Annotated in this window: 52 protein-coding genes and 2 pseudogenes (1 of these 54 cut by a window edge); 20 read left to right on the plus strand and 34 right to left on the minus strand. The window is 70.8% G+C overall.

Features of this window, described 5'->3' with window-relative positions:
- The 8 genes and pseudogenes from ACWDR3_RS01340 to ACWDR3_RS01375 all read right to left on the minus strand — a co-directional run.
- Positions 1-366: pseudogene (locus ACWDR3_RS01340) on the minus strand (SpoIIE family protein phosphatase); the annotation flags it as partial.
- Between the two features lie 330 nt (positions 367-696).
- Entirely contained in the window at positions 697-1,158 is a 462-nt protein-coding gene (locus tag ACWDR3_RS01345) for an ATP-binding protein (protein ID WP_450349818.1), read from the minus strand.
- Positions 1,159-1,305: 147 nt separating this feature from the next.
- Positions 1,306-1,719, minus strand: a complete 414-nt coding sequence (locus ACWDR3_RS01350; RefSeq protein WP_450349820.1) for a (deoxy)nucleoside triphosphate pyrophosphohydrolase — start codon at positions 1,717-1,719, stop codon at positions 1,306-1,308.
- 63 nt (positions 1,720-1,782) lie between these two features.
- Positions 1,783-1,983: an SPOR domain-containing protein gene (locus tag ACWDR3_RS01355; RefSeq protein WP_123997967.1), complete on the minus strand. Its 201-nt coding sequence runs from the start codon at positions 1,981-1,983 to the stop codon at positions 1,783-1,785.
- Positions 1,984-2,333: 350 nt separating this feature from the next.
- Positions 2,334-3,086, minus strand: a complete 753-nt coding sequence (locus ACWDR3_RS01360) for a GntR family transcriptional regulator (RefSeq protein WP_450349822.1) — start codon at positions 3,084-3,086, stop codon at positions 2,334-2,336.
- A gap of 147 nt (positions 3,087-3,233) precedes the next feature.
- Complete coding sequence (locus ACWDR3_RS01365; RefSeq protein WP_450349824.1) at positions 3,234-4,403, minus strand: DUF4190 domain-containing protein; 1,170 nt, start codon at positions 4,401-4,403, stop codon at positions 3,234-3,236.
- 118 nt (positions 4,404-4,521) lie between these two features.
- A complete protein-coding gene (locus ACWDR3_RS01370; protein WP_450349826.1) occupies positions 4,522-6,720 on the minus strand; it encodes a DEAD/DEAH box helicase in 2,199 nt (732 codons plus the stop codon).
- A gap of 227 nt (positions 6,721-6,947) precedes the next feature.
- Entirely contained in the window at positions 6,948-7,826 is an 879-nt protein-coding gene (locus ACWDR3_RS01375; protein ID WP_450349828.1) for an SDR family NAD(P)-dependent oxidoreductase, read from the minus strand.
- A 99-nt stretch (positions 7,827-7,925) separates the two neighbouring features.
- Between ACWDR3_RS01375 and ACWDR3_RS01380 the strand changes: the two genes are divergently transcribed.
- The gene (locus ACWDR3_RS01380; protein WP_450349830.1) at positions 7,926-8,828 is read left to right on the plus strand and encodes a LysR family transcriptional regulator; all 903 of its coding nucleotides are present in this window, start codon (positions 7,926-7,928) and stop codon (positions 8,826-8,828) included.
- A 77-nt stretch (positions 8,829-8,905) separates the two neighbouring features.
- Here the strand turns inward: ACWDR3_RS01380 and ACWDR3_RS01385 are convergent, their stop codons facing one another.
- The 7 genes from ACWDR3_RS01385 to ACWDR3_RS01415 all read right to left on the minus strand — a co-directional run bounded on the left by ACWDR3_RS01385 (position 8,906) and on the right by ACWDR3_RS01415 (position 13,837).
- The gene (locus ACWDR3_RS01385) at positions 8,906-9,574 is read right to left on the minus strand and encodes a response regulator (RefSeq protein WP_450349832.1); all 669 of its coding nucleotides are present in this window, start codon (positions 9,572-9,574) and stop codon (positions 8,906-8,908) included.
- Positions 9,571-9,699, minus strand: a complete 129-nt coding sequence (locus tag ACWDR3_RS01390) for a hypothetical protein (protein WP_450349834.1) — start codon at positions 9,697-9,699, stop codon at positions 9,571-9,573. Before ACWDR3_RS01390 ends, ACWDR3_RS01385 begins: the two co-directional genes overlap by 4 nt.
- Positions 9,696-9,824 (minus strand): hypothetical protein, encoded by a 129-nt coding sequence (locus ACWDR3_RS01395; protein ID WP_450349835.1) that lies wholly within the window; start codon positions 9,822-9,824, stop codon positions 9,696-9,698. Before ACWDR3_RS01395 ends, ACWDR3_RS01390 begins: the two co-directional genes overlap by 4 nt.
- A complete protein-coding gene (locus ACWDR3_RS01400) occupies positions 9,821-11,185 on the minus strand; it encodes a histidine kinase (RefSeq protein WP_450349836.1) in 1,365 nt (454 codons plus the stop codon). The genes ACWDR3_RS01395 and ACWDR3_RS01400 overlap by 4 nt, the downstream gene beginning before the upstream one ends.
- Before the next feature lie 86 nt (positions 11,186-11,271).
- On the minus strand, positions 11,272-12,126 hold the full coding sequence (locus tag ACWDR3_RS01405; RefSeq protein ID WP_450350105.1) for an ABC transporter permease: 855 nt from the start codon (positions 12,124-12,126) through the stop codon (positions 11,272-11,274).
- The gene (locus ACWDR3_RS01410; RefSeq protein ID WP_450349838.1) at positions 12,126-13,055 is read right to left on the minus strand and encodes an ABC transporter ATP-binding protein; all 930 of its coding nucleotides are present in this window, start codon (positions 13,053-13,055) and stop codon (positions 12,126-12,128) included. The genes ACWDR3_RS01405 and ACWDR3_RS01410 overlap by 1 nt, the downstream gene beginning before the upstream one ends.
- Before the next feature lie 170 nt (positions 13,056-13,225).
- Positions 13,226-13,837, minus strand: coding sequence for a TetR/AcrR family transcriptional regulator C-terminal domain-containing protein (locus ACWDR3_RS01415; protein WP_450349839.1), 612 nt, complete (start codon positions 13,835-13,837; stop codon positions 13,226-13,228).
- Between the two features lie 70 nt (positions 13,838-13,907).
- Here ACWDR3_RS01415 and ACWDR3_RS01420 point away from each other — a divergent pair, with 70 nt between their 5' ends.
- Positions 13,908-15,386 carry an FAD-dependent monooxygenase gene (locus ACWDR3_RS01420; protein ID WP_450349841.1) on the plus strand — a complete coding sequence of 493 codons (1,479 nt, stop codon included), beginning with the start codon at positions 13,908-13,910 and terminating at the stop codon, positions 15,384-15,386.
- A 14-nt stretch (positions 15,387-15,400) separates the two neighbouring features.
- A complete protein-coding gene (locus ACWDR3_RS01425) occupies positions 15,401-16,156 on the plus strand; it encodes an SDR family NAD(P)-dependent oxidoreductase (protein WP_450349843.1) in 756 nt (251 codons plus the stop codon).
- Between the two features lie 154 nt (positions 16,157-16,310).
- Here the strand turns inward: ACWDR3_RS01425 and ACWDR3_RS01430 are convergent.
- From ACWDR3_RS01430 to ychF, 4 genes and pseudogenes are all read right to left on the minus strand, one after another.
- Positions 16,311-17,018 (minus strand): annotated as a pseudogene (locus tag ACWDR3_RS01430) (polysaccharide deacetylase family protein); the annotation flags it as partial.
- Between the two features lie 34 nt (positions 17,019-17,052).
- Positions 17,053-18,027, minus strand: coding sequence for a glycoside hydrolase family 11 protein (locus ACWDR3_RS01435; RefSeq protein ID WP_450349845.1), 975 nt, complete (start codon positions 18,025-18,027; stop codon positions 17,053-17,055).
- A gap of 218 nt (positions 18,028-18,245) precedes the next feature.
- On the minus strand, positions 18,246-19,664 hold the full coding sequence (locus ACWDR3_RS01440; RefSeq protein WP_450349847.1) for an ATP-binding protein: 1,419 nt from the start codon (positions 19,662-19,664) through the stop codon (positions 18,246-18,248).
- Positions 19,665-19,782: 118 nt separating this feature from the next.
- Positions 19,783-20,871 carry a redox-regulated ATPase YchF gene (gene ychF, locus ACWDR3_RS01445; RefSeq protein WP_402352331.1) on the minus strand — a complete coding sequence of 363 codons (1,089 nt, stop codon included), beginning with the start codon at positions 20,869-20,871 and terminating at the stop codon, positions 19,783-19,785.
- Positions 20,872-21,107: 236 nt separating this feature from the next.
- Between ychF and ACWDR3_RS01450 the strand changes: the two genes are divergently transcribed.
- A complete protein-coding gene (locus tag ACWDR3_RS01450; RefSeq protein ID WP_450349848.1) occupies positions 21,108-21,719 on the plus strand; it encodes a DUF6542 domain-containing protein in 612 nt (203 codons plus the stop codon).
- A gap of 114 nt (positions 21,720-21,833) precedes the next feature.
- Here the strand turns inward: ACWDR3_RS01450 and ppgK are convergent, their stop codons facing one another.
- The gene (gene ppgK, locus ACWDR3_RS01455; RefSeq protein WP_450349849.1) at positions 21,834-22,589 is read right to left on the minus strand and encodes a polyphosphate--glucose phosphotransferase; all 756 of its coding nucleotides are present in this window, start codon (positions 22,587-22,589) and stop codon (positions 21,834-21,836) included.
- A gap of 29 nt (positions 22,590-22,618) precedes the next feature.
- Positions 22,619-23,692, minus strand: a complete 1,074-nt coding sequence (locus tag ACWDR3_RS01460) for a 4-hydroxy-3-methylbut-2-enyl diphosphate reductase (protein WP_450349850.1) — start codon at positions 23,690-23,692, stop codon at positions 22,619-22,621.
- A gap of 106 nt (positions 23,693-23,798) precedes the next feature.
- Here ACWDR3_RS01460 and ACWDR3_RS01465 point away from each other — a divergent pair, with 106 nt between their 5' ends.
- The 4 genes from ACWDR3_RS01465 (at position 23,799) to ACWDR3_RS01480 (ending at position 27,539) form a co-directional block, all read left to right on the plus strand.
- Positions 23,799-25,169 carry an APC family permease gene (locus ACWDR3_RS01465; RefSeq protein ID WP_450349852.1) on the plus strand — a complete coding sequence of 457 codons (1,371 nt, stop codon included), beginning with the start codon at positions 23,799-23,801 and terminating at the stop codon, positions 25,167-25,169.
- Between the two features lie 45 nt (positions 25,170-25,214).
- Positions 25,215-26,432 carry an exodeoxyribonuclease VII large subunit gene (gene xseA / locus ACWDR3_RS01470; protein ID WP_450349854.1) on the plus strand — a complete coding sequence of 406 codons (1,218 nt, stop codon included), beginning with the start codon at positions 25,215-25,217 and terminating at the stop codon, positions 26,430-26,432.
- A 10-nt stretch (positions 26,433-26,442) separates the two neighbouring features.
- Complete coding sequence (locus ACWDR3_RS01475) at positions 26,443-26,682, plus strand: exodeoxyribonuclease VII small subunit (protein WP_450349855.1); 240 nt, start codon at positions 26,443-26,445, stop codon at positions 26,680-26,682.
- A gap of 266 nt (positions 26,683-26,948) precedes the next feature.
- Positions 26,949-27,539 (plus strand): malonic semialdehyde reductase, encoded by a 591-nt coding sequence (locus ACWDR3_RS01480; RefSeq protein ID WP_450349856.1) that lies wholly within the window; start codon positions 26,949-26,951, stop codon positions 27,537-27,539.
- A 71-nt stretch (positions 27,540-27,610) separates the two neighbouring features.
- On the opposite strand, the gene ACWDR3_RS01485 is transcribed toward ACWDR3_RS01480, so the two are convergent.
- Positions 27,611-28,168, minus strand: coding sequence for a DUF4245 domain-containing protein (locus tag ACWDR3_RS01485; protein ID WP_450349858.1), 558 nt, complete (start codon positions 28,166-28,168; stop codon positions 27,611-27,613).
- A gap of 127 nt (positions 28,169-28,295) precedes the next feature.
- On the opposite strand from ACWDR3_RS01485, the gene glpX reads away from it, so the two are divergent.
- Positions 28,296-29,330, plus strand: coding sequence for a class II fructose-bisphosphatase (glpX, locus tag ACWDR3_RS01490; RefSeq protein ID WP_450349860.1), 1,035 nt, complete (start codon positions 28,296-28,298; stop codon positions 29,328-29,330).
- 68 nt (positions 29,331-29,398) lie between these two features.
- Here the strand turns inward: glpX and ACWDR3_RS01495 are convergent, their stop codons facing one another.
- Both ACWDR3_RS01495 and ACWDR3_RS01500 read right to left on the minus strand, forming a co-directional pair.
- Complete coding sequence (locus ACWDR3_RS01495; RefSeq protein WP_123997989.1) at positions 29,399-29,776, minus strand: WhiB family transcriptional regulator; 378 nt, start codon at positions 29,774-29,776, stop codon at positions 29,399-29,401.
- A gap of 173 nt (positions 29,777-29,949) precedes the next feature.
- The gene (locus tag ACWDR3_RS01500) at positions 29,950-30,657 is read right to left on the minus strand and encodes a DUF1707 SHOCT-like domain-containing protein (protein WP_450349862.1); all 708 of its coding nucleotides are present in this window, start codon (positions 30,655-30,657) and stop codon (positions 29,950-29,952) included.
- Between the two features lie 167 nt (positions 30,658-30,824).
- On the opposite strand from ACWDR3_RS01500, the gene ACWDR3_RS01505 reads away from it, so the two are divergent.
- Positions 30,825-32,489: a fumarate hydratase gene (locus ACWDR3_RS01505; RefSeq protein WP_450349863.1), complete on the plus strand. Its 1,665-nt coding sequence runs from the start codon at positions 30,825-30,827 to the stop codon at positions 32,487-32,489.
- Between the two features lie 74 nt (positions 32,490-32,563).
- On the opposite strand, the gene ACWDR3_RS01510 is transcribed toward ACWDR3_RS01505, so the two are convergent.
- Both ACWDR3_RS01510 and ACWDR3_RS01515 read right to left on the minus strand, forming a co-directional pair.
- Positions 32,564-33,028 (minus strand): PASTA domain-containing protein, encoded by a 465-nt coding sequence (locus ACWDR3_RS01510; RefSeq protein ID WP_450349865.1) that lies wholly within the window; start codon positions 33,026-33,028, stop codon positions 32,564-32,566.
- Positions 33,029-33,081: 53 nt separating this feature from the next.
- Positions 33,082-33,651, minus strand: coding sequence for a SigE family RNA polymerase sigma factor (locus ACWDR3_RS01515; protein WP_450349867.1), 570 nt, complete (start codon positions 33,649-33,651; stop codon positions 33,082-33,084).
- A gap of 163 nt (positions 33,652-33,814) precedes the next feature.
- Here ACWDR3_RS01515 and ACWDR3_RS01520 point away from each other — a divergent pair, with 163 nt between their 5' ends.
- The 4 genes from ACWDR3_RS01520 to ACWDR3_RS01535 all read left to right on the plus strand — a co-directional run bounded on the left by ACWDR3_RS01520 (position 33,815) and on the right by ACWDR3_RS01535 (position 39,980).
- On the plus strand, positions 33,815-35,200 hold the full coding sequence (locus tag ACWDR3_RS01520) for a class II fumarate hydratase (RefSeq protein ID WP_401713425.1): 1,386 nt from the start codon (positions 33,815-33,817) through the stop codon (positions 35,198-35,200).
- A gap of 83 nt (positions 35,201-35,283) precedes the next feature.
- Complete coding sequence (fomD, locus tag ACWDR3_RS01525; RefSeq protein WP_450349868.1) at positions 35,284-35,979, plus strand: cytidylyl-2-hydroxypropylphosphonate hydrolase; 696 nt, start codon at positions 35,284-35,286, stop codon at positions 35,977-35,979.
- Positions 35,980-36,304: 325 nt separating this feature from the next.
- A complete protein-coding gene (locus tag ACWDR3_RS01530; RefSeq protein WP_450349869.1) occupies positions 36,305-38,407 on the plus strand; it encodes a SpoIIE family protein phosphatase in 2,103 nt (700 codons plus the stop codon).
- A 109-nt stretch (positions 38,408-38,516) separates the two neighbouring features.
- On the plus strand, positions 38,517-39,980 hold the full coding sequence (locus ACWDR3_RS01535) for a catalase (protein WP_450349870.1): 1,464 nt from the start codon (positions 38,517-38,519) through the stop codon (positions 39,978-39,980).
- A 73-nt stretch (positions 39,981-40,053) separates the two neighbouring features.
- On the opposite strand, the gene ACWDR3_RS01540 is transcribed toward ACWDR3_RS01535, so the two are convergent.
- Positions 40,054-42,495: a transglycosylase domain-containing protein gene (locus ACWDR3_RS01540; RefSeq protein WP_450349872.1), complete on the minus strand. Its 2,442-nt coding sequence runs from the start codon at positions 42,493-42,495 to the stop codon at positions 40,054-40,056.
- A 267-nt stretch (positions 42,496-42,762) separates the two neighbouring features.
- Here ACWDR3_RS01540 and ACWDR3_RS01545 point away from each other — a divergent pair, with 267 nt between their 5' ends.
- The 5 genes from ACWDR3_RS01545 (at position 42,763) to ACWDR3_RS01565 (ending at position 47,618) form a co-directional block, all read left to right on the plus strand.
- Positions 42,763-43,692, plus strand: coding sequence for an SPFH domain-containing protein (locus tag ACWDR3_RS01545; protein ID WP_450349873.1), 930 nt, complete (start codon positions 42,763-42,765; stop codon positions 43,690-43,692).
- Entirely contained in the window at positions 43,689-43,931 is a 243-nt protein-coding gene (locus ACWDR3_RS01550; protein WP_450349875.1) for a hypothetical protein, read from the plus strand. The genes ACWDR3_RS01545 and ACWDR3_RS01550 overlap by 4 nt, the downstream gene beginning before the upstream one ends.
- 143 nt (positions 43,932-44,074) lie before the next feature.
- Positions 44,075-44,599: a PadR family transcriptional regulator gene (locus ACWDR3_RS01555; RefSeq protein ID WP_123998000.1), complete on the plus strand. Its 525-nt coding sequence runs from the start codon at positions 44,075-44,077 to the stop codon at positions 44,597-44,599.
- Positions 44,596-45,285: an ABC transporter ATP-binding protein gene (locus tag ACWDR3_RS01560; protein WP_450349877.1), complete on the plus strand. Its 690-nt coding sequence runs from the start codon at positions 44,596-44,598 to the stop codon at positions 45,283-45,285. Before ACWDR3_RS01555 ends, ACWDR3_RS01560 begins: the two co-directional genes overlap by 4 nt.
- Positions 45,282-47,618 carry an ABC transporter permease gene (locus ACWDR3_RS01565; RefSeq protein ID WP_450349879.1) on the plus strand — a complete coding sequence of 779 codons (2,337 nt, stop codon included), beginning with the start codon at positions 45,282-45,284 and terminating at the stop codon, positions 47,616-47,618. Before ACWDR3_RS01560 ends, ACWDR3_RS01565 begins: the two co-directional genes overlap by 4 nt.
- Before the next feature lie 31 nt (positions 47,619-47,649).
- Here ACWDR3_RS01565 and ACWDR3_RS01570 read toward each other — a convergent pair whose 3' ends face one another.
- The 7 genes from ACWDR3_RS01570 to ACWDR3_RS01600 form a co-directional block, all read right to left on the minus strand.
- The gene (locus ACWDR3_RS01570) at positions 47,650-48,078 is read right to left on the minus strand and encodes a hypothetical protein (RefSeq protein WP_402352392.1); all 429 of its coding nucleotides are present in this window, start codon (positions 48,076-48,078) and stop codon (positions 47,650-47,652) included.
- Positions 48,079-48,082: 4 nt separating this feature from the next.
- A complete protein-coding gene (locus tag ACWDR3_RS01575; protein ID WP_401713459.1) occupies positions 48,083-48,481 on the minus strand; it encodes a roadblock/LC7 domain-containing protein in 399 nt (132 codons plus the stop codon).
- 86 nt (positions 48,482-48,567) lie between these two features.
- Positions 48,568-49,464, minus strand: coding sequence for a MarR family transcriptional regulator (locus ACWDR3_RS01580; protein ID WP_450349880.1), 897 nt, complete (start codon positions 49,462-49,464; stop codon positions 48,568-48,570).
- A 134-nt stretch (positions 49,465-49,598) separates the two neighbouring features.
- Entirely contained in the window at positions 49,599-51,080 is a 1,482-nt protein-coding gene (locus tag ACWDR3_RS01585; protein ID WP_450349881.1) for an AI-2E family transporter, read from the minus strand.
- Positions 51,081-51,239: 159 nt separating this feature from the next.
- Positions 51,240-51,953: an aggregation-promoting factor C-terminal-like domain-containing protein gene (locus tag ACWDR3_RS01590; RefSeq protein WP_450349883.1), complete on the minus strand. Its 714-nt coding sequence runs from the start codon at positions 51,951-51,953 to the stop codon at positions 51,240-51,242.
- 400 nt (positions 51,954-52,353) lie between these two features.
- On the minus strand, positions 52,354-53,679 hold the full coding sequence (locus ACWDR3_RS01595) for a PhoH family protein (RefSeq protein ID WP_402352406.1): 1,326 nt from the start codon (positions 53,677-53,679) through the stop codon (positions 52,354-52,356).
- Between the two features lie 345 nt (positions 53,680-54,024).
- Positions 54,025-54,798: an isoprenyl transferase gene (locus tag ACWDR3_RS01600; protein ID WP_450349885.1), complete on the minus strand. Its 774-nt coding sequence runs from the start codon at positions 54,796-54,798 to the stop codon at positions 54,025-54,027.
- 749 nt (positions 54,799-55,547) lie between these two features.
- Between ACWDR3_RS01600 and ACWDR3_RS01605 the strand changes: the two genes are divergently transcribed.
- A protein-coding gene (locus ACWDR3_RS01605) for a winged helix DNA-binding domain-containing protein (RefSeq protein ID WP_450349886.1) crosses the window boundary here: on the plus strand, positions 55,548-56,644 show its 5' portion. It continues 178 nt past the right edge of the window; 1,097 of the gene's 1,275 nt are visible here — the first part of the coding sequence; the start codon lies at positions 55,548-55,550; the stop codon falls past the right edge of the window.

Here is a 56,644-nt window from a genome sequence, read left to right on the forward strand (position 1 = left end):
GTCGATGAACGCCTCGATGGGGTCCATGCCGACGGCGTGCTCGGCGGGGATCCCGAAGAGCTGCTCGGCGCGCAGGCTCCACTGGTCGACCAGCCCGTCGGGGCCGATGGAGAAGGACGCGACCTTGATGTAGTCGTAGATGGAGCCGGGCGGACTGCTCTGCCACATGGCGTCGTAGGGGGGCGCCTCGTCGGAGCCGAACCCGATGTCGTGCCGGCCCGCGCCGGAGAAGGACCCGGGGGAGGACAGCGCCGAGCCACCCGTGGCTCCACGCCTCACGTCGGCCGCGGCATCAGCCGCGGCCGCCGTCCTCGCGCCGTCCGACGGGTCCTCGGACCCCGTGGCCTTCGCTGGTATCTCGCTCACGCGAACCGTCCCCTCCAGCTCACCGCGTCCGGCACCGGTCACCGGGGGCGGCTGCCCGCAGTATCCAGCACTACGGCGCCGCACAACACGGTGTTCACGATCACAGCACGGTCCCGACGGTTTTCGGTCCGGACCGTGACAACACTTCCAGTCTTCTAACCAGCCCACACGTCGTCGAATCACGCTCGTCGACAACTGCCACTGGCCTGAACCAGCCAGTGGACAGCGCGAAGGCCCACGTACAGGGCTCCGGTGGACAGTTCCGGCCCGTGCGTACAGGGCTCGCACGCGGGGTCCGCGGACAGACACGCTCCGGGACCGGTGCGCGGTTCACCCGGGCACCGCCAGTTCGAACCACACCGTCTTGCCCGCCTCGCCGGGGCGGGTGCCCCAGCGGCGCGAGGAGAGGGCGACCAGCTGCAGACCCCGGCCGCTCTCGTCCTCGGCGCGGGCCACGCGCTCGCGGGGCGGGTCGGGCAGCGGGTCGGAGACCTCCACGAGCAGGACGCCGCCGAGTCGCCCGGGACGGACCAGCCGGACGCCGATGGGGCCGGTGGCGTGCCGCAGGGAGTTGGTCACCAGCTCGCTGACCAGCAGCGCGGCGAGGTCACCGAGGGTGTCGAGGTCCCACTCGTGCAGTTGGCGGCGGACCGTGGCGCGGGCACTGCGGACAGCGCCGGGCTCCGCGGGAAAGCTCCACTCGGCGCCTTCGCCTTCGGTGTCGCTCACGCCGATCACTTCCCAGGCCGACAAGCCCACCCATGTCCGGTTTCGTGGGGTTAATGGGCACATACCCGATATCCGGCGCGCAGTACCGCCCCCAGCGGCGCACTGTGGCACGAACGGCGTAGGGGGCGCCCGGTCCGGCGCCCCGGCACGGCCGCGCGCTCGCCCCTCACCCCACCCTGTTCCTCCGCCACGGGGACGCGTGCCCCGTCGCTACTCGGACACGTACCCCGTCACGAGCCGGGCAGCCACTTCCCGAACGGCGGGCACGTCGGGGTCGAGCCAGTCCACGTCCCAGAGCTCGCCGGGACCCAGCCAGCGCAGCTCGTCGTGGTCTTCGAGGGGCTTCGGGTCGGCCGAGCCGGGGAGCAGCCGGGCGGTCCACACCTGGAGGGCGTACGGCGGGCGCAGGGGCCACTGTCCGGGGACGCGCTCGACGGGCTCGGCGTCCACGCCGAGTTCCTCGCGCAGCTCGCGCACCAGGGCCGCCTCGGGCGCCTCGCCCTCCTCTACCTTGCCGCCGGGCAGCTCCCAGCGCCCGGCGAGTTCGGGGGGCGCGCTGCGGCGCGCGGCGAGCAGGCGACCGCCGTCGAGCAGGGCGGCCCCCACCACGATCCGTTCCGTCATGCGCGGGAGCCTACGGGAGCCCGAAGACCCGGACCCCCCTGGAGTTCGGCCCGGCAGCGGACCTCAGTTGGCGGTGCTCGTACCGCCCTGTCCGTTCTGGCCGATCTGCTCGACCCAGTAGAGCTGCTTGTGTCCGCGGTCGTCGAGGCTGTCCGCGATCTTCTGGGCCTCGGCCCGGGTCGCGTACCTGCCGACGCGGTAGCGATTGCCGTTGTCGTCCTGCCGTATGACGAGCCAGGGGAGAGTGATCGTGCCGTCGTTCATCAAGCCCCACCCCTCCTTCCCGCCCCAGCAGCTCCGCCGCCCGCCCGCGGCTCGTGCCGTGCCCCGCCCGCTAAGGAAACCGCAATCCGCATATGCCCGAGCCTACGCCTAACCTTCACGCAGCGAATACGGCTTTTCACAAAGAGGTACGCAACCGGCCAGAGTGAAGGGGGCGCGCGACACCGTACGCGCCGCCCGCGGCCACCGACGCATCCGGTCAGAGGCATCTCGGGCAGCCATGAGCGACCTGCGAGAACGACCGGATTCCACCGGCGGACGACAGGGTCGCACAGGCGCGCGGAGGGGGTACGGACCGGGGCCCGCGGAGGCGGGCGCCGCAAAGGTGTGCGCTACTTCACCGGCAGGTGGTACGAGATCCGGTAGCGGTCGGCCGGGACCACCACGTCCGCGGTCTCGACGGGGCGGCCCGAGGCGTAGAACGTGCGTTGGATGACCAGGACGACATGTCCGGGGACGCCCCCCAGGGCGTGCAGCTCCTCGGCGAGGCCGGGGCGGGCGCCGACCTCCTCGGTGACGTTGTCCACGATCACGTCGATCGCCGCCATGCGCTCGACGACGCCCATGCCGCCCAGCGGGCCCTCCTCGGGGAGCATCACGGGCGTGCGGCCGGTGACCGCGAGGGGCTCCCAGGAGGTGGAGAGCATCATCGCCTCGCCGGCCTCCCGGAACACGTACCGCGTGCACATCACGCGGTCGCCGGGGTGCAGTCCGAGCCGCTCGGCGACCGCGCCGCTCGCCTCGGCCTGCTCGCTGCGGGACTCCCACGTGCCGCGGGACTCGCCGTCGGCCTGCTCCTGACGGAACGGCGTGGCCCCGCCGTCCGGGCGGTACCCGGAGCGGGAGACGGAGCGCGGCACGGGCCGCTCGCGCACGTATGTCCCCGAGCCGGAGCGGCCCTCGACCAGACCCTCGGCCATCAGCACCTTGCGGGCCTCCAGCGCGACCGTGTCCGAGACGCCGTACTCCTCGCGGATCCGGGCCTGGGACGGCAGGCGGGTGTGCGGTGGCAGCGACCCGTCGGTGATCTTCTTGCGGAGATCACCCGCGACGCGCAGGTACGCCGGCTGCTCACCGAAAGTCACTGGCCGCTCCCATCAGGTTGTACAGACAGCAACAGCGTGGCAACCGTGGGTTCGACCATGCAAGCAAAGGCCAGAGAATCACCCGATGTGATGACTTGTTCCGGGGGAAGCCTTTACGCAGGCACTTTCTCCCCGCTATGGGAGCCGTCACACCTCCAGGCCGGGGTCGCCTTCCCCGTCGCCCCCGCCGCCGCCCGTGTCCCCGTCCGAGGGCGGGGTGGTGGCCAGGCCCAGAGCTTCGCGGGCCGTGAGGGAGTGCTCGGTGGTGGAGAGCGTCAGGATCCGGTCGTAGGACACGTAGAAGGCGTCCGCGTCCTCGGCCTTCGCCGCCCTGGCCCACTCCTGCTGGATCGTCCCGATCTCCGCCGCGACCTTCCCGACCGGCTTGTCCGCCCCGGTCGGCCAGCGGTGACCGCGCAGCTGACGGGCCTCCTGGGTGAGCGCGGTCGCCATCCGGCCCGCCCACTTCCGGTTGGCCGCGAGGTCGTCGTCGGGACTGTCCACGGGCTGGCCGTCCATGGCCCTGTTCCCGAGGTTGACGGCCGTGAGATAGGCCCGCTGGTCGGCGTCCAGGCTCGCCGCGTCGTTGCGCAGCGAACCGGTCAGGCTCGCCGTCTCGTCGGTGTTGCCGAACACGCAGGTGATCTCGCGGTCGCCCAGCCCCCAGCTGTCCCGGGTCGGGGTCAGGTAGTAGATGTCGACGTACTCCGGTACGGCCCACAGGTCCATGGCGTAGTCGTAGCGGAGCGCGGAGCAGCGGGCGTCGGCGGTGTCGGTGACCTTGTCGTCCCCGGGATAGGCGGCGGAGTCGCCGTACCCGGTCATCCGGACGGCCGCGAAGACCTCGCCGTCGTGCTCGCCCGCGCAGGTCACCTGGTCGACGTCGTAGGCGAAGCCCTCCAGGGAGCCGCTGGGCGCGTCGAAGCACTCGCCCTTGGTGAGGCTGTAGGCGCTGCCGTTGTCGCGGGCGGCGTCCTTGACACCGTCCCACATGTCGGTCAGACCGCCGGTGGCCAGCACCAGCACCCACAGGGTGAGGCCGAAGGCCGACAGCGCGGACCCGGTGACGGCCATCCCCCTGCCCCGCTCGCCCTTCCGCCGGATCTGCGCGAGCGCGACGAGACCCAGCACGAGTCCGACGCCCGGGATGCAGCACAGGATGCCGAGCACCAGGGAGGCGATGGCCACGCCGTTGACCGGGGCGGGCTGCCCGTACGGGCTGTAGCCCTGGCCCCAGGGCTGGTACGGGTAGCCGTAGGGGCCCTGTTGATACGGCCCTTGGGGCTGCGGGGGCCCTGGGGGCGGGGGTATGGACAAGAGTGCCGCGCTCCTGGGGTGGGCTGTGCTGAACGGTCGTACGACTGGCGCATCGTAAGCGGGAGGCGGGCCGGGACGGAATGGGGCCCGACCGCGGTTCGCGCCAGGTCCGCGCAGGTCAGTCCGTCGGCTGCTCGACCTGCTCGCCCGCGAGTCTGCGCTGCTCCTCCTCGACGATCCGGCGGGCGATGCCGCCGTCGGTGACGTCGATGGCGTCCGGGGTGGACTCGGCGGTGTCGCTGCGGCGGGCGTAGGCGTCGAAGAGGCGGGTCTTGTTCTCCAGGATGCGCAGCAGGCGTTCGTCCACGCTGTCGGTCGCGAGCAGGCGGTGCACCTGGACCGGGCGGACCTGGCCCATGCGGTGGGCGCGGGCCACAGCCTGGTGTTCCAGGGTGGGTTTGACCTGCGGCTCGCACAGGATCACCACGGACGCGGCCTGGAGGTTGAGGCCGACACCGCCGGCCTCGATCTGCGACAGCAGCACCGCGTGTCCCTCGGCGGCCGTGAACTCGTCGACCATCCGCTGCCTGCGGGCGGCCGGGACGGAGCCGGAGACGGGCCCGAACTGCGGCTCCGGCAGGGCCTGTCGGACCGTTTCCAGGACATCGCGGAAGTACGAGAACACGACCACCTTGAGGTCGTTCGCCGCGGCCTCCGCGACCAGTTCGCGCAGCCGCTGGAGCTTCGCGGACTTCTCCGCGTCGACGTACGCGGCCCGGCGCATCGCCATGAAGTTCCCCTCGGCGACGGCCGCGCGGTAGGCCAGCCGGTCCGCGGCGCCGAACGCCTCCCACTCGTCGACCTGGAGCAGCGCGGGCAGTTCGGTGAGCACGTCCTGCTGGTTGCGGCGCAGGTAGGCGGGCGCGACGGACTTGCGGAAGGCGTACGGGCCGGCCACCGCGGCGCTGTCGCGTATCTGCGGGACCAGTTCGGGGCGGAGATGGCGGATCAGGGCGCGGAACTCCTCGACGCGGTTCTCCATGGGGGTGCCGGTGAGGAAGAGGACGCGGTCGCAGTGTCCGGTCCAGCCGGCGATCGCGCGGGCGCGGCGGGTGTCGGGGTTCTTCACGTAGTGCGCCTCGTCGACGACGAGCATCGCGGGCTTGGTGCCGTCGGCGGCGGGCAGGGTGTGCAGCGAGTCGAAGGTGGTGACGGCGACGCCACCGCGCTCGCGCCACTCGGCGAACGCGTCCTGGCGGTCCGGGCCGTGCACCGGGAGGGCCCTGAGCGTGCTGCGGGAGGTGATCTCGCGGGTCCAGTTGATCAGCACGCTGGCCGGGCAGACCACCAGGAAGTGGCTCTCCCCGCGCGCGGCGAGGTGGGCCAGCGCGGCGATGGCCTGGACGGTCTTGCCCAGGCCCATCTCGTCACCGAGGACGACCCGGCGCTGGGCGAGGGCGAACCGGGCGCCGAAGGACTGGTAGCCGCGCAGCGAGACCCGGCGGTGGGTGTCGTCGAGCGGCTGGGCGCGGACCCGCTCGGCGACATCGGCCGGCAGGAAGCCCTCGGCTGCGGCCTCGTCCGTGGGGTGGTCGCCGACCTCGGCGAGCTGGCTGTAGTACTCGGCGGAGCGCAGCTCGAAGTCGACCCAGGCCTCGATGTCGGCGGCCGGGCCGCGCAGCAGATCGGTGGAGGCCTGGGCCAGTTGGAGGCCGGTGCTGCGGGCGGCGGGCCCGGAGGTCAGCTCGCGCAGCTCCGCCGTCGCCGCGAGGGCGACCTCCCTGCGGCGGCGCCCGGCGAGCGCGAGGCGCACTCTGCTGGTCGCGGGCCGGGCGGCGGGCAGCAGTTCGCGAAGTCGGCGGTCGAGCCGCGCGGCGGTGTCCACGGCCCTGCGCAGCTCGGGACCGGCCTCGACCAGCCGGTGCAGGGCGACGACGAGGGCGGTCGTGCGAGGCTCGGGGTGATCGACGTCGACCCGGACCGCGACGGTCTGCTCGACCTCCCGGGCGATCTGCCGGGCGGCGGCGAGCACTTGGTCGGCGGTCTGCGCGCCGACGCCGGGGATCTGGCGCAGGTCGTAACGGCTCGCGTCGTGCACCGCGCGCACGGTGGTCAGCCCCGCCGCCTCCACGGCCGCCAGCCGCAGCCGGCCCTCGGTGGCGTCCTTGAGCCGGGCGACCGGGATGGACCCGAGCGCCTCGGCCACGAGCTCGTCCCGAAGCGGCGCCAGCGCGGATCGCACGGCCTCCAGCGCACGGGCGTGATCGTCGAGCACGGCACGCGCGGCCCCGTACAGCCGCGTGCCCTCCGCGAACACCCCCCGGGCCCGCCGCCCCACCGGCGCCTCGACCCCCACCACCTCCTCGCCCCGCGCCATTCCACCCCTCTGCTCGCAGCCCACCCCGATACGCCCATCTTGGCACCGGGGACTGACAACGGGGTGGGTCGGGGACGGGGGGTTTGAGGGGGTGGGCGGGGTGCCTCGCACCTCACCCCGGTACGGACAAGGCCAGTCGCACCATCCCCGGAAGTCTCAGTGGGAGGCTCCCGGCCGAGGTGGGCCGATCCGTGGAGGCATCAGCCGTCCCGCTCCCCTCGGTCGCCTCACTCGCCTCCGTCACCTGAGTCGTCCGGGCCACCCGTCCCGCCCAAGTCGCCCGAGTCGTGAAACCCCGTCGCCCTGGTGCGCTTCTGCCAGGTCTCGACCTCCTCGCGCACCTGGTCGAGGTGGTCGAGGACCGCGCTGACGCCGTCGTCGCCGAGCGGGAGGTGGAGCGGGGTGCCGCCCGATTCCAGGGCGGCCAGGATCAGGGCCGCCGCCTTGGCCGGGTCGCCGGCCTCGCCGTCGAAGCCGGCCCGCACCATCGCGCGCGTGCCGCCCACCGTGGCGTACACGCGGCTGTCGGCGCTGGCCTGCGTCCCGTCGTACAAGGACGTACGGAAGGCACCCGGTTCCACGACGAGGACCTTGATGCCGTACTCCGCGGCCTCGCCCGCGAGCGCCTCGGACATGCCCTCCAGGGCGAACTTGCTGCCGCTGTACGCCGAGAAGCCGGGGTAGGACGTCTGTCCGCCCAGGCTGCTCATCTGCACGATCGCGCCCGAGCGCCGCGCGCGCATGTGCGGCAGGACCGCGCGGACCAGCGCCGCCGGGCCGAAGACGTGCACGTCGAAGATGTCTCGCAGTTCCTCGTCCGTGGTCTCCTCGAAGGCGCCGACGTGACCGCGGCCCGCGTTGTTGACCAGGACGTCGATCCGTCCGTGCCGCGCGACCACGTCCCGTACCGCGGGCTCGGCGGCGGACGTGTCGGCGACGTCCAGCCGGAGCGCCTCCACCTGGTCGGGGTGGGCGGCCACGAGGTCGGCCATCGCCTCGGGCCGGCGCGCCGCGCCGATCACCACGTCGCCGTCGGCCACGGCCGCCTCCAGGATCGCGCGCCCGAACCCGCTGCTCGCGCCGGTCACCAGCCACACCTTGTTCATGTCGTTCTCCGTCCCCGTCCCGGTCACTGTGTTGTCCGTGAACCACCGTGCCGCCCGGGGCAGTTGTCCGTCCAAGACCTTTGGTGATAACCGATAGGCATGACCACGGACGTCCATGTGCGGGACCTGCGCTACTTCGTCACGGTGGCCGAGGAACTGCACTTCACGCGCGCGGCGGAGCTGCTCTACGTCTCCCAGCCCGCGCTGAGCAAGCAGATCCGGGCCCTGGAGCGGCAGTTGGGCGTCGAGCTGCTGCGCCGCGATCCGCACGGGGTCGCGCTCACGGCGGCGGGCGCCGCGCTACTGCCGTACGCGCGGCGGGTGTTGGCCGACTGGGCCGAGGGCGCGGTCGCGGTGGCCGAGGCGCGGGCGGCGGAGCGCAGCACGCTGGTGGTGGGCATGAGCACCAGCCCGGGCCGCGGCGGTCTGCTGCCCGCGATCCGCTCCCGCTTCACGGCCGCGCACCCCGAGGCGGTGGTGCGGCTGCGCCAGGTGAGCTGGGAGGACCCGACGGCGGGCCTGGCGGCCGGGGACGCCGATGTCGCCTTCGTCTGGCTGCCGTTGCCCGACGAGACCCGCTGGGCGTGGACGGTCGTCGCCGAGGAGCCCCGCCTGGTCGCCCTCCCCCGCACCCACCCGCTCGCCGCCCGCGCCGGGATCGACTTCGCCGAACTGGCCGACGAGCCATTCCTCGCCCTCCCGCACAGCGCGGGCCCGCTGCGCGACCACTGGCTCGCCCTGCCCGACCGCGACGGCCGCCCGCCCCGCATCGGCGCGGAGGTCGCCGGCACGGAGGAGACGTACGAGGCCCTCGTCGCGGGCCTCGGCATCTGCCTGGTGGCAGCGGGCAACGCCCCGCTCATCACCCTGGGCGACGTCGTCACCCGCCCGGTCCGTGGCCTCTCCCCCAGCCGCTACGCCCTCGCGTGGCGCGGGGACGACGACAGGCCGTTGGTACGGGCGTACGCGGAAGCCTGCCGGCGGGTGACGGGTGAGGCGTAGGCCTCGGCTGCTCCCCCGCGGGTAGGCAGGCAACGTCTTGCAGCCGCCCTCGTCGCCGGCCAGGCCCTCGCGCCCGGCTACGGCTTCGCCCGCACCAACCCGGCGTCGTACGCCATGATCACCGCCTGGATGCGGTCGCGGGCGCCGATCTTGGCGAGGACCCGGCCGACGTGTTTCTTGACCGTGGACTCGGTGAGGACGAGGTGGTCGGCGATCTCCGTGTTCGTCCAGCCCTGGGCGACGGCGACGAGGACCTCGCGTTCGCGGTCGCTGAGTGCGCGCAGCACGGGGTGGTCCGCGGCGGGCGGGTCGGCGGGGGCGAGGACCTGGTGGGCGTAGGCGTCCAGGAGGCGGCGGGTCAGGCGAGGGGCCACGACGGCGTCGCCGGTGGCGACCGCGTGGATGCCGGCGACGAGTTCCTCGGGGCGGGCGTCCTTGAGCAGGAAGCCGCTGGCGCCGGCCCGCAGGCCTTCGTAGGCGTACTCGTCGAGGTCGAAAGTGGTCACGATGAGGATGCGGGTACGGCCGCCGGAGGCGACGATGCGGCGGGTCGCCTCCAGGCCGTCCATGCCGGGCATGCGAACGTCCATGAGGACGACGTCGGGCCGGAGTTCGGCGGCCATCCGGACGGCCTCGGCACCGTGCTCGGCCTCACCGACCGCGGTCAGGCCGGGGGTCCCCTCGATGAGCATCCGGACACCCATGCGCTGCAGCGGCTGGTCGTCGGCGATGAGCACGGTGGTCATGACAGCGGGTCTCCCGGCAGTACGTCGAGCACGACGCTCGCGATCCGGCCTCGGCCGGCGTCACCCCGACCGCGAGCACCACTCCGCGGCAGCTGCTGGTCGTCGGCGACAGGCATGGTGGTCACAGCAGCGGGTCTCCCGGCGGTACGTCGAACACGACACCCGCGATCCGACCGGTGCCCGCGTCACCCGGACCGCGCACACCCGTGCGCCGCAGCGGCCGGTCGTCGGCGATGAGCCCAGTCGTCATGGCAGTTGGTCTCCTGGCGGTACGTCGAGTACGACGTCCACGGTCCAGCCGTGGCCGGTGGTGGACGGGCCGACGACGACGGTTCCGCCGTACATGGCGGCCCGTTGGCGGATGCCGACGAGTCCGTGACCGGGGTTGGCGGGGTCGGGCTCGTGGCCGGTCTGCTTCACGCGCGGAAGTGCTCCCGGTGGTACGCCGGTGTCCGCGACCCGGATGCGGGCCTGTCCCGCCTCGACCGCGACGGTGACCTCGGCACTCGCGCCGGTGCCCGCGTGCTTGAGGGTGTTGGTGAGGGACTCCTGGACGACGCGGTACACGGTGAGCTGCACGCCGCTGCCCAGGGCGTCGAGGTCGCCCACGGTGCGGTAGACGACCGACAGGCCGGCCGCGCGTACCCGCGCGATGAGCGGGTCCAGGTCGTCGATCCCGGGCTGCGGACCCAGCAGGCGTTCGTCCGCCTGGCCCTCGCGCAGCACGCCGAGCACCCGGCGCAGTTCGTTCATGGCCTGGCGGCCGGTGTCGCCGAGGACGCGCAGTGCCTCGGCGGACCGCTCGCCCCGGTTGGCGGCGAGGGTCGCGGCGCCGTCGGCGACGCTGACCATGACGGAGAGGTTGTGGCCGACGATGTCGTGCATCTCGCGGGCGACCCGGGAGCGCTCGGCGGCGGCGGTGAGCCGGACGCGCTGCTCCTGCTCGATCTCCAGGCGTCTGGCCCGGTCCTCCAGCGCCGCCATGTACATCTGCTGGATACGCAGGGCCAGGCCCACGGCGACGGACGCCGTCACCGTGCCCAGCAGCAGGAAGCTGCCGAGCAGGGGGTGCTCGCCCTTGCCGGGGACCAGCACGAAGGCGGCCAGCAGCAGTTCCCCGGCGGTCAGCGCGACGGCCCAGCCCAGTGCCCGGAGGGGCCCCTGGCGGGCCAGGGTGTACAGGGCGACGAGCCCGGCGAGCCCGGTGGGCAGCCACACCTCCATCGACCACTGGAGGACGGACGCCAGCGCGATCACCAGGAAGACGATCGCCGGGGCTTTGCGCCGCCACCACAGGGGAACGGCGTGCGCGGCCACGAAGGCCCACAGGACGCCGACCGGGAGCTGGACCCGGGGTTCGCCGTCACCGAAGGGAGACGGCTGGGTTCCGCCGCCGCGGAGCAGGACGGGCAGCGCGATGACCACGATGAGCAGCACCAGCGCGGTGTCGACCAGCCGCGGGTGCCGGGCGCCCGGCCACGGCCGGTGGCCCCGGTCGCCGAGCAGCCGGTCGAGCAGCGAGTGCGTCCACCCGCCGTCCGACCCGGGGAGCGGCGGGCGAGCCGTCCCCGGGCCGATGTCCGGGGCGGCTGCCGCGCGGTGCGGACTCATGACCGCCATTGTCCGGTACCGGATCACGCGACCGCGCATGGTCCGGTACCGGATCGGGCTGCCTCCGTGCATCGTCCGATACCGGATCAGGCGTCCGTACGGATGAGCCGCCCGGCCGCCCCGACCAGCGCCAGGGCCACCCAGCCCGCGAAGACCGCGAGCCCCGCGCCCGGCGAGAGGGAGCCGGAGGACTCGTGCAGGGCGTAGACGGCCTGGCCCGCGTTGCTGGGGAAGTACGGGCTGAGGGTGTCGTCCCACGAGTCGGGCAGCAGGGAGGCGAGTCCCGGCAGGATCAGCAGGATGCCGACCAGGGACGCGATGGCCCCGGCGGAGGACCGGATGAGCATGCCGAGGGCCACGCCGAACACGGCGACCAGGGCGAGATAGACCCCGGCACCGGCCAGGCTGCGCAGCACCCCGTCGTCTCCCAGGGACAGGGCGATGTCGGTGCCGTCCAGACCCGGCGCGCCGAACTCGAAGGCGGCCAGCGCGCCGACGGCGGTGAGGACGAGGGCGACTGGCCCGATCACGGCGGCCTTGGCCCACAGGACCGGCAGCCGGCGCGGGACCGCGGTGAGCGTCGAGCGGATCATGCCGGTGGTGTACTCGCCCGCGGAGAGCAGGACACCGAGCACACCCATGGCGAGGGACGCGAAGGTCACGCCGGTCAGGGCCAGGCTCACGGCGTCGCTGTCGCCGCCGCTCCCGGGACCCGGGCGTCCGCCGCCCGCGCCGCCGTCGGGACTGTAGGTGTGGGAGGCGATCGTGCCGAAGAGGACCAGCAGGAAGACGGCGACGCCCAGGGTGATCCAACTGGAGCGCAGGGACCAGAACTTGGCCCACTCCGAGCGCAGGACGCGCGGTCCGGTCACCTTGTGCACGGTCGTGCGGGCCGGTGCCGGGGTCGGGGTCGGATTCGCGGACAGGTCGGTGACGGTCATCATGCGGCCTTTCGTGCGGGGCCGGCCGGAGCGCTCTGGTACTCGACGGAGTCGCGGGTGAGCTCGATGAACGCCGATTCCAAGGAGGCGGCCTGCGGGGTGAGTTCGTACAGCGCGACCCCGTGCGCGGCCGCGATGGCGCCGATCTCCCGGGCGTCGCGCCCGCGGACCATGAGTTCCTCGGTGGACGAGGAGGTGATCGTGACCTCGGGACCGATCAGCAGGGAACGCAACTTGGCCGTGTCGGCGGTGGCGACCTTCACCGCTCCGCTGCCGGCGTCCCGGGTGAAGTCGTCGACCGTGGTGTCGGCGAGCAGCCGGCCGCGGCCGATGATCACCAGGTGGTCGGCGATCTGCGCGGTCTCGCTCATCAGGTGCGAGGAGAGCATCACCGCCCGTCCCTCGTCGGCCAGTTGGCGCAGCAGGTTGCGCACCCACAGCACGCCCTCGGGGTCGAGGCCGTTGACCGGTTCGTCGAGCATGACGATCGACGGGTCGCCGAGCAGCGCCGCGGCGATGCCGAGCCGCTGTCCCATGCCGAGGGAGAAGGCGCCCACGCGCTTACCGGCCACGCTGGTCAGTCCGGCCAGTTCGATGACCTCGTCCACCCGGGCGCGGGAGATGCCGTGGGTGTACGCGAGGGCCATCAGATGGTTGAACGCGGTGCGCCCGGGGTGCACCGACTTGGCCTCCAGCAGGGCACCGACCTCGTGCAGGGGCGCCGAATGGCGGGCGTAGGTACGGCCGTTGACGGTGACCGAACCGTCGGTGGGTGAGTCCAGTCCTACGACCATCCTCATCGTCGTGGACTTGCCGGCGCCGTTGGGACCGAGGAAGCCGGTCACCTCGCCGGCCTTGGCGGTGAAGCTCAGATTGTCGACGACCGTCTTGTCCCCGTACCGCTTCGTCAGCTGACGTACCTCGATCATGGGGCGCCTTTCCTGCCTGAACCCGGCCGCGGATCCGCCGCGGTGTCCTGGTTCGACGCTATGGGCGCGGCCGTCCCGGCCCGTGGGCCCCAGGGGGAATCCTCGCCGGGCGAGTGGTACCGCGGTACCACGACGAGGTCATCACGGAGGCTGACCGACCCCGTCGTGCCTCAGGTCCCGGCGAGCAGCGCGGCCACCCCGACCTCGAACCGCTCGTCGAAGGACGCCGGCGCGAGATGGCCGGCCACGCGGTGCAGGGAGGGGTAGGTCGTCTCGGAGATCGCCCGGGCCAGGATGTCGCCCAGCGGCCGGTGGCCGACCGCCTGTTCCTCCTGGGTCAGTCCCAGCGCGAAGTAGATGACCGCCCACGAGGTCCACGCGGCCTCCCGGTCCCCCAGGCCGCACTTGAGCAGCGCCTCCACCAGGGCCTCCGCGAAGGACAGGGTGCCCGGTTCGGCGGGGTAGGTGCCGACCACCAGGGCCGCGCCGTCGCGATGGGACAGCAGGGCACGGCGGAAGCGGCGGGCCAGCTCGCGGACCCGTTCGGCGGGCGCGGCCGGCAGGTCGGTCAGCGGAATCTCGCCGAGTACGGCGTCCGCCATCAGCTCCAGCATCCGGGCCTTGGTCTTCACATGCCACTGCACGGTGTTGATCCGCACGCCGAGCCGGTCGGCGACCGCGCGCGTGGACACCGCGTCCAGTCCCTTGTCGTCCAGGAGGTCCAGCCCCGCACGGATCACGGTGGCCGGATCCAGCCGGTCGCCCTGTTGCGTCTTGGTCACCGACCTAGTTTACTGCACGGCGAGAGACTTGGTCAGTGACCAAGAAGTCGACCCAGAAGAAGGTGATCCCGTGGAGACACAGCAGGTCGTCATCGCCGGAGGCGGCCCCGTCGGGCTCTGGCTCGCCGCCGAACTCCGCCTGAACGGCATCGCCGTCACCGTCCTGGAGCTCCGCACCGAGATCGACAACCGCTCCAAGGCGCTCACCGTGCACCCGCGCGGAGTCGAGGTGCTGGCCTCCCGCGGCATCCACCGGCGCTTCCTCGACGAGAGCCTGAAGATCTCCACGGGCCACTTCGCCAACCTGTCCAACCGGCTCGACTTCTCCGTCATGGACACCCCGTTCCCGTACACCCTCTTCATCCCCCAGGCCCGCACCGAGGCGCTCTTCGAGGAGTACGCCCTCGGGCTCGGCGCCACGATCCGGCGCGGGCATCGCGTCACCGGCTTCACCGAGCACGCGGACTCGGTGACCGTCCAAGTGACGGGACCGCAGGGGCCGTACGAGATCCAGGCGGAGTACCTCGCCGGCTGCGACGGCACGAGGAGCACCGTGCGCGAGGCGGCCGGCATCGAGTTCCCCGGCACGGACTCCCGCTATCTCGGCTGGCTCGGTGACGTCCTCTTCGACAATCCGCCGGCGCCCGGCTTCAACCGCTTCACCGAGCGCGGCGGCCTGATGATCGTGCCGCTGCCCGACAATCGCTGGCGCATCGCCGGCACCAGCCCCGACAGCGAGACCACCGAGTGGCCCGGCGACTTCACCCTGGAGGAACTGCGGCGGAAGGTCGTCGACATCGCCGGCGAGGACTTCGGCATGCACGACCCGTCCTGGCTCTCCCGCTACGGCAACGCCACCCGCCTGGCCACCGAGTACCGGCGCGGACGCGTCGTCCTCGCGGGCGACGCCGCGCACCAGCACTACCCCACCGGCGGCGTCGGCATGAACGTCGGCTTCCAGGACGCCTTCAACCTCGGCTGGAAGCTGGCCGCGACGATCGACGGCTGGGCCTCGGACGGACTGCTGGACAGCTACCACACCGACCGCCACCCGGTCGGCGAACAGCTGATGGAGCACAGCCGCGCGCAGACCTACCTGTTCCACGCCTTCACGCCCGAGGGCCTCGCCCTGCGCGACCTGCTGAGCCGAATGGTCCCGGAATCAAGGGAGTTCAGCGACGTACTCGCGGGCCGCCTGACCGCGCTCGACGTCGCCTACCCGAGCTCCGACCCCGCGGCCCACCCGGTGACCGGCACCCGCGCCCCCGACTTCGCCCTCCCCAGCACGGACAGCACCCTCTTCGGCGCGCTGCGGGCGGACTCGTACGTCCTGCTCGACCTGACGGCGGAGGGCGCGCTGGCCGACCGGGCCCGACAGCGGGTGGCGGTGCACGGCGGGTCCCCCGACCGGACGCGCCCGGCCTGGGCGGACGTACGCGCCGCCCTGATCCGCCCCGACGGACACGTCACGTGGGCGTGGACGGAGGAGGACGACACGAAGCTGGCGGCGCAGGTGGACGCCGTCATCGCCACGGCCCTCGGTCTCTAGGAGGACCCGGACTCATGGATCTCGGACTGCAGAACAGGGTGTACGTCCTCACCGGCGCGACCCGCGGGCTGGGTTACGCCGTCGCCCGCGAACTGGTCGCCGACGGCGCCAAGGTGGTCGTCACCGGCCGCGACGAGAAGCGCGCCGCGCAGGCGGCGGCCGAGCTCGGCCCGAACGCGGCGGGAGTCGCCGTCGACAACTCCGACCCCCAGGCACCCCACCAACTGATCGCCGCCGCGCGGGAGTTGTACGGCGCCTTCGACGGCATCCTGATCAGCGTCGGCGGCCCGCCCGCGGGCACCGTGGCCGACACTTCCGACGAACAGTGGCGCGCGGCCTTCGAGTCGGTGTTCCTGGGCGCGGTAAGACTGGCAAGGACGGCAGCGGCAGAACTGCCGGAGGGCGGCTCCATCGGCTTCGTCCTGTCCGGCACGGCCCACGAACCGGCCCCCGGAATGTCCCTCTCCAACGGCCTCCGCCCCGGCCTGGCCGGCTTCGCCAAGTCCCTCGCGGACGAACTGGGCCCCCGCGGAATCCGCGTCGTCGGCCTGCTCCCGGGCCGAATCGGCACGGACCGCATGCGCGAGCTGGACGGACTGGCGCCCGACCCGGAGGGGAAGCGGGCCGCCAACGAGGCCGCGATTCCGCTGCGTCGGTACGGGGCACCGGAGGAGTTCGGCCGCGTGGGGGCGTTCGTACTGTCACCGGCGGCTTCGTATGTGACCGGGGTGATGGTGTCGGTGGACGGCGGGGCGCGGCGGGGGTTCTGAGGCGGGGCGGGGGTGGTGACGGGGTGGCATGGAGGGTGGCATGGAGGGTGGCATGGAGGGCGGCTTGGAGGGCGGCTTGGACGGGCAAAGGGTGCGGGAGGTCACGGGGACAGGTAACGGGGATCCCGCACCCTTTGGTGACGCCTCAGCTGTTGCCGCTGCCGGTGGGGGCGACGGCGCGGCCGGTCTGCGGGGAGATCGTCCCGGCGCAGAGATTGCGGGCGGCCAGCCCCTGGGCGATACGCGGGATCGCCGCGACCGTGTTGGCCGGCCAGTCGTGCATGAGGATGACCTGGCCGTTGGTGAGCCGACCGGCCGCCTGGACGATCGCGTCGGTGCTCGCGCCGTTCCAGTCCTGCGAGTCGACGTTCCAAATGATCTCCGTCAGGCCGTACTTGGCCTCGACGGTTTTCACCGTCGCGTTGGTCTCGCCGTAGGGCGGCCGGAACAGCTTGGGTGTGCCGCCGCCCGCGCTCGCGATGGCCTGCTGGGTCCGGGAGATCTCCGAGTCGACCGTCGCCTGGGTCTGCTGCGTCAGGTGCGGGTGGGTGTAACTGTGGTTGCCGACCCACATCCCGGCATCGACCTGCGCCTTGACCTGCGAGGGGTAAGTGGCGGCGTACCGGCCCTCGTTGAACATCGTGGCCCGAAGGCCGTTCTGCTTCAGCGCGTTGAGCAGGGTGGGGGTGTTGCCGGACGGCCCGTCGTCGAAGGTGAGCCCGACGTACCCGGTGCAGGCGGCGGCCCGCGCCGGGGTGGCCGCGCCGACGGTACGGATGCCCGCGGCGGTCAGGGCGAGGACGGCCACCAGCCCGGCGACCAGGGAGCGTGAGCGTAACGAGAAGTGCGATGCGTCTCTCATCCGAAGTGGTCCTCCAGCCTCGGCAGTCGAGGGGTCAGGTCGCCGTGCAGGAGACGGTGGGCCAGGTCCAGTTGCCGTTGGGCTGGATGGTGGCGCCCCAACTGTTGCCGCTGCCATTGGGTTTGGCGGTCAGCACCTGGCTGCTCGGATAGGTGGCGGCGATGTTCCAGGTGGAGAGAACCTTGGCCGGGGCGGGCACGTTCATGGTCACGGTCCAGTTGCTGGCCCCGGAGACCGAGACGTTGAGGTTGTACCGATCGCTCCACTGCGTGCCGGCGGACAAGGTGGCGGCACAACCACTACTACCGCCGCCGCCCGAACTGGTGCCGCCCACGGTGATGTTGGAGTTCCCGCTGCTCTGATAACCCTCGGTGGCGAGGATCATGTAGTAGCTGAAGCTGCCCAGAGGCATCCCGGCCCGGGCCCAGGCGTCGAAGTGACTGCCGGTGGTGATGGTGCCGCCGGTCCGCTTCGACTGCCGGACGCTCCAGTACTGGTCGAAGGTCTTCGTGCCTTCCACGGAGGGGGCGTTGTACCGCGTGGTCTTGTAGATGTCGTACGTCCCGCCGTCACTGGTGACGGTGCCCTTGTACGTTCCCGTGGGCCGGTAGGTGCCCCAGTTGTCGACGATGTAGTACTCGACGAGCGGGTTCGACGTCCATCCGTACAGCGCCAGATACCCGTTGCCGGACGGATTGAAGGTCCCCGAGTACGTCACGCTCCGGCGCCCGCCGGTGCTCCAGCCCTTGCCGGCCACGAAGTTGCCGGTGTTGCTCCAGGAGGTGCTGTAGTTGCCACCGGCTCCGAGGTTCATGGAGACCGTCCCCTGGGAGTCGGTCCAGAACGAGTAGTAGTAGCCGTTGTCGGTACCGGTCTGGTTCGTGGTGACAACCGTGTCGGCACTCGCGGTGCCGGGGAGGGTCATCGCCGCGAGAAGAGCCAGCAGCAGGGCACAGGCGCCGCCGGCTAACCACCTGAAGTGCGTCGTGCGTGCGGGTGTGGTGTCCATGCGGCGTCAGTTTTGAACTGGCCCTGACAGCTGTCAATAGTTTCGGTGCGGGGAGCGAAATATTCGCTACCCGGACGACACGACAGGTCGTCAGATAACTCCAGTTCAATGCGCCACTTGAACGATTCATGGTTTGAGCCGCTAAGCGACAGGCAGAGCATCAAGATCTCTGGACCGAATGTTGCGACCGAATGTTTCGGAGATCTCCCGGTCAACCCTCAAGCCGGCCAGGCGCTCAGCAACTCGCCAGGGCCGTAGGCCGCATCGAGCCCCGGACAGTCGACTCCGCTGCGCGAGACCGCCACGACCGGAACAGGTTCGTCGGTGAGGGCGGCGCGGTGTCGGTGGAGGGCGGCCAAGTCGTGCCGGTCGAACGGGGACTGCTCCAGCCATTTGATGGAGCCGACGAAGAGCAGTTCCTTGGCGACGGGGGCGCGGTCCGCCCCGACGATGTCGATCTCGACGTCGTTCGTACGGGTCCAGTAGCCGCCCACCGCCGGGGCCGCGGGCAGGCTGCCATCGGGCAGTATCCGCGCCAGGGCCTCGCGGACGAGGGGCTCGACGGCTCGGCCACGCCAACTGGTCCAGTTCTCGCGGATGCGCGCCAAGGTCAGATCACCCCGCCCCCGCTCGATCTCCTCCATGGAGGGGCCGAGCAGGTGCAGCCAGAACCGCAGGTAGGGATCCGCCACCCGGTAGCGGCGATCCTTCGACGGACGCAGCGACACGGGCAGCTCCGCGGCGACGATCCGCTTGTCGGTGAGCAGTTCCAGGGCTCGCTGCAATGGCGTGGCCCCGATCCCGCCGGCCGCACGGGCGATGTTGGTGAAGGTCCGCTCACCACTGCCAATAGCCGCCAGCACGGTGCGTGCCTGAGCCTGCGGGGGAAATTCGGCGGCAAGCGAGCGCTCGGCCGAGACCAGCAGGGCCGACACCGGGTCGCTCAGCGCCTCGCCGAGAAAGTCCCACAGCCCCGTCCCTCGCGGCCACTCCGCGCAGATCAGCGGCAGCCCGCCGGTGACCAGCGCGGCGTCGAACGCTTCCGCCGGTTCCAACCCGAGCATCTGCCCCACCTCGGCGGGGTTCAGCGGCCCCAGCACCATCTCCCGGCCGCGCTGATGGAAGGGGCGTCCGTAGCTGTTCAGGGCTTCCATCATCGACAGATCGGAGCCGATGAGGACGAGCAGCACGGGCTTGGTCTCCAGCACTCGGTCCCAGGCCCGTTGCAGCATCCCCTCAAAGGCGCCGTCGGCATCCATCAGGTACGGCACCTCGTCGATGACCAGCACGCTCGCCCGGTCGTCGGGCAGCGCCGCCGCCAGCACCTCGAACGCGGCGTCCCAGCTGTCCGGTCGTGCAGCTGCCAGGAGCCGCGCCTGCGGCAGCGTCGACGTCTGGGCGTCCCGAGCGAGCCGTGCAAGATCATCGGTGACGGAGGCGCCGGTCGCCGCATAGAACAAGAACGGGGCCCCGGAGCGCTCCGCGAACCGCTCGACCAGACGCGACTTCCCCACCCGGCGCCGCCCGCGCAACATCACGCACCGGCCGGGCCGCTCCCCGTCGGCCCCGGCCACCACCTTCTGCAGCTCCCGCTCCAGAGTCGCCAGCTCCTGGCGACGACCTACGAAGTCCACCATGTCCGTCGACCTCCACCCATGACACTAACGACGATGTTAGTAACATAGACGTTAGTAGGGAGGGTGCGCGATCGGCCGTGCGGAGGAAGCAGGGGTTTCGGGTCGGCTACGTCACCCGCTACACGTTGAACCGGAACTCCACCACATCCCCGTCCTGCATCACATACTCCTTGCCCTCCATCCGCGCCTTCCCCTTCGCGCGGGCCTCCGCGACCGACCCCATCTCCACCAGGTCGGCGAAGGAGATGACCTCCGCCTTGATGAAGCCCTTCTGGAAGTCGGTGTGGATGACGCCGGCCGCCTCGGGGGCGGTGGCGCCCTTCTTGATGGTCCAGGCTCGGGATTCCTTGGGGCCGGCCGTGAGGTAGGTCTGGAGGCCGAGGGTGTCGAAGCCGACGCGGGCGAGGGTGGCGAGGCCGGGCTCGTCGGCGCCGACGGACTCCAGGAGTTCCATCGCGTCCTCCTCGTCCAGTTCGGCGAGGTCCTGCTCCAGCTTGGCGTTGAGGAAGATCGCCTCGGCGGGGGCGACCAGGGCACGCTGTTCGGTCTTGAAGTCCTCGTCGACCAGCTCGTCCTCGTCGACGTTGAAGACGTAGAGGAAGGGCTTCGTCGTCAGCAGGTGCAGGTCGTGGAGGAGTTCCTCCTTGCCCGAGCCCTGGACGATGCCCTGCGAGAAGAGGGTGTCGCCCCGCTCCAGGATCTCCTTCGCCGCCTCGACCGCCGCGACCTTCGGGACGATGTCCTTCTTGATGCGCGAGTCCTTCTGGAGGCGCGGCAGGACCTTCTCGATGGTCTGCAGGTCGGCGAGGATCAGCTCGGTGTTGATCGTCTCGATGTCGTCCTTGGGCGAGACCTTGCCGTCGACGTGCACGACGTTCTCGTCCTTGAAGGCGCGGATGACCTGGCAGATCGCGTCGGACTCACGGATGTTCGCCAGGAACTTGTTGCCCAGGCCCTCGCCCTCGGAGGCACCCTTCACGATGCCGGCGATGTCCACGAAGTCGACGGTCGCCGGGATGATCTTCTGGGAGGAGAAGATCTCGGCCAGCTTCGTCAGGCGCGCGTCGGGGACGCCGACCACGCCGACGTTCGGCTCGATCGTGGCGAACGGGTAGTTGGCCGCGAGCACGTCGTTCTTGGTCAGGGCGTTGAACAGGGTCGACTTGCCGACATTCGGCAGACCGACGATTCCGATCGTGAGCGACACGTTGCGACTTCCCGTACGTGAGAGACATCAGGGGGCTGGGACTTGGGGCGGCACTGGGGTTGCGGGCCCGGTCCTTACTTCGGTGCGCGGTCCTTCTTCGGTGCGCGGGCGGGCCGATCCACCAGTCTACGGCGTGCCCGCACCCGCCCCGGCTACCAGTCGAACGCTTGGCCAAGGTCCGTCCTCCGGCGTGTCCCGGAAGCGATTCGGCACATAAACCGACCTAAGTTTGTCCAGTGGAGCAACACAGGACGCGACCCCCGCAGCACGGACCGCGACGCGGCACACCCCCGCTGCCCCCGCAGGCGACGCGCGGCGAGAACGGCAGCGGCGGGAGTGGCAGGAGCGGCGGTGCGCGCCCGGCACCGCGTCGCCCGGCGAGCCGCCCGGCCGCCCGCCAGGCCACGCCCGTACGCCGGCCCGGTCCGCCGCTGGCCGATGCCGTGCGGCGGATGCCCAACCCGCGGCTGACGGGGCTGGGCGGCGGGCTGTTCTGCGGGGCGGTGATGTTCGTGCTCGGCTGCCTGGACGCGCTGCTGTTCGGGTCGTCCCTGACCGTCTACGGCGTGCTGTTCCTGCCGGTGTGCGTGCTGACCGCGTGCTGGGTGCGGCGGGGCGACCTGGTGACCGCCCCGGTCGTCGTCCCCATCGCCTTCGCCGTCGGCCTGCTGCCCGTCGCCGACAGCAACGGCGGGTTCCTCGGCCGCCTGATGGGCCTGGTGACAGCCCTCGCCACCCAGGCCGGCTGGCTGTACGGCGGCACCCTCGTCGCGGGCCTGATCGCCTCCGCCCGCAAGATCCAGCTCATGCGCCAGCGCACGGCGGCGGCACGGGCCGGTCGCCGGTGACCTGACGGGGGCGCCGTCCGGCAGCCGCCGGCCACCCACCGGCTCCCGCCTGCCTGACGCGAGCGCCACCCACCAACCGCCGACGGCGACCCGACCGAACCCCCGCCTACCGGCCTACCGCCCGCCGTCCCGCCCCGCCGCATGCATCGCCGCCCCCACGATCCCCGCGTTGTTCTGCAACTGCGCCGGGACGATCTCCGCCTTGATGTCCTCGATGAAGTGCAGGAACTTGTCGGCCTTGCGGCTGACGCCGCCGCCGATGATGAACAGCTCGGGCGTGAACAGCATCTCGACATGGGCCAGGTATTTCTGGACGCGGTGCGCCCAGTGCTCCCAGGTCAGCTCGCCGTCGTCCTTGGCCTTGCTGGAGGCGCGTGTCTCCGCGTCGTGGCCGTGCAGCTCCAGATGGCCCAGCTCGGTGTTCGGGACGAGGACGCCGTCCACGAAGACCGCGCTGCCGATACCGGTGCCGAAGGTCAGAAGAATGACCGTGCCCTTGCGGTCGCGGCCCGCGCCGAAGGCCATCTCGGCGACGCCCGCCGCGTCCGCGTCATTGACGACCGTCACGTCATGGCCGCCGAGCCGGTCGCTGAACAGCACGCGCGCGTCCGTGTCGATCCAGCTCTTGTCGACGTTGGCCGCCGTACGGATCGTCGATCCGCCCGTCACCACGCCCGGGAACGTCAGCCCGACCGGGCCCGTCCAGCCGAAGTGCTCGACGACCTCCTTGACGCCGTCCGCCACTCCGTCGGGCGTCGCCGGGTGCGGAGTGAGCACCTTGAAGCGCTCCTCCGCCAGGTCGCCCTTGTCCAAATCCACAGGGGCGCCCTTGATCCCGGACCCACCGATGTCCACACCGAAGATCTGCATGGCTCTACGTTACGACGATGGACTGACAGTCACTCAGCGGAGGCGGTATCCGTAACGGATCCCGCACCGGATCCAGTACCCGATCCCGTACCCGACCCCGCTCCGGATCCACCGCGCTCGGCGACCAGCGCGGCCGCCTCGTCCCGCAGGTCCCGGCGCAGCTCCTTGGGCAGGGAGAACGTGATGGACTCCTCGGCCGCCCGGACCAGCTCGACGTCCTCGAAGCCGCGCTGCGAGAGCCACTCCAGGACCTGCTCGACCAGGATCTCCGGCACCGAGGCGCCGGAGGTGACGCCGACCGTGGAGACACCCTCCAGCCAGGCCTCGTCGATCTCGTCCGCGAAGTCCACCAGGTAGGCCTCGCGGGAGCCGGCGAGCTTGGCGACCTCGACGAGCCGTACGGAGTTGGAGGAGTTCTTCGAACCGACCACGATCACCAGCTCGGCCTCCTCGCCCATCTGCTTCACGGCGAGCTGACGGTTCTGGGTGGCGTAGCAGATGTCGTCGCTGGGCGGCGAGATGAGCTGCGGGAACTTCTCCTTCAACGCATCCACCGTCTCCATGGTCTCGTCGACGGAGAGCGTGGTCTGCGAGAGCCATACGACCTTGGACGGGTCGCGGACCTCCACCTTGGAGACGTCCTCCGGGCCGTCGACCAGGGTGATGTGGTCGGGGGCCTCCCCGGAGGTGCCGATGACCTCCTCGTGGCCCTCGTGCCCGATCAAGAGGATGTCGTAGTCGTCGTTGGCGAAGCGGACGGCTTCCTTGTGGACCTTGGTGACCAGCGGGCAGGTCGCGTCGATGGTGGCGAGCCTGCCCCGCGCGGCCTCCTCGTGGACGACGGGGGCCACACCGTGCGCGGAGAACATCACGATGTTCCCCTCGGGGACCTCCTCCGTCCGCTCGACGAAGACGGCGCCCTTCTTCTCGAGGGTCTGCACGACGTACTTGTTGTGCACGATCTCGTGCCGGACATAGATCGGAGCCCCGTACTGCTCCAGGGCTTTCTCGACGGCGATCACGGCGCGGTCCACACCCGCGCAGTAGCCCCGGGGGGCGGCGAGCAGGACACGGCGGCCAGGCGAAGCAGTCATGGGAACCATCGTAAGGCCGCGCCCGACGGGTCAAAGATCGCCTCCTTGGGGAGACTGGCCGTGCGGTGGGAGGGGTGGGGAAGGACTCGACGGGCGAGGCACAGGCGGAGGCACGATGTCCGGGACCGGCACGGCGGCACGAACGGACGAGGCGGGGCACGACCTGCGACGGAGCCTGGGCTTCCGGGACCTCGTCGTCTACGGGCTGCTGTTCATCGCCCCGATGGCGCCCGTCGGCGTGTTCGGCACCCTGGACGCGAAGTCGCACGGGGCGGTGGCGCTGGTCTACGTCGTCGCGACGATCGCCATGGCGTTCACCGCTTTCAGCTACGCGCAGATGGTGCGGGTGGTCCCCCTGGCGGGGTCGGTGTTCGCCTACGCGCGCGTGGCGCTCGGCAAGGAGGCGGGGTTCGTCGCCGGCTGGATGGCGATGCTGGACTACCTGCTCATCCCGGCGGTGGCGTACCTGTTCTCCGGGATCGCGATGAACTCCCTGGTCCCTGAGGTCTCGCGCTGGGTGTGGACGGCGATCGCGGTCGTCGTCACGACCCTGCTGAACCTGTGGGGTGTTCGGGCCGCGGCCCGGGTGGGCTTCCTGGTCCTGGCGATGGAGATCGTCGTGCTGCTGATCTTCGTCGTGTCGGCCGTCGTCGTGCTCGCGCGGGACGGGGCCGAGCGGGGGTGGCTGTCGCCGCTGTCCGGGGACGGCACCCAGGGGGCGTTCGCGCTGTCGGCGGTGATCGGCGCGGTGTCGGTGGCGGTGCTGTCGTATCTCGGCTTCGACGCGATCGCGTCCTTCGCGGAGGAGGTCACGGGCGGCTCGGAGAAGGTCGCCCGCGCGGTGCTGTTCTGTCTGGCCCTGGCGGGCGTGCTGTTCGTGGCGCAGTCGTATCTGGTGGCGCTCCTGGAGCCGACGACGTCCGCCCAACTGGCCGCCGATCCGGGCAAGCAGGGGACGGCCTTCTACGACGCCGTGGACACCTCCGTCGGTACCTGGCTGCACGATCTGGTGGCCGTGAGCAAGGCGATCGGCGCGGCCTTCGCGGCGCTGGCCGGGCAGGCGGCCGCGGGGCGGCTGCTGTTCGCCATGGGCCGCGAGCGCAGGCTCCCTCGGGCGCTGTCGAAGACGGACTCCGGGGTGCCGCGCGTCGCGCTGCTCTGCGCGGCCGTCATCACCCTGGTCGCCGCGGTCTGGGCGGCCCGCCGGGACGACGGGATGGACCACCTGGTGTCGGTCGTCGACATCGGCGCGTTGACGGCCTTCACGCTGCTGCACGCGAGCGTGGTGAGCTGGTTCGCGGTCCGCCGGGCCGGCGGCCCGGTCGTCTGGTGGCGGCACGTGCTGATGCCGGTGCTCGGAGCGGCGATCACCGTCGCGGTCATCGTCGAGGCGTCGGGGACGGCCCAGGTGGTGGGTGCGGTGTGGCTGGCGATCGGGTTGGCGGTGCTGTTCGCGCAACGGCGGCGGGGGCCGGCGGCGGACTGAGCCGCGTCCGGCCCGTTGTCGGTGCCTGCGGATACGCTCACCTGCATGGCTCTCAACACGTCCGCGGAAGCGCCGCTCCCCGTCGGTGAGGTCTCCCGGCTGATCGGGGGGTGGATCGACCGGCTCGGGGCGGTGTGGGTCGAGGGGCAGATCACCCAGCTGTCGCGGCGACCCGGCGCCGGTGTGGTGTTTCTGACGCTGCGTGATCCCTCGTACGACATCTCGATCAGCGTGACCTGTTTCCGGCAGGTGTTCGACACGGTCGCCGATGTGGTGAGCGAGGGCGCGCGGGTCGTCGTACAGGCGAAGCCCGAGTGGTATGCGCCGCGGGGGCAGTTGTCGTTGCGGGCCACGGAGATAAAGCCGGTCGGGGTGGGGGAACTGCTCGCGCGGCTGGAGCAGTTGAAGAAGTCGCTGGCCGCCGAGGGGCTGTTCGCGCCGGAGCGGAAGAAGGCGCTGCCCTTTCTGCCGCAGTTGATCGGGCTGGTCTGCGGACGCGCCTCCGCCGCCGAGCGGGACGTGCTGGAGAACGCGCGGCACCGCTGGCCCGCCGTCCGCTTCGAGGTGCGCAATGTCGCCGTTCAGGGCGTGCACGCGGTGCCGCAGGTCGTGCAGGCCGTGAAGGAGCTCGACGAGACCGAGGGCGTCGACGTGATCATCGTCGCGCGCGGCGGCGGCAGCGTGGAGGACCTGCTGCCCTTCTCCGACGAGCAGCTCGTGCGCGTGGTCGCCGAGTGCCGTACGCCGGTCGTGTCGGCCATCGGGCACGAGCCCGACAACCCGCTCCTGGACTACGTGGCCGACCTGCGGGCCTCCACCCCCACCGACGCCGCCAAGAAGGTCGTACCGGACGTGGGCGAGGAGTACGAGCGCGTGCGGCAGCTGCGCGACCGGGCCCGGCGCTCGGTGCGGGCCTTCGTCGAGCGGGAGGAGCGCGGGCTGGCGCAGGCGCTGGCGCGGCCCTCGATAGAGGATCCGCACCGGATGGTGGACGAGCGGGCCGACCATGTCGCGTCCCTGCTCGACCGGGGGCGGCGCACCCTGGGGCATCTCCTGGACCGCGCCGACTCCGAGCTGACGCACACGCACGCGCGCGTGGTGGCGCTCTCCCCGGCCGCCACCCTCAAGCGCGGGTACGCGGTGCTGCAGAAGGCCGACGGTCATGTGGTCCGCGCGCCGGACGACGTGACGGCGGCGGAGTCCCTGCGGGCGCGGGTCGCCGAGGGCGAGTTCACGGTTCGAGTCGACGCGGGCGATGCATAGGGTGGGCGGAATGACCAGCAAGGTGGCGGAAGAGACGCTCGGGTACGAGCAGGCGCGGGACGAGCTGATCGAGGTCGTGCGACGCCTGGAGGCGGGCGGTACGACGCTGGAGGAGTCCCTGGCGCTCTGGGAGCGGGGCGAGGAGCTGGCCAAGGTGTGCCGGCGCTGGCTGGACGGCGCCCGGGCACGGCTGGACGCGGCGCTGGCGGAGGAAGAGACCGGGGAGACGGACGAGGCCGACGCCGAGTAGGCACGGCACCGAGTAGCGAGTACCGAGCAGGGGCGGCACCGAGCGGAACAACGGTGCCGCCCCTGCCGTATGCGCCGACCGGAATGGCCGACCACCGTGGCCGAGCCCGGTGGCCGACCCGCCAGCCGATCACGTATGTGAAGCGGATCACGTCACCCCGCTTTTTGTTGAACCTTGAACTTCATCTGGCGTACCTTCATGCCGTAAGCAGATCCGGACCGCGGTCCGGTTACCCGGTTCCAGGCTACCCCCGAGGAAGTTCACGCATGTCTCTCGCCCTTGACCCCACCGCCCAGGACCTGCTGTTCCGCGAGGCCCGCACCGCCAACACCTTCACCGACGAGCCGGTGACCGACGAGCAGGTGCAGGCGATCTACGACCTGGTCAAGTACGGCCCGACGTCCATGAACCAGTCGCCCCTGCGCGTCACCCTGGTCCGCTCCCCCGAGGCCCGCGAGCGCCTGGTGCGGCACCTGGCCGAGGGCAACCAGAAGAAGACCGCCGCCGCCCCGCTGGTCGCGATCCTCGCCGCGGACAACGAGTTCCACGAGGAACTGCCCACCCTCTTCCCGCACTTCCCGCAGGCCAAGGACGCCGTCTTCGCCGAGCGCCCGGTCCGCGAGGCCAACGCCGCCCTGAACGCCGCGCTGCAGGCCGCGTACTTCATCATCGGCATCCGCGCCGCCGGCCTCGCCGCGGGCCCGATGACCGGTCTCGACCTCGCGGGCGTCCAGAAGGAGTTCCTGGACGACGACCACACCCCGCTGATGGTCGTCAACATCGGCAAGCCGGGCGAGGACGCCTGGTTCCCGCGCTCCCCGCGACTGGCGTACGACGAGGTCGTCACCACCGTCTGAGAACGGCCCCGACACGCGTGAAGGCCCCCGGCACATCCGCCGGGGGCCTTCGTCGTACGTGGGGTGGCAGGTCACTCCATCTTCAGCGCCCGCGCCATCTCCGTCAGTTGCGCGTACGAGCCCGTGCCCGCGACCACCGTCGTCGCGCCCTTCTCCGACAGCACGAGGGCGTCGTAGCGACCGCCGGTGTACCGCGTCCAGGTGCGGCCCTCGATCCGCTGCGTGGCCTTGGTCGCCTCGGCGCCCTGGCTTGCGGTGTCTATGAACGCGCCCGGCTTCTGAGTCGACTGCTCGACCTGCACGTACTGACCACCGGGGGCGTTGAAGCCGAGGTGCCAGGCGTCGAACTCGTCGCCGCGGAAGCGGACGGAGGTCGCCTTCCAGCCCGTGGACAGGCCCTCCGGGGCGGCCACCGGATAGGAGGCGGCGCGGCGCGCGGTGAGCAGCTCGACGCGGTAGTCGACCGGCTTGATGTCCGGGGGTGAGTCGTCGTGCGGGATGAAGACGTAGATGACCGCCGCCGCGATCATGATCAGGCCCAGGGACAGAATCATGTCCCGGACCGTCTTCTGCCTGCCGGTCCTGCCGGTCGCGCCGGTCTTGCCGGTCTCGCTGTTCGAACCTGCCACGCGCCCCATCGTCGCAGGTGCCCGGCCCGCTCATCCGTGGGGGCCCCTGCTCATTTTGTCGGACTGACGATAGAGTCGATGGTCGAACCCTCATCCGGCCGTCGTCGTATCAGAAAGGTGCGCCTCGATGACCGAGCATCATCACTTGCCGACCGAACTCGAAGTCCCCAGCGAAGCCCCCGACCGCAACCTCGCCCTTGAGCTCGTCCGAGTGACCGAAGCCGCCGCGATGGCCGCGGGCCGCTGGGTCGGGCGCGGCGACAAGAACGGTGCGGACGGTGCCGCGGTGCGCGCCATGCGGACCCTCGTCTCCACCGTCTCGATGAACGGCGTCGTCGTCATCGGTGAGGGCGAGAAGGACGAGGCGCCGATGCTCTTCAACGGCGAGCGCGTCGGTGACGGCACCGGGCCCGAGTGCGACATCGCCGTCGACCCGATCGACGGGACCACGCTCAACGCCAAGGGCATGCCGAACGCGATCGCCGTGCTGGCCGCCGCGGACCGGGGTTCGATGTTCGACCCGTCCGCCGTGTTCTACATGGACAAGCTGGTCACCGGGCCCGAGGCCGCCGAGTTCGTCGACATCGAGGCCCCGATCTCGGTGAACGTCCGCCGGGTCGCCAAGGCCAAGCGGGTCACGCCCGAGGACGTCACCGTCGTCGTCCTGGACCGGCCGCGGCACGACGGGATCATCAAGGAGATCCGGGAGACCGGTGCGCGGATCAAGCTGATCTCCGACGGCGATGTCGCGGGCTCGATCCTGGCGCTGCGCGAGGGCACCGGCGTCGATCTGCTGCTCGGTATCGGCGGCACCCCCGAGGGCATCATCTCGGCCTGTGCCGTGAAGTGCCTGGGCGGTGTGATCCAGGGCAAGTTGTGGCCGAAGGACGACGCCGAGCGGCAGCGGGCGCTGGACGCCGGGCACGACCTGGACCGGGTGCTCACCAACGACGACCTGGTGTCGGGCGAGAACGTGTTCTTCGTCGCGACCGGGATCACGGACGGGGAGCTGCTGCGGGGTGTGCGGTACCGCTCGGAGACCGCGACCACCGACTCCATCGTGATGCGGTCCAAGTCCGGCACGGTCCGGCGGATCGACTCGGAGCACCGGCTGAGCAAGCTGCGGGCGTACAGCGCGATCGACTTCGACCGCGCCAAGTAGGGCCCCACAACGGCCGATCCAGAACGCGAAGGGCGCCCCCGGTGCGGTGGGGGCGCCCTTCGCGTGTGTCAGCCTGCCTGCGCTATGCGGCCCGACGCCCTCGCCGCCTTCTTCAACTCCATGTCGCGGCGGCGCCTGCGGGCCAGGACCACTCGGCGTTCCGCTGCGGTGAGTCCGCCCCAGACTCCGTAGGGCTCGGGTTGCAGCAGTGCGTGTTCTCGGCACTCGACCATGACCGGACAGCCGGCGCAGACGCGCTTCGCGGCCGCCTCACGGGAGAGTCGGGCGGCGGTGGGTTCCTTGGACGGTGCGAAGAACAGGCCGGCCTCGTCGCGCCGGCACACCGCCTCGGTGTGCCAGGGTGCGTCTTGGTCCCTGTCCCGCACTGGCACCCGCTGGGCCGGAACGGCAGCGACCTGCAGGGACGAATGCGGCGGTTGCAGCACGGTCTACTCCTGACGACGGCTTCGCGAGCGAGAGACGATGCAGCAAGGCCTACCCGCTGTGCGCGTGCCTATGCACTGAGTTCCGAACCGCTGGGAATCCAGAGGGCCTTGGTCCGATGCAGTCCCATCGCGGGTGGACCAACTCCCTCCGGAAACCGCTCGATTCGCAACCGTCAACGGTCCAGGTGCTTGCGCAAATTCTTGTCGACCTTGCGCTGAACCCGATCGATGATGTCCGCGACGAGCTTGCCGCGCTTCGCCTTGCCTTCGACATTGCCCAGTACGGCCCACCCGTCGACGTACACGACGGGCGCCTCCGGGTCCTCCGCGTCGAGGTTGTCCACCTCGAAGTTGCCGAGCACACCGCCGCCGGTGCCGCGCAGCGACACGTTCTCCGGGACGCGGATCTGGATGTCGCCGAAGACCGAGACGACCTTGATCATGACCTGTTGGTACTCGAAGATCGCCTCGCTGAGGTCTATCTCCACCGAGCCGAAGATCGAGTACGCGTGGATCCGGCGCCCCGCGCGCCAGCGGCCCTTGCGGACGGCGGCGCTGAAGACCGCCACGACGTTGTCGTCGGCCTCCGCCGGGACCTCGCCCGGGGCGGGGCGGTCGGCGGCGAAGGACGGGGCGGCACGGCGGTGCGCGACCGGCAGGTCCCGGACGAAGACCTCCAGCTCACCCACCGTCTTGGCGGCGAGCACGCCCTCGACCCGCTCGGCGTGCTCATCGGGCGTGAGCCGGCCCTCGGCGAGGGCCTCGCGCAGGATGTCGGCGATACGGTCCCGGTCGGCGTCCGAGGCGCGCAGCTCGACGACCTCGGGGTCGGCGGCACGGGGGGCCTTGTCCTGCTGCTGGGGCTGCTTCTGAAGGTCCACGACAGCAGCGTACCCAAACGCGATAGATCGCGACTAGGGGGTGTGGACGACCAACTCCGGCCAACTGAGGATTACCTCACAAGGACCGTGTCAGTGGCAGGTTCTACGCTGGTGGGCGCCCGCCGGCGTCGACGGGTGACCGTCTGTCGAGTGAGGAATGGGCTGAGATGCCTGAGTTCGCGTACACCGATCTGCTCCCCATGGGAGAGGACACCACCCCCTACCGGCTGGTGACCTCCGAGGGTGTCTCCACCTTCGAGGCCGACGGGCGGACCTTCCTCAAGGTGGAGCCGGAGGCGCTGCGCAAGCTCGCCGAGGAGGCCATCCACGACATCCAGCACTATCTGCGGCCCGCGCACCTGGCGCAGCTGCGGCGCATCATCGACGACCCCGAGGCGTCGAGCAACGACAAGTTCGTGGCGCTCGACCTGCTGAAGAACGCGAACATCGCGGCCGCCGGCGTGCTGCCCATGTGCCAGGACACCGGCACGGCGATCGTCATGGGCAAGCGCGGGCAGCACGTCCTCACCGAAGGTGAGGACGAGAAGGCGCTCTCCCGCGGCATCTACGACGCCTACCTGAACCTCAATTTGCGGTACTCGCAGATGGCCCCGCTGACCATGTGGGACGAGAAGAACACCGGGTCGAACCTGCCCGCCCAGATCGAGCTGTACGCGACCGACGGCGGCGCCTACAAGTTCCTGTTCATGGCCAAGGGCGGCGGCTCGGCCAACAAGTCGTTCCTCTACCAGGAGACGAAGGCGGTCCTCAACGAGGGCTCCATGATGAAGTTCCTTGAGGAGAAGATCCGTTCGCTGGGCACGGCCGCCTGTCCGCCGTACCACCTGGCGATCGTGGTCGGCGGGACGAGCGCGGAGTACGCGCTGAAGACCGCGAAGTACGCCTCCGCGCACTACCTGGACGAGATCCCGGCCGAGGGCTCGGAGCTGGGGCACGGCTTCCGGGACAAGGAGCTGGAGCAGAAGGTCTTCGAGCTGACACAGCGGATCGGGATCGGGGCGCAGTTCGGCGGCAAGTACTTCTGCCACGACGTGCGCGTGGTGCGGCTGCCGCGGCACGGGGCGTCCTGCCCGGTCGCCATCGCCGTCTCCTGCTCCGCCGACCGCCAGGCGCTGGCGAAGGTGACGGCCGAGGGCGTCTTCCTGGAGCAGCTGGAGACGGACCCGGCGCGCTTCCTGCCGGAGACCACCGACGAGCACCTGGACGAGTCCGACGTCGTCCGCATCGACCTCAACCAGCCGATGGACGACATCCTCGCCGAGCTGACCAAGTACCCGGTGAAGACCCGGCTCTCGCTCTCCGGCCCGCTGGTCGTGGCCCGCGACATCGCGCACGCCAAGATCAAGGAACGCCTGGACGCGGGCGAGGAGATGCCGCAGTACCTGAAGGACCACCCGGTGTACTACGCGGGTCCGGCGAAGACCCCCGAGGGGTACGCGTCGGGTTCCTTCGGGCCGACGACGGCCGGGCGCATGGACTCCTACGTCGAGCAGTTCCAGGCCGCGGGTGGCTCCAAGGTGATGCTCGCCAAGGGCAACCGCAGCAAACAGGTCACCGACGCGTGCGACGCGCACGGCGGCTTCTACCTCGGCTCCATCGGCGGCCCGGCCGCGCGGCTCGCCCAGGACTGCATCAAGAAGGTCGAGGTCGTCGAGTACGAGGAGCTCGGCATGGAGGCGGTCTGGAAGATCGAGGTCGAGGACTTCCCCGCGTTCGTCGTCGTCGACGACAAGGGCAACGACTTCTTCCAGGACCCGGCCCCCGCACCGACGTTCACGACGATCCCGGTGCGCGGACCCGGCCTCGCGTGACCGTGTGATCCTGTGACGGACGCCCGCCCCTGATTGGCGCAGGGGCGGGCGTCGTCGTTCCAGGTCGGGACCGGTCAGCCGGCGCAGAGCACGATGTCGACCGTGTCGCCCGGCTTGACGGCCTTCGGGGCGTGCGGGGAGACCCCGATCACCGAGCCCGGCTTGCAGCCCTTGACCGCCTTCTTGGTGACGCTGCCGAGCTTCGTCTGGGTCTTCTCCAGGACGGCCTTGGCCATCTGCAGGTCGTAGCCGCCGACCTCCATCCGGATGTGGGTCCCGTCGGCGAAGGTGTAGAGCAGCGTGGTGGCGTCGCTGTCGGCGGGGGTGGTGGCCGTGCTGCTGGTGCTCGACGCGGCCGGGGTCGAGCTGTTGCTGCTCGCGACCGAGGTGGCCAGGGCCGTGCCCCCGCCGGCCGCGATGAGCGCGGCGGCGACCGCCGCGATGCCGACGGCACGGCGGCGACGGGTACGGCGCTCGATCTGCGGGGCGTCGAACTCGGGGGTCTCGGCGGAGTCGGCGAGTCGGTTCATGGCGTTCATCAGTTCCTCTTCGAAAGATGTGCGGCCGGAAGGCCGTGCGTCGCCGTACGAGGTCATCGGATCCCTTCCGTGTGCTGCCGCCGGGCCGAAGGGCCGGAGAGTGCGGGGAACTGGCTTCTGAGCTTCTCGATGCCCCGGGCCAGCTGGGAGCGGACCGTGCTCGGCGTGATGCCGAGGTCGGCCGCTATCTCGCCGTCCGAGAGATCGTGGAAGTACCGGAGCACCACCACCGTCCGCATCCGCATGGGCAGTTGCTGCAGCGCGCGCACCAACTGGTCCCTGCTGTCCACCTGTCCGTACTCGTCCCCCGGGGCGACGGTGTCGCCGGTGTCCGGGTGCGGAGTCGTGGTCAGGCGGCGGAATCTGCGCCAGCGGTCGTTGGCCAGGTTCACCATGATCCGCCGGACGTAGGCGTCCGGAGCGTCCTTCGAGGCGATGACGCGCCACTTGCGGCAGGCCTTCTCCAGCGTCTCCTGGACCAGGTCCTCCGCCGCCTCACGGTCGCCCGTGAGGACGAGGGCGCCCCGGAACAACGCGGTCGATCGAGCGGCCACGAATTCCTGGAAGTCCGACGCCGGAAAACCCTGGGCCGGTAAGTCCGATGCCTTGAAGTAGGTCCCCACACGCTCCTCCCTTCCTGTCACCCCTTCTCGACGTGGACACGTCCGCTTCTGCTGCACGGCCGTACTGAGACCTGGGTCACAGGGCGGAAACCCGTTCGGGCGAAGTACGCGAAGAACGGCCCTGGTCCGGAACATCCGGGCCGCCCCGTTCGCTGTACCGGACATGAGCGACTACCGCATCGAGCACGACTCCATGGGCGAGGTCCGCGTGCCCGCCGACGCCAAGTGGCGGGCGCAGACACAGCGGGCCGTAGAGAACTTCCCCGTCTCCGGACAGCGGATCGAGCGCGCGCACATCGAGGCGCTGGCGCGGATCAAGGGGGCCGCGGCGAAGGTGAACGCACGCCTCGGGGTGCTCGACAAGGACATCGCCGAGGCGATCCAGGAGGCGGCGGCGGAGGTCGCGCGCGGGGACTGGGACGACCAGTTCCCCGTCGACGTGTTCCAGACGGGCTCGGGCACGTCCTCCAACATGAACACGAACGAGGTCATCGCGACCCTGGCGACGGAGCGCCTTGGCCGGGACGTCCATCCGAACGACCATGTGAACGCCTCCCAGTCGTCCAACGACGTCTTCCCGTCCTCCCTGCACATCGCCGCCACCGCCGCCGTCACCCGCGACCTCGTGCCCGCTCTGGAGCACCTCGCCGCCTCCCTGGAGCGCAAGGCCGAGGAGTTCGCGGACGTCGTCAAGTCCGGCCGCACGCACCTGATGGACGCGACGCCGGTCACGCTGGGCCAGGAGTTCGGCGGCTACGCGGCCCAGGTGCGGTACGGCGTCGAGCGGCTGCACGCCTCCCTCCCCCGGCTGGCCGAGCTGCCGCTGGGCGGCACGGCGGTGGGCACCGGCATCAACACCCCGCCCGGCTTCTCCGCGGCCGTCATCGAGGAGGTCGCCCGCGCCACGGAGCTGCCGCTCACCGAGGCCCGCAACCACTTCGAGGCGCAGGGCGCCCGGGACGGCGTCGTCGAGACCAGCGGGCAGCTGCGGACGATCGCCGGTTCGCTCACCAAGATCTCCAACGACCTGCGCTGGATGGCCTCCGGGCCCCGCACCGGCCTCGCCGAGATCTCCCTCCCCGACCTCCAGCCCGGCTCGTCGATCATGCCCGGCAAGGTCAACCCGGTCGTCCCGGAGGCCGTCCTCATGGTCGCCGCGCAGGTCGTGGGCAACGACGCGACGGTGGCCGCCGCCGGCGCCGCGGGCAACTTCGAGCTCAACGTGATGCTGCCGGTGATCGCGAAGAACGTCCTGGAGTCGGTCCGGCTGCTGGCCAACGTCTCCCGGCTGCTGGCCGACCGTACGATCGACGGCATCGTGGCCCACCGCGAGCGGGCCCGCGAGTACGCCGAGTCCTCGCCGTCCGTGGTGACCCCGCTGAACAAGTACATCGGGTACGAGGAGGCCGCCAAGGTCGCCAAGAAGGCGCTGGCCGAGCGGAAGACCATCCGCCAGGTGGTGCTGGAGGGCCCGTACGTCGAACGCGGCGACCTCACCGTCGAACAGCTCGACGAGGCCCTGGATGTACTGCGCATGACGCACCCGTAACCGATTGCGAACCAGAACCACAGTGTTCGTGAACCGTGACACGGACCGCAGCGTCGTATGCCTGTGGCACCTAATATCTGTGCATGGCAGAGGGCGGAGCGGTGAGAGCTGAAGCGGAAGCGGGCGGTTCGACGGGATTCTGGGCCCCCGGGGACCGGATCCTGTGGCGCTACCGGGAGAACGCGGGCCCGGGTTTTCACATCGCGCGCCCCGTCACGGTCGTGCGTGACGACGCCGAGCTGCTCGCCGTGTGGCTCGCGCCCGGCACCGAGTGCGTGAAGCCGGTGCTCAGCGACGGTACGCCGGTGCACCAGGAGCCGCTGGAATCGCGCTACACCAAGCCGCGCACCGTCCAGCGCGACACCTGGTTCGGCACGGGCGTGCTGAAGCTGGCGCGACCCGGTGAGCCCTGGTCGGTGTGGCTGTTCTGGGAGCCGGGCTGGCAGTTCAAGAACTGGTACGTGAATCTGGAGTCGCCGCTGGTCCGTTGGGCCGGCGGCGTCGATTCCGAGGACCACTTCCTCGACATCTCCGTGCACCCGGACCGCAGTTGGCACTGGCGGGACGAGGACGAGTTCGCACAGGCCCAGCGGGACGGGCTGATGGACGCCGAAGTCGCCGAGCGGGTACGGGAGGCGGGGCGTTCGGCGGTGGAGGTGATCCGCGCCTGGGGCCCGCCGTTCCGCGACGGATGGCAGCACTGGCGCCCGGATCCGTCGTGGGATGTACCGTCACTCCCGGAGGGCTGGGACCGTATGCCCGCGCACATGTCCACATGAGACCCTTGATGCGCCCCCGGTCCGCAACCGTAGGATCGTCCTCCGCAAGGGCGCGCAGTAGCAACTCCCGGAGCATGCGCTGGGCTTGACCGATCGTCACCGAGGGGCGGCAGGACGTGAGCGAGGGGTACGAGGGCAACACCGACAGGGCCTGCGTGGACGCGGGTCCTGGCCCTGGGAGCCGCAGACGGTGCGCCGGTGGCGCAGGAACAGCTTCTGACCACGCGGGAATTCCGTTCCTGGGACACGCATTCCGGGTATCGGGTTTTCTGCGGGACGAACTGCGCGCGCGGCGCGCAGCCCCGGACGGACGGATTCGACACGCGTGACGGAGCACCCCATCTCCTTCGAGCGCCCACAGCCGGGCGTCGACCCCGCTGACCCCCGCGGGGCGCTCCTGCACACCCCGACACCGGCGACGGCATCGCCCTCGGCCGCCTTACCCGCACAGGCGCGCACGGGCGAGACACCGTCGACTCCCGGCACGGCCCACCCATGCGACAAGGACAAGGGCAAGGGGGCGGATCCGGCCACTCCCGCGGGCGGCTCCGAGCACTCGCAGCCGGCCGTCGCCGAGCCGGACACGCACCGGCCGCGGCCCGCGCCCGAGGGCATCCCGGCCCAGCCCGGCGCCGAGCAGGCCGGGCAGCAGAACTCCGGCGACTCCGAGCGCCGCACCGGACAGGGACTGCCGCCCGGGCGGCCCACGCCCATGCGGCGGGACGGGGACCGGCTGCGGTTCGTGGGCGCCGCCACCCGGCGGATCGCCCGCGGCATCGACCTCGACGAGATCGTCATGGGGCTGTGCCGGGCCACCGTCCCGACGTTCTCGGACGCGATCCTGGTCTATCTGCGCGACCCGCTGCCGGTCGGCGACGAGCGCCCCACAGGCCCGCTGCTGCTGCGCCTGCGCCGCACCGACCGGATACCGGCGGAGCGGGACAGCGAGGCCGGGTTCACGCCCGCGCTCCAGCCGGAGCCCGCCGAGGTGACCGAACTGGACCTGCTCGGCGCCGAGTTGTGCGAGGTCCGCCCCGGCAGCGCGCTCGCCGAGGTGCTGCGCGGGGTCCGCCCGGTCTTCACGGACGCGCCCGCGGCCCGCGCCGCCCTGCCCGAACTGCTCGGCGACGGCTGCGAGTTCAGCGTGCCCGGCGGCCAGCGCGCGATCCTCGCCCCGCTGCGCGGCCGGCGCCGGGTGATCGGCGCCGCGCTCTTCCTGCGCCGCCCCGAGCGGATCGCCTTCGAGCCGGACGACCTGCTGGTCGCGGCCCAACTGGCCACGCACAGCGCGCTCGGCATCGACAAGGCCGTGCTGTACGGCCGCGAGGCCTACATCGCCGACGAGCTCCAGCGCACGATGCTGCCCGAGACGCTCCCGCGCCCCACCGGCGTCCGGCTGGCCTCCCGCTACCTCCCGGCCGCCGAGACGGCCCGGGTCGGCGGCGACTGGTACGACGCCATCCCGCTGCCCGGCAGCCGGGTGGCCCTCGTGGTCGGCGATGTCATGGGCCACTCCATGACCTCCGCGGCGATCATGGGCCAGCTGCGCACGACGGCCCAGACCCTGGCCGGCCTCGACCTGCCCCCGCAGGAGGTCCTGCACCACCTGGACGAACAGGCCCAGCGCCTGGGCACCGACCGCATGGCGACCTGCCTCTACGCGGTCTACGACCCGGTCTCGCACCGCATCACGATCGCCAACGCCGGCCACCCGCCGCCCGTCCTGCTCCACCTGGGCGGCCGGGCCGAGGTGCTGCGAGTGCCGCCGGGCGCCCCGATCGGCGTCGGCGGCGTGGACTTCGAGGCCGTCGAGCTGGACGCGCCCGCGGGCGCCACCCTGCTCCTCTACACCGACGGCCTGGTCGAGTCCCGGCTGCGGGACGTCTGGACCGGCATAGAGCAGCTGCGCGAGAAGCTCGCCGCGACCGCGCAGCTGACCGGCCCCGACCATCCGCCGCCGCTGGAGGCCCTCTGCGACGAGGTCCTCGACATGCTCGGCCCGGGCGACCGGGACGACGACATCGCGCTGCTCGCCGCCCGCTTCGACGGGATCGCGCCCAGCGACGTGGCGTACTGGTTCCTCGAACCGGAGGACGCGGCCCCCGGCCGGGCCCGCCGGCTGGCCCGGCGGGCGCTGTCCCGCTGGGGCATGGAGGACATGAGCGACTCGGTCGAGCTGCTGGTCAGCGAGGTCGTGACCAACGCCGTGCGGTACGCCTCCCGGCCGGTCACCCTGCGGCTGCTGCGGACCGACGTGCTGCGCTGCGAGGTCGGCGACGACGTGCCGCAGCTGCCGCGGCTGCGCCAGGCGCGGGCCACCGACGAGGGCGGTCGCGGGCTGTATCTGGTGAACAAACTGGCCAGACGGTGGGGAGCGACCCGGCTCAGCACCGGCAAGGTGGTCTGGTTCGAGCTCAACCGGAACTGAATCAAGTTTGGATCGATTCCAAAAGTTGCCGTCATCATGTTGGAGGCGTTGACTGCTGGGGTACGCGAAGCGCCTGACCGACCCCTCACCCGAGGATGGGAGGACAATCGTGACGCAGGCACCCCAGCAGGTTCCGTACACGACGACCAACGCGGGCATCCCCGTCGAGAGCGACGAACACTCGCTCACCGTCGGGTCCGACGGCCCGATCCTGCTCCAGGACCACTACCTCATCGAGAAGATGGCCCAGTTCAACCGGGAGCGGGTCCCCGAGCGCGTGGTCCATGCCAAGGGCAGCGGCGCGTACGGGACCTTCGAAGTCACCAACGACGTCAGCCAGTTCACCAAGGCGGACCTCTTCCAGCCCGGCAAACGCACCGAGATGCTGGCCCGCTTCTCCACGGTCGCCGGCGAGCTCGGCTCCCCGGACACCTGGCGCGACCCGCGCGGTTTCGCGCTCAAGTTCTATACCGAGCACGGCAATTACGACCTCGTGGGCAACAACACCCCGGTCTTCTTCGTCCGTGACCCGCAGAAATTCCAGGACTTCATCCGCTCGCAGAAGCGCCGGCCGGACAACGGACTGCGCGACCACGACATGCAGTGGGACTTCTGGACCCTCTCCCCCGAGTCCGCGCACATGGTGACGTGGCTGATGGGCGACCGGGGCGTGCCGCGGACGTACCGGCACATGAACGGCTACTCGTCGCACACCTACATGTGGGTCAACGGCGCCGGTGAGCGGTTCTGGGTCAAGTACCACATGAAGACCGACCAGGGCGTCGAGTTCCTCGCCCAGGCCGACGCCGACCGGCTGGCCGGCGAGGACGGGGACGTGCACCGCCGGGACCTGTTCGACTCGATCCAGCGGGGCGAGCACCCGTCCTGGACGATGCGGGTCCAGGTGATGCCGTTCGAGGACGCGGCCGACTACCGCTTCAACCCGTTCGACCTCACCAAGGTCTGGCCGCACAGCGACTACCCGCTGATCGAGGTCGGCCGGATGACCCTGAACAAGAACCCCGAGGACCACTTCGTCCACATCGAGCAGTCCGCGTTCGAGCCGTCCAATCTGGTCCCGGGCATCGGCCCGTCCCCGGACAAGATGCTGCTCGGCCGCCTCTTCTCCTACCCGGACACCCACCGCTACCGCATCGGCCCGAACTACACCCAGCTGCCGCCCAACCGGCCGCGCTCGAAGGTGAATTCGTACGCCAAGGACGGACCGATGCGCTACGAGGCGGCCGACGTGGGCGCCCCGTACGCACCGAACTCCTACGGCGGTCCCGCGGCGGACACGCAGCGGTTCGGGGACATCGCCGGCTGGCAGGCGGCGGGCGAGATGGTCCGCGAGGCGTACGCGCTGCACCGCGAGGACGACGACTTCGGGCAGGCGGGCACGATGGTCCGCGAGGTGCTGGACGACGCGGCCCGCGACCGGCTGGTCTCCAACATCGCCGGCCATCTGCTCGACGGCGTCTCCCGGCCGGTACTGGCCCGGGCGCTGCAGTACTGGCAGAACGTCGACAAGGAACTCGGCGAGCGGATCGCGGCCGAGGTCGACGGCGGCTGACGACCGTACGTGACGAAGGGGCGCCCGGCTCTGCACCGGGCGCCCCTTCGTGTCGTATCCGACGACCTCGTACCTACTGGCCGTCGTCCTCCAGCGGGTTCTCCGGTTCCGTCGGTGTCTCCACCGGTGTGGAGGCCGGTGGTGACGTGGTCGGTGACTGGCTCGGTGTCTCGACCGGCGCCGAGGTGGTCGGCGTCTGGCTGGGCGGTGCCGAACTCGTCGGCGGCTTGGACGTCGTCGCCGACTCGCTCGGCGTCTGACTCGGCGTCTCGGAGACCGTCGGCGTCGTGCTCGGCTGGACGGCCGCGCCCTGCGTGGTGTCCAGGTCGAACTTGGCGCTCTTGGACGAGACACCGAAGGTGTACGTCGCCCAGATCTCCGCCGGGAAACCACCGCCGTTGACGCGCGGGAAGCCGCCCGCCTCGTACATCGAGACCTGTGCGCCGTTCTTCTTGCCCTCGCCGAACAGGCCGACCGAGGTGACCAGGTCGGGTGTATAGCCGGTGAACCAGGCCGACCGGTTCTCGTCCGACGTACCCGTCTTGCCGGCCACCTTGCGGCCGTCGCGCTCGGTGTTCTCCGCCACCGACTTCTTCGCCGTACCGTCGTCGACCACACCCGTCAGCACCGACGTGACCGTGTCGGCGGCCTCGCGGCTGACGATCTGGGCGCCGATCGGATCCGGCAGGGTCACCTGGCGCTTGCTGTTCTCGACCGACTTGATGATGGTCGGGGTGACCTGTCTGCCGTGGTTGTCGAGGGTCGCGTACACACCGGCCATCTGCCACGGGCTCGCGCCCATCGTGCCCAGCGTCTGCGCGGGCACCGACTTGAGGTCGGCGGTGTCCATGCCCATCTGGCTGGCGACCTTGAGCACCTTGTCCATGCCGACGTCGACGCCCATCTGCGCGAAGACGGAGTTGACGGACTTGTTCATCGCCGTCTGGACGGTGATGTCGCCGTAGTTCTGGTCGTCCTCGTTCTCCGGGGCGAAGCCCACCTTGTTGCCGTCGTCGACGACCTGGCGCTTGCTGGTGCCGTTGTAGATCGTGTTCGCGGAGATCGCCTTGCCGGACTGGGTCTTGGCGTCCTCGTCGAGGGCGGCGGCGAGGATGACCGGCTTGAACGTCGACGCGGGCTGGTAGTCCTCGCGGGTCGCGTTGGAGCGGAAGTGCTTGTAGTAGTCCGCGCCGCCGTACAGCGCGACGACCGCGCCCGTCTTCGGGTTCACCGACACCGCGCCGGCCTGGACGTCCGCGTCGACCTTGCGTTTCTTCGGGTCCAGCTTGCTGGTCAGCTGCGACTTGGCGGCGCTCTCCAGCGCCTTCTGCCGCTTCTTGTCGATGTTCAGCGTGATGGTCCAGCCGCCCGCCTTGACCATGGTGACGGCGTCGTTCACGTTGTCGGCCGTGCCCTGGGCGACGAGTTGCTTGGCCAGCTGGTCGTTGGCCGCGTCCACCAGGTAGCCGGTCTGACCGCCCATGCCGGGCGCGGCCTTGGGGTCCTCGGGCACCGGGAACTTCATGTCCGCGCGCTCGCCCTTGTCCAGCCAGCCCTGGCCGACCATGTTGTTCAGTACGTAGTTCCAGCGCGCCTTCACCAGCTCCTTGCCGGTGTCCGAGGCGACGGCCCAGTCGTACTGGCTCGGCGCCTGGAGCAGCGCGGCGAGGTAGGCGCCCTGCTCGACCGTGAGCTCGTCGGCGTCGACGCGGTAGTAGGCCTGCGCGGCGGCCTGGATGCCGTACGCGCCACGGCCGTAATAACTGGTGTTGATGTAGCCGGCGAGGATGTAGTCCTTGGACTTCTCGCGGTCCAGCTTGAGCGAGATGACCAGTTCCTTCAGCTTGCGCGTGACGGTCTGGTCGGCGGTGAGGTAGTAGTTCTTGACGTACTGCTGGGTGATCGTCGAACCGCCCTGGGTGCCCTTGCCGGAGAGCGTGTTGAGCAGACCGCGGGCAGTGCCCTTCAGGTCGACGCCGCCGTCCTGGTAGAAGCTCTTGTTCTCGGCGGCGACGAACGTGTACTGGACCTCCTTGGGCACCTTGGCCAGGTCCACGATCTCGCGGTTGCGCTCGCCGTCACGGGTCAGCAGGCTGCCGTCGCTGTACTTGTAGACGTTGCTCTGCAGCTCCGCGTCGGCGTTGCCGGCCGGGATGTCGATCATCATGTACATCGCGATGAAGGCGCCCATGCCGAGCAGACAGAACCCGAAGATCGTCCCGACGACCTTCTTCCACGTGAACATCCGGCGCAGGAAACTCTTGTCGCTCTTGCCTTTGCCGGCCTTGCCCTTGCCCCGGCCCCGCCCCTTCGCCTCGGCCTGGGCGGCCTTGCGGGCCGCGGCCCGGCCGCCTATGACGGTGGGCTCGGCCTCGGCGGTGGCCGTGGTCGCCGCGGACGTCGTCCCGGAGGGGCCCGTGGGGGCCGTCGGCGCCGTCTCTTCGGACGAGCGCGTAGGGGGCGCCGCGCGGCGACCGCCGCGCTGTCGCGCTCGTCTCTCTTCCGCCCGTCCCATTGGTCCGTTCCGCTCCGCTTCGGTCATGTGTGCTCATACGCCACACAGGTTCGCCGCTCAAGTCAGCTCAGAAAGCTAACACCGGGAGATGTGACACAGGTCCGCCGATCCGTCCTTTCCCGGACGTGAGAATCAGCACCTGTCCCAACGGAACCGACGGCCGAGAGGCGTGAAGGGTTGCCCTGCGGGGTAAAGTGATATCACTTAGCTAGAGCAGAGATATACGCTGCACAGACGTACGAATCCGTACGAGAACGGGGGCCCACCATGTCCGCACACGACTCCGCACCCACCGCCGACACACCCGCCGACCTGCCCGAGATGCCCGCCCCGCACGTGCGGGAGTTCACCGCGCACAGCATCGGGGGCGGGCTCGTGCTGCTGCTCGGGCTGGTCGGGATCCTGGCCGCCGTCGGCCTGTTCGTGGCCGCCTCCGCGAGCGCCGGCTTCGCCGTCGGCGGTGTCCTCGTCCTGCTCGCGTCACTGATCTCGCTGCTCGGACTGAACACGGTCGCACCCGGCGAGGCGCGCGTGGTCCAGCTCTTCGGGCGCTACCGGGGCACGATCCGCCAGGACGGGCTGCGCTGGGTGAACCCCTTCACCTCGCGCTCCAAGATCTCCACCCGGGTCCGCAACCACGAGACCGCCGTTCTCAAGGTCAACGACGCCTACGGCAACCCGATCGAGCTGGCCGCGGTGGTGGTCTGGAAGGTGCGGGACACCGCACAGGCCACCTTCGAGGTGGACAACTACCTGGAGTTCGTGGCCACCCAGACCGAGGCCGCCGTCCGCCACATCGCCATCGAGTACCCCTACGACGCCCACGACGAGGGCGGCCTCTCACTGCGCGGCAACGCCGAGGAGATCACCGAGAAGCTCGCCGTCGAACTCCACGCGCGCGTGGAGGCGGCCGGCGTCCAGATCATCGAGTCCCGCTTCACGCATCTCGCGTACGCTCCCGAGATCGCCTCGGCGATGCTCCAGCGGCAGCAGGCCGGCGCGGTCGTCGCGGCCCGGCGGCAGATCGTGGACGGAGCGGTGGGCATGGTCGAGGCGGCGCTCGCGCGGATCTCGGAGCGGGACATCGTGGAGCTGGACAACGAGCGCAAGGCGGCGATGGTGTCGAACCTGATGGTGGTGCTGTGCGGCGACCGCGCGCCCCAGCCCGTCCTGAACACGGGGACTCTCTACCAGTGACGGATCCCTCCGAGGGGCCGGCCCCTCAAAGTCGGCCGCAGCAGCGCAAGCAGGTGCTGCTGCGGCTGGACCCGTCCGTCTACGAGGCCCTGGCCCGCTGGGCCGGCGACGAACTGCGCTCGGCCAACGCGCAGATCGAGTTCCTGCTGCGGAGGGCGCTCAAAGAGGCCGGCCGACTGCCGGACCAGGCGGGACCGATCCCGCGCAGGGGCCGACCGCCCGCCGACCGCGAGACCTGAACCCGGGCACGTCGGCGCAGGCGGCCGAATCCGTGTAGCAGAACCGTGACAATGCGCCCCCACCTGCGCACCCGTACACCCCGCCATGATCTACACACACCGCGTATACATGAGGCGTATACACCGTGTGTAGAGTGCTCCGCATGTCCATCGGTCACACCCTCCTGGGGCTCCTGGAGTCCGGCCCGCGCCACGGTTACGACCTCAAGCGGGCCTTCGACGAGAAGTTCGGTCACGACCGGCCGCTGCACTACGGCCAGGTCTACTCGACGATGTCCCGGCTGCTGAAGAACGGGCTCGTGGAAGTCGACGGCATCGAGGCCGGCGGCGGCCCCGAGCGCAAGCGCTACGCGATCACCGACGCCGGCATCACCGACGTGGAGCGGTGGCTGGCGACGCCGGAGAAGCCGGAGGAGTACCTCCAGTCGACCCTGTACACCAAGGTCGTCCTGGCGCTGCTCACCCATCGCGAGGCGGCCGACATCCTCGACAGCCAGCGCTCCGAGCATCTGCGCAGCATGCGCATCCTGACCGACCGCAAGCGCCGGGGCGATCTGGCGGACCAACTGGTCTGCGACCACGCCCTGTTCCACCTGGAGGCCGATCTGCGCTGGCTGGAGCTGACGGCCGCGCGGCTCGACAAGCTCCGTGAGGCGGTGGCCAAGTGACTCCTCCGCCCGGTTCCCTGCTGGCCGCCCAGGACCTGCGCAAGGCCTACGGCCCCACCCTCGCGCTCGACGGCGCCGAGTTCTCCATCCACCCCGGCGAGGTCGTCGCCGTGATGGGCCCCTCCGGGTCCGGCAAGTCGACGCTGCTGCACTGTCTGGCCGGCATCGTGCCGCCCGACTCGGGCTCGATCACGTACCAGGGCCGCGAGATGGCCACCATGAGCGACGCGCAGCGCAGTCAGCTGCGGCGCTCCGAGTTCGGCTTCGTCTTCCAGTTCGGCCAGCTCGTGCCCGAGCTGACCTGCGTGGAGAACGTCGCCCTGCCGCTGCGGCTGAACGGCACCTCCCGCAAGGAGGCCGAGCGGGCCGCGCTGACCTGGATGGAGCGCCTGGAGGTCGACGATCTCCGGAAGAAGCGGCCCGGCGAGGTGTCCGGCGGACAGGGGCAGCGCGTGGCCGTCGCCCGCTCGCTGGTCACCGGTCCGCGCGTGCTGTTCGCCGACGAGCCGACGGGCGCGCTCGACTCGCTCAACGGCGAGCGCGTGATGGAGCTGCTCACCGACGCGGCCCGGTCCACCAACGCGGCCGTCGTCCTGGTCACCCACGAGGCCCGGGTGGCCGCGTACTCCGACCGCGAGATCGTCGTACGGGACGGCAAGTCCCGGGACATGGAGCGGGCCGTATGAAGGCGGGGCAAGCGGTCAGGGACCTGGCCATGGGGGTGCGGTTCGCCTTCGCGGGCGGACGTGAGGGCTGGGTGCGGGCCCTGCTGACCGCGGTCGGCGTGGGGCTCGGGGTGGCGCTGCTGCTGCTGACCACCGCCCTGCCGAACGCGCTGACCGTGCGGCACGACCGGGAGGCCGCGCGCAGCGACATCACGTACACCTCGGAGAGGATCAAGAAGGCCGACGACACCGTGATCGTCGCGAGTGTCGGTACGACCTTCCGCGAGAAGGACGTCCGGGGCCGGGCGCTGGAGCCGGAGGGCCCGAAGGCCCCGCTGCCGCCCGGCGTCGCGGAGTTCCCGAAGGTGGGCGAGATGGTCGTCTCCCCCGCGCTGAAGAAGCTTCTGGACTCCTCCGACGGGGAGCTGCTGCGGAAGCGGCTGCCGGAGAAGGTCATCGCGACGATCGGTGAGAGCGGGCTGGTCGGCTCGCACGAACTCGCCTTCTACCGGGGCGCCGACGACCTCGCGGCGAAGGTCGACGGCGGCCGGGTCGAGCGCATCGACCACTTCGGGGACCCTGCCCCGTCGTCCGACGCGATGGACCCCGTACTGCTCCTGCTGATCCTGGTCGTCTTCGTGGCGCTGCTGATGCCGGTGGCCGTCTTCATCGCGGCGGCCGTGCGGTTCGGCGGTGAGCGGCGCGACCGGCGGCTGGCGGCGCTGCGCCTTGTCGGCTCCGACAGCGGGATGACCCGGCGGATCGCGGCCGGCGAGGCGCTCGCGGGCTCGGTGCTCGGGCTGGTGCTCGGCGCCGGGTTCTTCATGATCGGCCGGCAGATCGCGGGCTCCATGGAGGTCTTCGACGTCAGTGTGTTCCCGAGCTACCTCAACCCCTCCCCCGCCCTTGCCCTGTTGGTCGCCCTCGCGGTGCCGGCGGCCGCGGTGCTGGTGACGCTGCTGGCCATGCGCGGGGTGGTCATCGAGCCGCTCGGCGTGGTGCGTACGGCGAAGCCGGCCCGGCGCCGGCTGTGGTGGCGGCTGCTGCTGCCGCTGGCCGGGCTCGCGATGCTCTACCCGATGATCGGGCAGGGCCGCACCAACGGCGACTTCAACCAGTACCTCGTCATCGGCGGCGTGATGCTGCTCCTGGTCGGCATCACCGCGCTGCTGCCGTGGATCGTGGAGGCGGTCGTCGCCCGGCTCGGCTCGGGCGGGGTCGCCTGGCAACTCGCCGTGCGAAGGCTCCAGTTGAGCAGCGGTTCGGCGGCCCGGATGGTCAACGGCATCGCGGTGGCGGTGGCCGGGGCGATCGCGCTGCAGATGCTCTTCGCGGGCGTGGACGGCGACTACACCAAGGACACCGGCCTGGACGTGACGCGGGCGCAGATGCAGGTGACGCTGCCGAGCGGGGTGTCGACCACGCAGGCCGCCGCCAAGTTCGGGGCGACCGAGGGCGTACGCGCGGTCAACGTCTACTCCGACGGCACCCTCGGCGACCGGCGCTCGGATCCCCGGCGCTCCACCTCGATGACCGTCGGCACCTGTGCGGCGCTGCGCGAGGTGGCCCGGCTGTCCTCCTGCCGCGATGGCGACGTCTTCGCCGTCCGCGACGTCGAGTACGACAACGACACGCCCGTGCTCGCCAAGACGGGCGGGACGCTGTACGTCGACCCGAGCTACGAGGGCGACTCCACGCGCGGCAAGGAGATCCCCTGGCAGCTGCCGGCCGACGTGAAGACCGCGGATTCCCGCAAGGACATGACCGGCTACGAGCGGGGCGGCTTCCTGGTCACCCCGAAGGCCCTGCCGGCCACCACCCTGGCGGGCCTGAGCGGGCAGGTCTATCTCAGCCTCGACCAGTCGGTGCCCGATGTGCAGGACCTGGTCCGCAACACGGCGTCCGCCCTCGACCCGATGACGGATCCGATGACGTGGGCGGCCACCCAGCGCTCGGACAAGTACACCTCCATCCGCACCGGCCTGTTCGTCGGCGCCGCGGCGGTGCTGGCGCTGATCGGGGCGAGTCTGCTGGTCTCCCAGCTGGAGCAGCTGCGCGAGCGCAAGAAGCTGCTGTCGGCGCTGGTCGCCTTCGGCACCCGGCGGCGCACGCTGAGCCTCTCGGTCCTGTGGCAGACGGCGATCCCGATCACCCTGGGGCTGGCGCTGGCGTCGGCGGTCGGGCTGACGCTGGGCGCGGTGCTGCTGCGGATGACGGACACGACGGTGCGCGTGGACTGGACGAGCGTGCTGCAGATGACGGGCGTCGGCGCGGGGATCGTCCTGGCCGTGACCCTGCTCAGCCTGCCGCCGCTGCTGCGCATGATGCGGCCGGACGGACTGCGCACGGAGTAGCAGCCGCCCGCAGCCCCCCTGCTCGCTCCGGTCAGAGTCCGTACTCCCGTACCACCCGGCGGACTTGGGCGAACAGCATGCCCACGTTCACCGACTTGCGGCACACGACCACGGCGACGACGTCCTGTTGCTCGGTCATCCGCACGAACAGATGAGTGAGGTTCTCGCTGTTGACGAGGATCTCCTGGAAGAAGTGGTGGTCACTGGTGATCCCGCGACGCTCCTTGAAGACGTCCTCGATCATCACGACCGTACGGCCCTGGAAGAGGTCGAGGGTCGCGCCCGCCAGCAGGTCGAGGACCTCTGGCGGGTGGTTGTCCACCGTCTCGTACGACAGCAGCATCCCGGTGGACATGTCGACCACGCCCGAGGCCACGCAGTCGGGGGCATCGGTGCGGAGTGCTTTGACCAGGCCCATCACCTGGTCGGAGAAACCTGGGGTCATGCGCTTCGTCGCCATCCCTTCAGACTCCTTCTGGTGCTTTTTCCGGTGCTTTCTCGGTGAGGATCAGGTCGATGCGGTGCAACGCCTGCCGGGTCGCCCGGTGCAGGTGGTCCACGTCGATGCCCTCGTCTCCGAGTACGACCATCAGGGCGGCGTCGCCGACGGCGTAGAAGGCCGCGCAGCCGTGGCTGCCGTAGGTCACCGTCCGTCGCAAGGTGCCGCGGTCGGTCGCCGCCGCGGTGCGCCGGGCCAGGCCGAGGCCGGCCGCGGCGAGGGCGGCGAGGCCCTCCGGGTCGATGGAGTCGGCGGTGTCGGCGGCGATGAGCAGTCCGTCGGCGGCCGCGAGCGCCGTGTCGGTGATGCCGGCCACCTGTTCGCGCAGTCCGCGCATTTCCAGGGTCAGCGCTTCATGGTCCATGGAATCAACTCCCCATATCCTGTTCGCAATTGATCGGCCTTCTCATTTCTGGTCGCTCATTCCTGTTGGCTCATTTGCGGGTTCGCTCATTTCGAGGTTCCGTTCCGCAGCCGGAAGAACCCTTTCCAGCTCGCGCCGTGCTTCTCCGGGGCGAGCGAGGGCGTGAGTGATTCGGTGATGCCGCTGGCGCCGGGGCTGCGCCGGGGCAGTTCGACGGCGCGCGGCGCGGTGGGCACGGGCGGCGGGGGCGCGGGCGGCGGGGTGCGCTGCCGGACTCCCCCGGGCGGGGTGCGGACGACGATCGGCGTCGGCGGTCCCGGGGTTTCCAGGAGCCCCTCGGCGAGCATGCGGGCCACCTCGACGGTGACGGTGTAGACCCCGCGTCCGGTGCGGAAGGCCAGGTCACGGGCGGTACGGCGGCCGTCCGCGTGGGCGAGCAGCTCGCTGCGCAACTCGGTGAGCGGGCCGTCGGCCCAGCCGGCGGCGGGGACGGGCCGTTCGCGGTCGGGGTGGAGCGGCCGGGGCATGGCCGCGAGCGCGGCGAGCTTGCGGGAGGCGTCCTGGAGCAGCCGCCCGGGCGGCTCACCGATGGCCACCGGGGCCGGCGGCCCCACGTCCCCCTCGGTGCGCTCACAGCCGTGGACACCGCCCGCGGCGATCGCGAACGCCGCGTCCTGCAGGGCCATCACACACACCACCCGCAGCTGCGCGGCCCCCGCGTACCCGTGCGCGATCAGCCCGGCGACCGGCCAGCGCGCGCCCCCCGCCTCCCGCACCAGCGCGGCCCACTGCTCCCCGTCGATACGCCCCGACCGCAGCAGCAGCGCCTCGGGCCCCGGCGCCCCGGGCGACTCGACGGCGACGACGAGCCCGTCCCGCAGATGGAAGACCCCGCCGGGCGCCCCCGCCACCCGCAACTCCCCGGTCAGCCCCTCCCGTCCGCACGCGACCAGGGACCGCGCCAGGAGGTCGAACCCCGACATCGCGCCCCCCTGCCGTGTCGCACATACGCCTGACGCGTAGCGCTCAGGGGGGAAGGTGTATCAGTCCGGGCGCATATTCCGGCCGGGGGTTTCCAACCTGTCTTCAGGTGACGGAAGTTACGCCGTAGGACGTGTCAATTCACTTCGTTCGACGCCGTATTTGAACGATCCGAGGACGGGTCGGTATCCGCCGGCGGAGGCGAATCCTCCAGGTTCCGCTGCTCCGGTTCCTGTTCCGGGTCCTCTTCCCGTTCGGGTGCCTGCTCCGCTTCCCGCTGTTCCTCCGAATACCGCTTCAGATAGCTGACCACCGTGTTCGACACCGCCACCAGCGGTACGGCGACCACCGCGCCGCCGATGCCGGCGACCATGCCGCCCGCCGCGACCGACAGGACGACCGCGAGGGGGTGGACGCGGACCGCGCGGCCGAGGATGAAGGGCTGGAGGATGTGGCCCTCGATCTGCTGGACGGCCAGGACCACCGCGAGGGTCATCACCGCGGTGAACACGCCCTGGGTGACCAGCGCGACGACCACCGCGAGCGCGCCGGAGGCGACCGCGCCGACCAGCGGGATGAAGGAGAACAGGAAGATGAACACGGCCAGCGGGACGGCCATGGGTACGTCGAGGAAGTAGATGCCGATGCCGATGAAGGTCGCGTCGATCAGGGCGACGATCACCGTGCCGCGGACGTAGGCGGTCAGCGTGCGCCAGGCGCGCGGTCCCGCACCCGCCACGCCGGGCCGGGCGGCCGCGGGAACGAGCTTGAGCACCCAACCCCAGATGCGCTCACCGTCGTAGAGGAGGAAGAGCGTCGAGAAGAACGCCAGCAGGATCCCCGTCAGGGCCTCGATGACGACCTGGACGCCCTCCAGGCCCACCGAGGTGATCTGGTCGGTGTTGGCGCCGACGGCGTCGCGCAGGTTCTTGGCGATCTGGTTGATCTGCTTGTCGGTGACGTGGAAGGGGCTCTTCAGGAGCCAGTTGCGCAGGTCGTCGATGCCGTTCTGGATCTGGTCGGAGAGGTTGTCGATGTTCTCCATGACCTGCCAGGTCACGAACCAGCCGATCAGGCCCATCACACAGAAGCCGAGGATCGCGGTGAGCGCGGTGGCGAGGCCGCCCGGCACCCCGCGCCGCTTCAGCCGCGCCACCGTCGGCTGCAGCAGCGCCGTGATGAGCAGCGCGATCACGAAGGCGAGGATGACGAGTTGGACGGCGCTGATGACCCGCATCAGCACCCACACGGTGCCCGCGAGCACCAGCAGCCGCCAGCCGGCCTCCGCCGCCACCCGTACGCCCCAGGGCACGGCCTGGGCGGGATCGGGGCGGACGGTGAGCTGCCGGGGCGCGGCGGGGCGTTTGACGGTCGCGACGGGAGAGGTGGGCGCGGTGGGCGGACGGTCGGCCGGCGGGTCAGCGGACCGGGCGGCCTCGGCGGTCTTCGGCTTGGCGCGGTCGGCGGGTTGCGGGGCCGGTTCCGTCGCGACGGGCGGCGGCGGTACGTCGGGGTCCGAGTTCTCCCGCTCCACCTCGGCCCGGCGCTGATCCAGCCGCTCACTCAGGTCGGTGAGTCCGGCGCCGACCCGGCCGAGCCATCCAGGCACTCGCGACATGATCCGCCCTCTACCCCCGTCTGTGCCCACCACTCCTCCCTGGAGTCGTCGCGTCCGACCGTACAGGGCGAAAGCCCCTCCCCTAAGGACGGGGAGGGGCTGCGCGAGGTTGAGAGGTGCGGCCGCCTGTTTCGGGGCGGCGGCTCAGGCTTTCGAGGCCTAGTACCAGTTGTTGGCCTGCCAGAAGGACCAGGCTTCGCACGGGCTGCCGTAGCGGCCGTCCATGTAGCTCAGGCCCCACTTGATCTGGGTGGCCGGGTTGGTCTGCCAGTCGGAGCCCGCCGAGGAGTACTTGGAGGCGGGCAGTGCCTGGAAGAGGCCGTAGGCGCCGGAGGAGGCGTTGACCGCGTTCATCCGCCAGCCGGACTCGTGGTCCACGATGTTGCTGAAGCACTGGAACTGGGAGCTCGGCACCATCTGGCGGGCGATCGCCTGGATCTGGGCGACCGAGTACGAGCTCTGCACCGGGAACGAGGAAGCGTCACGCGTGCTGGTGCGGCTCGCGGCCTTCTTGGCCTCGGCGCGCTCCTTGGCTTCCTTCTCCGCCTTCTCGGCGTCCGCCTTCTTCTGCAGGGCGGTCTTGGCGGCCTGCTTGCGAGCCAGCTCCTCGGCGCCCTTCTTGGCGCTCGCGTCGGCCGCGATGGCCTGCGCGTCCGCCTGCTGGGTCAGGGACGCCAGCTGCACGTGGGCCTGCTGGCCCGCGGGTATGTCCGCGAGGAGCGTCGCGTCGGTTGCCGTCGCCTCTGCGTCGTTGTTCTGCGCCACGCTGCCCGAGGCAACGCCCACGACACTTCCGACGGCGGTGACCGCGGTGGCCGAAGCCACTGCGAATCCCCGGACCGAGATCCGGCTCACACGGTTTCCTTCCAGCATCGCCCGCTTCGGTGACCCTGGCGGACGCAATCGTGCCCCTGAACACTGGCCTCCCAACTGCGGGGTCACGGGAGGCACGGGCCCGGTGGGCAACTCCCGCGAGGGGAGCGCCGCTTGGTGCTCGGGCGGCATACGACGACGCTGTTCAGTTGGCTGTGATGCTGCTGTTGCGTTGTACCGCTGGGGGCACAGATGTGTCGTATGCGGGGCCTGACAGGAGTGAGACTCTGCCGGATCCGGACGCCGGGTGGCAATTCTGAGTTGCGTGTGAAAGCTCACATCCCGTTTGCCGCCGGTGAATTCGAGAAACAGCGACACGCGAAGGCGCCGCCCGGCTAGGCTCTTGGCCTTTCCGGGCGGCGCCAACCAACGAGTAGCTACCGCAAGTTGAGCACTTGGGTCAGATCTGCCCGTCCTCCAGCATTTCGGTCACAAGGGCCGCGATCTGGGACCTCTCGGACCGGTTCAGGGTGACATGCGCGAAGAGCGGATGCCCCTTGAGTTTCTCCACGACGGCGACCACACCGTCGTAGCGACCGACCCGCAGATTGTCCCGCTGCGCGACGTCATGGGTGAGAATCACCCGTGAATTCGCGCCGATCCGGGACAGAACGGTCAGCAGGACATTCCGTTCCAGTGACTGCGCCTCGTCCACGATCACGAACGCGTCGTGCAGCGAGCGGCCGCGGATGTGGGTCAGGGGCAGCACTTCGAGCATCCCGCGCGCGGTGACCTCTTCGATGACCTCGCGGCTGGTGACCGCGGAGAGCGTGTCGAAGACCGCCTGCGCCCAGGGGCCCATCTTCTCGGCCTCGGAGCCGGGCAGATAGCCGAGCTCCTGTCCGCCCACCGCGTACAGCGGCCGGAAGACCATGACTTTCTGGTGCTGGCGGCGCTCCAGGACCGCCTCAAGACCCGCGCAGAGCGCGAGCGCGGACTTGCCGGTGCCGGCCCGGCCTCCCATCGACACGATCCCGACGTCCGGGTCGAGCAGCAGATCCAGCGCGATGCGCTGCTCCGCGCTGCGGCCCTTGATGCCGAACGCCTCCCGGTCGCCGCGCACGAGGCGGACATTGCCCTCGGACGTCACCCGGCCCAGCGCGTTGCCGCGCTCGGACTGGATGGTGAGCCCGGTGTGCACGGGAAGGTCGGCGGCCTCGGGCACGTACACGTGCCCTTCCTCGAAGAGGATGTCCACCTGCTCGCCGGCCAGGGTCAGTTCGGACATTCCGGTCCAGCCGGAGGAGCCCGTGATGGCGAGTTCCGCGCGGTACTCCTCGGCGAGGAGCCCGACGGACGAGGCCTTGATCCTGAGCGGCAGGTCCTTGGACACGACCGTGACGTCGAACCCCTCGGCCTGCAGATTGCGGGCGACCGCGAGGATGCGGGAGTCGTTGTCCCCCAGGCGGTAGCCGCTGGGCAGCACGCTGGGGTCCGAGTGGTTGAGCTCGACACGGATGGTCCCGCCCAGCTCCCCGATCGGGATGGGGGCATCGAGGCGACCGAACTTCACCCGGTAGTCGTCGAGCAGGCGCAGGGCCTGCCTGGCGAAGTACCCGAGCTCGGGATGGTGCCGCTTGGCCTCCAGTTCCGTGACCACGACGATGGGGAGCACTACTTCGTGCTCCTCGAAGCGGGTCATGGCGTTCGGGTCGGCCAGCAGGACGCTGGTGTCGAGAACATAGGTGCGCCGGTCTGGCATACGGCGCTTTGTGCTGGTCACCACGGAAGGACGTACCCCCTCGGATGAGGTCGGGGAGCGACGGAGTGGAGCTGGACCGGTCGACGGCCGCTATGCACGGGCCGAGAACCGGCCCTCCACTGCTTCTTCCGTGCCGTGACCGCACGGTCGAGCTGGTGCAAAGGGCCTCCCGGGCGGACGGCCCCGTGCCGTCCGCTGAGATCCGACACCCGTGGTTCGGGCGTCGACCTGCTTGGCTTATGCCCTCGAACATGCGCCGCCATGCCACGGCATATGACGGCGCCCCGGTGAACTCCTTGTTACTTCCGCCCCAAAAGGGATGGTCCCGAAGTCGCCAGGACCGCCCCGCCGGCCCCGGCCGGCCCGCCGTCAGCCTCCGTAGCGGCGGTGGCGCAGCGCGTAGTCGCGCAGTGCGCGCAGGAAGTCGACCTTGCGGAAGGCCGGCCAGAAGACCTCACAGAAGTAGTACTCCGAGTGGGCCGACTGCCACAGCATGAATCCGGACAGCCGCTGCTCGCCGCTGGTCCGGATCACCAGATCGGGGTCGGGCTGCGCACCCGTGTAGAGGTGGCGGCTGATCATGTCGACGGAGACGGAGTCGGCGAGCTCCTCCATGGAGTGGCCCTTGTCGTGGGCGTCGAGCACCATCGAGCGCACGGCGTCGGCGATCTCCTGCCGGCCGCCGTAGCCGATGGCCACGTTGACCACTATCCCGTCGACCAGCGCGGTGGCCTCCTCGGCCTCCTTCAGCGCGGTCTGCATCTGGCCGGGCAGCAGGTCGGGGGTGCCGACGTGGTGCACGCGCCAGCGGCCGTCCGCGGCGAGGGTGCGCACGACGTCCTCGATGATGCCGAGCAGCGGGCCGAGCTCGTCCTGGGGCCGGTCGAAGTTGTCCGTCGACAGCAGCCAGAGGGTGACCACCTCGACGTCCGTCTCGGTGCACCAGCCGAGGAACTCCTCGATCTTCTCCGCGCCGGCCCGGTGGCCGTGCACGGTGGTGGAGCCCGCGGCCTTCGCCCAACGGCGGTTGCCGTCCATGATGACGCCGATGTGCTTGGGCACCTGAGCGTGGTCCAGGTGGCCTTCCACCCGGCGTGCGTAGAGCCTGACCAGCAGGCCGCGCAGCTTGTCGCGCAGGTTCACGTGATGTCAGCCCCTCCGTACGGTGGCGGTCCCCGCGTCCGGCAGCGTACCGCTGCCTGGCCGCACCCGAGTTGGGGGGTCCGGCGGTCGAGAACGCGGTAGGTGAGACGCGGTGCTTGAAGTTGCGGTGCTTGAGGATGCGTCGCCGAGTGCAGGACGGCGGGGGCCGGTCGAGCGGTTCCCGCGACCCCCGGGTGCCTGCCGTGAGCGTCCGCTCCGGGTGTCCCTGTCCGCCCACATAAAACGGGCCGGTCCGTGGGGGGGAGACGGACCGGCCCGAGGGGGGGTTTCCACCATAACCCTTCGTAAGTGATGCTGCGTGCATCGGCGTGCCACAACTACTCTCCGGAATCGAACGGCGACGCGCCGATGGCCGCAGAAGGGCCCTTTCGTGGCGCACGCATGGCCGAAACACAGCGGATTCCCAGGGGTTTCGCCCGTCCCCCGGGTGGGTGACCCCGTCGACGAACGCTCACTTGACGCGCACATGGGCACAAACGGACGGTCACGGAGAGACAAAAAAATCGGCACCGCGCAGCCCCCTCCACTGCGCGGTACCGCCCGCGCAGCTTTGCTCACGCGAATTACCTTGGTACGAACTTACGTGAGCCATAGGCCCAGATGCGAGCCGACCTCGATAACAATGTGGAAACCCCGCCCCTGCCTGCGAATACGCCGTCGGCGAGGGCTGCGGGGCCGTCATGCCATGGCGGACACGAGCTGTCCTACTCCCCCTCTACCGTCGGTCCATGACCCTGACGATCACGTGGAAACAGGCGAGCGCGCGCCGCATGGAGCGGCAATTCCTGGCCAACCCGGCACCGGAGGGCACACCGGCCGCCGATGTGGTGAGCGCCATGCTCGCCACGCACGCGCAGGTGCTGTCGGCGGCGGAGATGTCGGTGGGGCTGCGGTCGGTCGGCCTGACGCGGGCGGACGTCCGGACGGGGGTGTGGGGAGACGGGTCGTCGGCCGCTTCGGCGACCTCGTCGGCCTCCTTGGTGAAGACGTACGGCCCGCGCGGGACCGTGCATCTGCTCCCTGCGCGTGAACTGTCCCTGTGGTGCTCGGCGTTGCCGGCGGTACCGGGCGGGGCGAGCCCGTTCGCGCCGGACGTGCGGGTCACCGAGGACCAGGCACGGCAGATCGTGGCGGCGATCGGCGACGCGCTCGACGGGACGCACCTCACCATCGACGAGCTGAGCGAGGCGGTGGTCGCCCGCACCGGGCCCTGGGCCGGCGACCGCGTGATGCCGGCCTTCCAGGACCTGTGGCCGCGCTGGCGCCAAGTGATGCACCGGGCCGGCCAGTCGGGCGCCCTCTGCTTCGGACCGAACCGGGGCCGCAAGGTGACGTACACCCGCCCGCCGCACTTCACCCCGCGCCCACCGGACGAGGCGCTCCACGAACTGGTGCGCCGCTATCTGCACGCCTACGGCCCGGCGACCCCGGCGCACTTCGCCAAGTGGCTGGCGGCGCGGGGCGGTTGGGCGACCGGGTTGTTCGGGGAGCTGGCGGCGGCGGGGGAGATCGAGGAGGTGGCGCTGGAAGGGGTGGCGTCGGAAGGAGCGGCGCTGCAGGGGGTGGCGTCGGAGGGGATGGCGTTGGAGGGGGCCGTGTCCAAGGGCGCCGAGAGCGGGGGTGCTGGAGGCGCGTGGGTCGTGGCCGGCGACACCGAGTTCCCGGCGGAACCCCCGCGCGGGGTGCGGCTGTTGCCGTACTTCGATGCCTACGCCGTCGCCGCGCAGCCTCGAGAGCTGCTGTTCCCGGGGGCCGCGTACCGAAGGGCCCTCGCGGGCGGCCAGGCCGGCAACTTCCCCGTGCTGCTGGTCGACGGGGTGGTGGC

Source organism: Streptomyces sp. NPDC001002 (genome assembly GCF_053599215.1).

Bases quoted from the DNA above. Each gene is read 5' to 3' on its own strand.
- ACWDR3_RS01460 (WP_450349850.1), bottom strand. From the start codon at position 23,692: ATGGTTCCCATGACTGCTTCGCCTGGCCGCCGTGTCCTGCTCGCCGCC.
- ACWDR3_RS01505 (WP_450349863.1), top strand. From the start codon at position 30,825: ATGCCTGAGTTCGCGTACACCGATCTGCTCCCCATGGGAGAGGACACC.
- ACWDR3_RS01345 (WP_450349818.1), bottom strand. From the start codon at position 1,158: ATGTGCCCATTAACCCCACGAAACCGGACATGGGTGGGCTTGTCGGCC.
- ACWDR3_RS01440 (WP_450349847.1), bottom strand. From the start codon at position 19,664: ATGGTGGACTTCGTAGGTCGTCGCCAGGAGCTGGCGACTCTGGAGCGG.
- ACWDR3_RS01405 (WP_450350105.1), bottom strand. From the start codon at position 12,126: ATGACCGTCACCGACCTGTCCGCGAATCCGACCCCGACCCCGGCACCG.
- ACWDR3_RS01355 (WP_123997967.1), bottom strand. From the start codon at position 1,983: ATGAACGACGGCACGATCACTCTCCCCTGGCTCGTCATACGGCAGGAC.
- ACWDR3_RS01380 (WP_450349830.1), top strand. From the start codon at position 7,926: ATGACCACGGACGTCCATGTGCGGGACCTGCGCTACTTCGTCACGGTG.
- ACWDR3_RS01545 (WP_450349873.1), top strand. From the start codon at position 42,763: ATGTCCGCACACGACTCCGCACCCACCGCCGACACACCCGCCGACCTG.
- ACWDR3_RS01520 (WP_401713425.1), top strand. From the start codon at position 33,815: ATGAGCGACTACCGCATCGAGCACGACTCCATGGGCGAGGTCCGCGTG.
- ACWDR3_RS01370 (WP_450349826.1), bottom strand. From the start codon at position 6,720: ATGGCGCGGGGCGAGGAGGTGGTGGGGGTCGAGGCGCCGGTGGGGCGG.
- xseA (WP_450349854.1), top strand. From the start codon at position 25,215: ATGGCTCTCAACACGTCCGCGGAAGCGCCGCTCCCCGTCGGTGAGGTC.
- ACWDR3_RS01580 (WP_450349880.1), bottom strand. From the start codon at position 49,464: ATGTCGGGGTTCGACCTCCTGGCGCGGTCCCTGGTCGCGTGCGGACGG.
- ACWDR3_RS01540 (WP_450349872.1), bottom strand. From the start codon at position 42,495: ATGGGACGGGCGGAAGAGAGACGAGCGCGACAGCGCGGCGGTCGCCGC.
- ACWDR3_RS01400 (WP_450349836.1), bottom strand. From the start codon at position 11,185: ATGAGTCCGCACCGCGCGGCAGCCGCCCCGGACATCGGCCCGGGGACG.
- ACWDR3_RS01575 (WP_401713459.1), bottom strand. From the start codon at position 48,481: ATGGACCATGAAGCGCTGACCCTGGAAATGCGCGGACTGCGCGAACAG.
- fomD (WP_450349868.1), top strand. From the start codon at position 35,284: ATGGCAGAGGGCGGAGCGGTGAGAGCTGAAGCGGAAGCGGGCGGTTCG.
- ACWDR3_RS01480 (WP_450349856.1), top strand. From the start codon at position 26,949: ATGTCTCTCGCCCTTGACCCCACCGCCCAGGACCTGCTGTTCCGCGAG.
- ACWDR3_RS01590 (WP_450349883.1), bottom strand. From the start codon at position 51,953: ATGCTGGAAGGAAACCGTGTGAGCCGGATCTCGGTCCGGGGATTCGCA.
- ACWDR3_RS01385 (WP_450349832.1), bottom strand. From the start codon at position 9,574: ATGACCACCGTGCTCATCGCCGACGACCAGCCGCTGCAGCGCATGGGT.
- ppgK (WP_450349849.1), bottom strand. From the start codon at position 22,589: ATGCAGATCTTCGGTGTGGACATCGGTGGGTCCGGGATCAAGGGCGCC.
- ACWDR3_RS01435 (WP_450349845.1), bottom strand. From the start codon at position 18,027: ATGGACACCACACCCGCACGCACGACGCACTTCAGGTGGTTAGCCGGC.
- ACWDR3_RS01555 (WP_123998000.1), top strand. From the start codon at position 44,075: ATGTCCATCGGTCACACCCTCCTGGGGCTCCTGGAGTCCGGCCCGCGC.
- ACWDR3_RS01565 (WP_450349879.1), top strand. From the start codon at position 45,282: ATGAAGGCGGGGCAAGCGGTCAGGGACCTGGCCATGGGGGTGCGGTTC.
- ACWDR3_RS01465 (WP_450349852.1), top strand. From the start codon at position 23,799: ATGTCCGGGACCGGCACGGCGGCACGAACGGACGAGGCGGGGCACGAC.
- ACWDR3_RS01475 (WP_450349855.1), top strand. From the start codon at position 26,443: ATGACCAGCAAGGTGGCGGAAGAGACGCTCGGGTACGAGCAGGCGCGG.
- ACWDR3_RS01570 (WP_402352392.1), bottom strand. From the start codon at position 48,078: ATGGCGACGAAGCGCATGACCCCAGGTTTCTCCGACCAGGTGATGGGC.
- ACWDR3_RS01585 (WP_450349881.1), bottom strand. From the start codon at position 51,080: ATGTCGCGAGTGCCTGGATGGCTCGGCCGGGTCGGCGCCGGACTCACC.
- ACWDR3_RS01375 (WP_450349828.1), bottom strand. From the start codon at position 7,826: ATGAACAAGGTGTGGCTGGTGACCGGCGCGAGCAGCGGGTTCGGGCGC.
- ACWDR3_RS01395 (WP_450349835.1), bottom strand. From the start codon at position 9,824: ATGACGACTGGGCTCATCGCCGACGACCGGCCGCTGCGGCGCACGGGT.
- ACWDR3_RS01410 (WP_450349838.1), bottom strand. From the start codon at position 13,055: ATGATCGAGGTACGTCAGCTGACGAAGCGGTACGGGGACAAGACGGTC.
- ACWDR3_RS01510 (WP_450349865.1), bottom strand. From the start codon at position 33,028: ATGAACGCCATGAACCGACTCGCCGACTCCGCCGAGACCCCCGAGTTC.
- ACWDR3_RS01350 (WP_450349820.1), bottom strand. From the start codon at position 1,719: ATGACGGAACGGATCGTGGTGGGGGCCGCCCTGCTCGACGGCGGTCGC.
- glpX (WP_450349860.1), top strand. From the start codon at position 28,296: ATGACCGAGCATCATCACTTGCCGACCGAACTCGAAGTCCCCAGCGAA.
- ACWDR3_RS01425 (WP_450349843.1), top strand. From the start codon at position 15,401: ATGGATCTCGGACTGCAGAACAGGGTGTACGTCCTCACCGGCGCGACC.